The organism is Mariniradius sediminis (assembly GCF_021491425.1).
Classification (GTDB): domain Bacteria; phylum Bacteroidota; class Bacteroidia; order Cytophagales; family Cyclobacteriaceae; genus Mariniradius; species Mariniradius saccharolyticus.
On the sequence record NZ_JAKEVZ010000019.1, the window covers coordinates 1 to 57671 of the forward strand.

The 57671-nt window shown below is 47.6% G+C and carries 54 protein-coding genes and 1 pseudogene (1 of these 55 running past the window's edge); 22 read left to right on the plus strand and 33 right to left on the minus strand.

Going from position 1 to position 57671, the window contains the following annotated elements; genetic code table 11:
• Positions 1–284: 284 nt before the first annotated feature.
• Entirely contained in the window at positions 285–938 is a 654-nt protein-coding gene (locus L0U89_RS18260) for a hypothetical protein (RefSeq protein WP_234862841.1), read from the plus strand.
• 157 nt (positions 939–1095) lie between these two features.
• Here the strand turns inward: L0U89_RS18260 and L0U89_RS18265 are convergent, their stop codons facing one another.
• The 7 genes from L0U89_RS18265 to L0U89_RS18295 form a co-directional block, all read right to left on the minus strand.
• A complete protein-coding gene (locus tag L0U89_RS18265; RefSeq protein ID WP_234862842.1) occupies positions 1096–1974 on the minus strand; it encodes a class I SAM-dependent methyltransferase in 879 nt (292 codons plus the stop codon).
• A 33-nt stretch (positions 1975–2007) separates the two neighbouring features.
• Positions 2008–2970 (minus strand): glycosyltransferase family 2 protein, encoded by a 963-nt coding sequence (locus L0U89_RS18270; RefSeq protein WP_234862843.1) that lies wholly within the window; start codon positions 2968–2970, stop codon positions 2008–2010.
• A gap of 60 nt (positions 2971–3030) precedes the next feature.
• Entirely contained in the window at positions 3031–4338 is a 1308-nt protein-coding gene (locus L0U89_RS18275) for an oligosaccharide flippase family protein (RefSeq protein ID WP_234862844.1), read from the minus strand.
• 6 nt (positions 4339–4344) lie between these two features.
• Positions 4345–5412 carry a GumC domain-containing protein gene (locus L0U89_RS18280; RefSeq protein ID WP_234862845.1) on the minus strand — a complete coding sequence of 356 codons (1068 nt, stop codon included), beginning with the start codon at positions 5410–5412 and terminating at the stop codon, positions 4345–4347.
• Between the two features lies 1 nt (position 5413).
• Positions 5414–7933: an SLBB domain-containing protein gene (locus L0U89_RS18285; protein ID WP_234862846.1), complete on the minus strand. Its 2520-nt coding sequence runs from the start codon at positions 7931–7933 to the stop codon at positions 5414–5416.
• 240 nt (positions 7934–8173) lie between these two features.
• A complete protein-coding gene (locus tag L0U89_RS18290; protein ID WP_234862847.1) occupies positions 8174–9178 on the minus strand; it encodes a radical SAM/SPASM domain-containing protein in 1005 nt (334 codons plus the stop codon).
• Between the two features lie 71 nt (positions 9179–9249).
• A complete protein-coding gene (locus tag L0U89_RS18295) occupies positions 9250–10191 on the minus strand; it encodes a fasciclin domain-containing protein (RefSeq protein WP_234862848.1) in 942 nt (313 codons plus the stop codon).
• 213 nt (positions 10192–10404) lie between these two features.
• Here L0U89_RS18295 and gldB point away from each other — a divergent pair, with 213 nt between their 5' ends.
• Positions 10405–11406, plus strand: a complete 1002-nt coding sequence (gldB, locus tag L0U89_RS18300; protein WP_234862849.1) for a gliding motility lipoprotein GldB — start codon at positions 10405–10407, stop codon at positions 11404–11406.
• Here the strand turns inward: gldB and L0U89_RS18305 are convergent.
• Genes L0U89_RS18305 through nth form a run of 3 tightly spaced genes read right to left on the minus strand, consistent with a single transcriptional unit; the run spans position 11375 to position 15065 of the window.
• Positions 11375–12595, minus strand: coding sequence for a glycosyltransferase family 4 protein (locus L0U89_RS18305; RefSeq protein ID WP_234862850.1), 1221 nt, complete (start codon positions 12593–12595; stop codon positions 11375–11377). The genes gldB and L0U89_RS18305 overlap by 32 nt on opposite strands.
• Entirely contained in the window at positions 12592–14373 is a 1782-nt protein-coding gene (asnB, locus tag L0U89_RS18310) for an asparagine synthase (glutamine-hydrolyzing) (protein WP_234862851.1), read from the minus strand. Before asnB ends, L0U89_RS18305 begins: the two co-directional genes overlap by 4 nt.
• A 5-nt stretch (positions 14374–14378) precedes the next feature.
• Positions 14379–15065 carry an endonuclease III gene (gene nth, locus L0U89_RS18315; protein ID WP_234862852.1) on the minus strand — a complete coding sequence of 229 codons (687 nt, stop codon included), beginning with the start codon at positions 15063–15065 and terminating at the stop codon, positions 14379–14381.
• A gap of 91 nt (positions 15066–15156) precedes the next feature.
• On the opposite strand from nth, the gene L0U89_RS18320 reads away from it, so the two are divergent.
• Complete coding sequence (locus L0U89_RS18320; protein ID WP_234862853.1) at positions 15157–16035, plus strand: alpha/beta hydrolase; 879 nt, start codon at positions 15157–15159, stop codon at positions 16033–16035.
• Between the two features lie 58 nt (positions 16036–16093).
• On the opposite strand, the gene L0U89_RS18325 is transcribed toward L0U89_RS18320, so the two are convergent.
• Both L0U89_RS18325 and L0U89_RS18330 read right to left on the minus strand, forming a co-directional pair.
• On the minus strand, positions 16094–16327 hold the full coding sequence (locus L0U89_RS18325) for a hypothetical protein (protein WP_040480575.1): 234 nt from the start codon (positions 16325–16327) through the stop codon (positions 16094–16096).
• The gene (locus L0U89_RS18330; protein WP_234862854.1) at positions 16302–16904 is read right to left on the minus strand and encodes an RNA polymerase sigma factor; all 603 of its coding nucleotides are present in this window, start codon (positions 16902–16904) and stop codon (positions 16302–16304) included. Before L0U89_RS18330 ends, L0U89_RS18325 begins: the two co-directional genes overlap by 26 nt.
• A 395-nt stretch (positions 16905–17299) precedes the next feature.
• Here L0U89_RS18330 and L0U89_RS18335 point away from each other — a divergent pair, with 395 nt between their 5' ends.
• Both L0U89_RS18335 and L0U89_RS18340 read left to right on the plus strand, forming a co-directional pair.
• A complete protein-coding gene (locus L0U89_RS18335) occupies positions 17300–17653 on the plus strand; it encodes a DUF3127 domain-containing protein (RefSeq protein ID WP_234862855.1) in 354 nt (117 codons plus the stop codon).
• A gap of 136 nt (positions 17654–17789) precedes the next feature.
• Entirely contained in the window at positions 17790–18269 is a 480-nt protein-coding gene (locus L0U89_RS18340; protein ID WP_369413259.1) for a hypothetical protein, read from the plus strand.
• Here L0U89_RS18340 and L0U89_RS18345 read toward each other — a convergent pair.
• The 5 genes from L0U89_RS18345 to L0U89_RS18365 form a co-directional block, all read right to left on the minus strand.
• Positions 18266–18415 carry a hypothetical protein gene (locus L0U89_RS18345; RefSeq protein ID WP_234862856.1) on the minus strand — a complete coding sequence of 50 codons (150 nt, stop codon included), beginning with the start codon at positions 18413–18415 and terminating at the stop codon, positions 18266–18268. The two genes, L0U89_RS18340 and L0U89_RS18345, sit on opposite strands and share 4 nt — an antisense overlap.
• A gap of 173 nt (positions 18416–18588) precedes the next feature.
• Positions 18589–19095 (minus strand): 5-(carboxyamino)imidazole ribonucleotide mutase, encoded by a 507-nt coding sequence (gene purE, locus L0U89_RS18350; protein ID WP_234862857.1) that lies wholly within the window; start codon positions 19093–19095, stop codon positions 18589–18591.
• A 1-nt stretch (position 19096) separates the two neighbouring features.
• A complete protein-coding gene (locus tag L0U89_RS18355; protein WP_234862858.1) occupies positions 19097–20239 on the minus strand; it encodes a 5-(carboxyamino)imidazole ribonucleotide synthase in 1143 nt (380 codons plus the stop codon).
• A 119-nt stretch (positions 20240–20358) separates the two neighbouring features.
• Entirely contained in the window at positions 20359–20511 is a 153-nt protein-coding gene (locus tag L0U89_RS18360) for a lmo0937 family membrane protein (protein WP_008625099.1), read from the minus strand.
• Positions 20512–20579: 68 nt separating this feature from the next.
• A complete protein-coding gene (locus L0U89_RS18365; RefSeq protein WP_234862859.1) occupies positions 20580–22343 on the minus strand; it encodes a MutS-related protein in 1764 nt (587 codons plus the stop codon).
• A 139-nt stretch (positions 22344–22482) separates the two neighbouring features.
• On the opposite strand from L0U89_RS18365, the gene L0U89_RS18370 reads away from it, so the two are divergent.
• The gene (locus tag L0U89_RS18370) at positions 22483–22935 is read left to right on the plus strand and encodes a hypothetical protein (protein ID WP_234862860.1); all 453 of its coding nucleotides are present in this window, start codon (positions 22483–22485) and stop codon (positions 22933–22935) included.
• A 226-nt stretch (positions 22936–23161) separates the two neighbouring features.
• On the plus strand, positions 23162–23998 hold the full coding sequence (locus L0U89_RS18375; RefSeq protein ID WP_008625091.1) for a hypothetical protein: 837 nt from the start codon (positions 23162–23164) through the stop codon (positions 23996–23998).
• Positions 23999–24081: 83 nt separating this feature from the next.
• Here L0U89_RS18375 and L0U89_RS18380 read toward each other — a convergent pair whose 3' ends face one another.
• Complete coding sequence (locus L0U89_RS18380) at positions 24082–24585, minus strand: hypothetical protein (protein WP_234862861.1); 504 nt, start codon at positions 24583–24585, stop codon at positions 24082–24084.
• Between the two features lie 52 nt (positions 24586–24637).
• Entirely contained in the window at positions 24638–25144 is a 507-nt protein-coding gene (locus tag L0U89_RS18385; RefSeq protein ID WP_234862862.1) for a regulatory protein RecX, read from the minus strand.
• Positions 25145–25218: 74 nt separating this feature from the next.
• Between L0U89_RS18385 and tpiA the strand changes: the two genes are divergently transcribed.
• The 3 genes from tpiA (at position 25219) to L0U89_RS18400 (ending at position 27094) form a co-directional block, all read left to right on the plus strand.
• Positions 25219–25980 carry a triose-phosphate isomerase gene (tpiA, locus tag L0U89_RS18390; protein ID WP_234862863.1) on the plus strand — a complete coding sequence of 254 codons (762 nt, stop codon included), beginning with the start codon at positions 25219–25221 and terminating at the stop codon, positions 25978–25980.
• Positions 25981–26081: 101 nt separating this feature from the next.
• Positions 26082–26912 carry a 50S ribosomal protein L11 methyltransferase gene (gene prmA, locus L0U89_RS18395; RefSeq protein ID WP_234862864.1) on the plus strand — a complete coding sequence of 277 codons (831 nt, stop codon included), beginning with the start codon at positions 26082–26084 and terminating at the stop codon, positions 26910–26912.
• A complete protein-coding gene (locus L0U89_RS18400) occupies positions 26909–27094 on the plus strand; it encodes a hypothetical protein (protein WP_008625085.1) in 186 nt (61 codons plus the stop codon). Before prmA ends, L0U89_RS18400 begins: the two co-directional genes overlap by 4 nt.
• A 20-nt stretch (positions 27095–27114) precedes the next feature.
• Here the strand turns inward: L0U89_RS18400 and L0U89_RS18405 are convergent, their stop codons facing one another.
• Together L0U89_RS18405 and L0U89_RS18410 are read right to left on the minus strand one after the other, a co-directional pair.
• Positions 27115–28224, minus strand: coding sequence for a Fic family protein (locus L0U89_RS18405; RefSeq protein WP_234862865.1), 1110 nt, complete (start codon positions 28222–28224; stop codon positions 27115–27117).
• Between the two features lie 154 nt (positions 28225–28378).
• Complete coding sequence (locus L0U89_RS18410) at positions 28379–28927, minus strand: DUF8685 domain-containing protein (RefSeq protein ID WP_008625083.1); 549 nt, start codon at positions 28925–28927, stop codon at positions 28379–28381.
• An 86-nt stretch (positions 28928–29013) separates the two neighbouring features.
• Here L0U89_RS18410 and L0U89_RS18415 point away from each other — a divergent pair, with 86 nt between their 5' ends.
• Entirely contained in the window at positions 29014–29751 is a 738-nt protein-coding gene (locus L0U89_RS18415) for a CBS domain-containing protein (RefSeq protein WP_234862866.1), read from the plus strand.
• A 59-nt stretch (positions 29752–29810) separates the two neighbouring features.
• On the opposite strand, the gene L0U89_RS18420 is transcribed toward L0U89_RS18415, so the two are convergent.
• From L0U89_RS18420 to L0U89_RS18430, 3 genes are all read right to left on the minus strand, one after another.
• On the minus strand, positions 29811–30599 hold the full coding sequence (locus L0U89_RS18420; protein WP_234862867.1) for an SDR family NAD(P)-dependent oxidoreductase: 789 nt from the start codon (positions 30597–30599) through the stop codon (positions 29811–29813).
• 159 nt (positions 30600–30758) lie between these two features.
• The gene (locus L0U89_RS18425; protein ID WP_234862868.1) at positions 30759–31856 is read right to left on the minus strand and encodes a sugar phosphate isomerase/epimerase family protein; all 1098 of its coding nucleotides are present in this window, start codon (positions 31854–31856) and stop codon (positions 30759–30761) included.
• Positions 31853–34426 carry a DUF7133 domain-containing protein gene (locus L0U89_RS18430; protein WP_234862869.1) on the minus strand — a complete coding sequence of 858 codons (2574 nt, stop codon included), beginning with the start codon at positions 34424–34426 and terminating at the stop codon, positions 31853–31855. The genes L0U89_RS18425 and L0U89_RS18430 overlap by 4 nt, the downstream gene beginning before the upstream one ends.
• Positions 34427–34620: 194 nt before the next feature.
• On the opposite strand from L0U89_RS18430, the gene L0U89_RS18435 reads away from it, so the two are divergent.
• Positions 34621–35823: an NAD(P)/FAD-dependent oxidoreductase gene (locus L0U89_RS18435; RefSeq protein WP_234862870.1), complete on the plus strand. Its 1203-nt coding sequence runs from the start codon at positions 34621–34623 to the stop codon at positions 35821–35823.
• An 88-nt stretch (positions 35824–35911) separates the two neighbouring features.
• On the opposite strand, the gene mazG is transcribed toward L0U89_RS18435, so the two are convergent.
• The gene (gene mazG / locus L0U89_RS18440) at positions 35912–36712 is read right to left on the minus strand and encodes a nucleoside triphosphate pyrophosphohydrolase (RefSeq protein ID WP_008625074.1); all 801 of its coding nucleotides are present in this window, start codon (positions 36710–36712) and stop codon (positions 35912–35914) included.
• A 71-nt stretch (positions 36713–36783) separates the two neighbouring features.
• Between mazG and L0U89_RS18445 the strand changes: the two genes are divergently transcribed.
• From L0U89_RS18445 to L0U89_RS18465, 5 genes are all read left to right on the plus strand, one after another.
• Positions 36784–37014, plus strand: a complete 231-nt coding sequence (locus L0U89_RS18445) for a hypothetical protein (RefSeq protein ID WP_008625073.1) — start codon at positions 36784–36786, stop codon at positions 37012–37014.
• Positions 37015–37073: 59 nt separating this feature from the next.
• Complete coding sequence (glmM, locus tag L0U89_RS18450; RefSeq protein ID WP_234862871.1) at positions 37074–38465, plus strand: phosphoglucosamine mutase; 1392 nt, start codon at positions 37074–37076, stop codon at positions 38463–38465.
• A gap of 63 nt (positions 38466–38528) precedes the next feature.
• Entirely contained in the window at positions 38529–39671 is a 1143-nt protein-coding gene (locus tag L0U89_RS18455) for a cysteine desulfurase family protein (RefSeq protein ID WP_040479181.1), read from the plus strand.
• A gap of 78 nt (positions 39672–39749) precedes the next feature.
• Positions 39750–40001, plus strand: a complete 252-nt coding sequence (locus L0U89_RS18460) for a DUF6364 family protein (RefSeq protein WP_157198439.1) — start codon at positions 39750–39752, stop codon at positions 39999–40001.
• Entirely contained in the window at positions 40001–40432 is a 432-nt protein-coding gene (locus L0U89_RS18465) for a type II toxin-antitoxin system VapC family toxin (RefSeq protein WP_234862872.1), read from the plus strand. The genes L0U89_RS18460 and L0U89_RS18465 overlap by 1 nt, the downstream gene beginning before the upstream one ends.
• A 77-nt stretch (positions 40433–40509) precedes the next feature.
• Here the strand turns inward: L0U89_RS18465 and L0U89_RS18470 are convergent.
• A pseudogene (locus L0U89_RS18470) lies at positions 40510–40806 on the minus strand (23S rRNA (pseudouridine(1915)-N(3))-methyltransferase RlmH); the annotation flags it as partial.
• Positions 40807–41093: 287 nt separating this feature from the next.
• On the opposite strand from L0U89_RS18470, the gene L0U89_RS18475 reads away from it, so the two are divergent.
• Both L0U89_RS18475 and L0U89_RS18480 read left to right on the plus strand, forming a co-directional pair.
• Positions 41094–42212, plus strand: a complete 1119-nt coding sequence (locus tag L0U89_RS18475; RefSeq protein WP_234862873.1) for a fatty acid desaturase family protein — start codon at positions 41094–41096, stop codon at positions 42210–42212.
• Between the two features lie 272 nt (positions 42213–42484).
• Positions 42485–43177: a hypothetical protein gene (locus L0U89_RS18480; protein ID WP_234862874.1), complete on the plus strand. Its 693-nt coding sequence runs from the start codon at positions 42485–42487 to the stop codon at positions 43175–43177.
• 47 nt (positions 43178–43224) lie between these two features.
• On the opposite strand, the gene L0U89_RS18485 is transcribed toward L0U89_RS18480, so the two are convergent.
• The 4 genes from L0U89_RS18485 to L0U89_RS18500 form a co-directional block, all read right to left on the minus strand.
• Positions 43225–44931, minus strand: a complete 1707-nt coding sequence (locus tag L0U89_RS18485; RefSeq protein ID WP_234862875.1) for a GMC oxidoreductase — start codon at positions 44929–44931, stop codon at positions 43225–43227.
• A complete protein-coding gene (locus L0U89_RS18490; RefSeq protein WP_234862876.1) occupies positions 44924–45475 on the minus strand; it encodes a gluconate 2-dehydrogenase subunit 3 family protein in 552 nt (183 codons plus the stop codon). Before L0U89_RS18490 ends, L0U89_RS18485 begins: the two co-directional genes overlap by 8 nt.
• A gap of 672 nt (positions 45476–46147) precedes the next feature.
• Positions 46148–49132, minus strand: coding sequence for an AsmA-like C-terminal region-containing protein (locus L0U89_RS18495; protein WP_234862877.1), 2985 nt, complete (start codon positions 49130–49132; stop codon positions 46148–46150).
• 133 nt (positions 49133–49265) lie between these two features.
• On the minus strand, positions 49266–50069 hold the full coding sequence (locus tag L0U89_RS18500; protein WP_234862878.1) for an inositol monophosphatase family protein: 804 nt from the start codon (positions 50067–50069) through the stop codon (positions 49266–49268).
• A gap of 190 nt (positions 50070–50259) precedes the next feature.
• On the opposite strand from L0U89_RS18500, the gene hemH reads away from it, so the two are divergent.
• Positions 50260–51294, plus strand: coding sequence for a ferrochelatase (hemH, locus tag L0U89_RS18505; RefSeq protein WP_234862879.1), 1035 nt, complete (start codon positions 50260–50262; stop codon positions 51292–51294).
• 55 nt (positions 51295–51349) lie between these two features.
• Here the strand turns inward: hemH and L0U89_RS18510 are convergent, their stop codons facing one another.
• Positions 51350–52987: a Gfo/Idh/MocA family protein gene (locus L0U89_RS18510; protein WP_234862880.1), complete on the minus strand. Its 1638-nt coding sequence runs from the start codon at positions 52985–52987 to the stop codon at positions 51350–51352.
• 12 nt (positions 52988–52999) lie between these two features.
• Positions 53000–53488 carry a DoxX family protein gene (locus L0U89_RS18515; RefSeq protein WP_234862881.1) on the minus strand — a complete coding sequence of 163 codons (489 nt, stop codon included), beginning with the start codon at positions 53486–53488 and terminating at the stop codon, positions 53000–53002.
• Positions 53489–53697: 209 nt separating this feature from the next.
• On the opposite strand from L0U89_RS18515, the gene L0U89_RS18520 reads away from it, so the two are divergent.
• A complete protein-coding gene (locus L0U89_RS18520) occupies positions 53698–54702 on the plus strand; it encodes an SMP-30/gluconolactonase/LRE family protein (protein WP_234862882.1) in 1005 nt (334 codons plus the stop codon).
• 301 nt (positions 54703–55003) lie between these two features.
• The gene (gene katG / locus L0U89_RS18525; RefSeq protein ID WP_255777942.1) at positions 55004–57208 is read left to right on the plus strand and encodes a catalase/peroxidase HPI; all 2205 of its coding nucleotides are present in this window, start codon (positions 55004–55006) and stop codon (positions 57206–57208) included.
• Between the two features lie 69 nt (positions 57209–57277).
• Here the strand turns inward: katG and L0U89_RS18530 are convergent, their stop codons facing one another.
• Positions 57278–57671 carry the end of a bestrophin family protein gene (locus L0U89_RS18530; protein WP_234862883.1) on the minus strand. Its footprint extends 488 nt past the window's final position, so the window shows 394 of its 882 coding nt (coding positions 489–882); its start codon lies off the right edge, out of view; the stop codon is at positions 57278–57280.

Below are 57671 nucleotides of genomic sequence, written 5' to 3' on the forward strand. Positions count from 1 at the left end.
CTGCATGCCTCACGGCAAACCAGCTTGCCACTTGCTTGGCTTCGGGACGTTACCCCCGCGCCTAGGGACTTTCACCCGTTGGAACGGCCAACTTTTTGACCTATATTCACCATTCAAGGCACACACAGCACCTACCCAAAAGTGGCGGTTCAGTGGTTAAATCAAGCTTTGTGCTTCTATCAAAGTTTCTGCTTGGTTGACTGTGAAGTGCTTCGAAATCGCCACCTTCGGGTAGCCGCAAACCGTTATATGCCACTTTAGGACGACACAGCAACAAGAAAAGAATGATAGTAATTGACGACATAATTGAATTAAAAACAATCAGGGAAACGGAACGACTTTCCTTTGCAACAAGATATTTAGTTCAAATCAGTTTTACTTTCGACTTGACAGTTGTTTCAAATGGCTTTCGCGGGACTTCACATTTTTGCGTAAGACGTGACCAAATAGAAATAATGTGTTCTGACTTGGCAATAATGAAGCAGGCAATGTCAGGTGACACTACACTTGAAGACAATGACAGTGACGCAAGTATAACTTTCCAAATGAAACCTCACGGACAGGTAATTGTGTATGGACAAGTTGGTGGCTCACACGAAGAGAATTACTTGAAATTCAGTTTTCAAACAGACCAGACTTGCATAGAGCCACTTTTGACAGACTTTCATAAACTACTCAAAAACGAAGAACCGACTAATCTTTATGAATCCATTGACCTAATATTATGGAATGACTGGGACCCAATTGGCATAAACGACATTGCACCAAGAGACGAATATCAAAGCTACACACCGACAATTTTTAAATTAAAAACAAGCGGAGCAGACAGCGAGACAATAGCAAAAACTTTGCACAAAATAGAAACAGAGACAATTGGTGTATTAGGTAATATTGACCATTGCAGACAAGTTGCAGACAAAATAGTTAACCTCAAATGACGGACAGAAAAGCGGCATATAACAGCACCTACCCAAAAGGCGGGGTTTCGTGTTCCAAAGACAGTTTTGTGGTTAATGGAAGTTTAGTTTTTCAAATCAAGTTTTGTGGTAAAAGTCCCGCCCTTCGGGTAGCTGCAAAACGTTAAGTATCCGCGAATCACTTTTTAACCCCCACCATCCATTGGTTGATTTGGAAGATGTTTTGGATAAGTCGGGAGAGTTTTTGGCGGAGGGGCATCTTGTAGCGCAGGAGGTTTCCCATTTTTTCGCCGAGGCCATGTGAATAATGCAGCTTAATTTCGAATCCGGCGTCTTCTCCCATTTTTGCGAGTAGTTCCTTTGGAAAAATAAGGGTATGCTCCAGTCCATCTATCACCAAAGGTACCTGAAGGCTGAGGTGCTTCATCCACTTGTAGCCCCGGTACAGCAGCGAGGACATGTCGGGCGTACCGACTGCTAGCGTACCGCCCGGCTTGAGGATGCGGTGCATCTCCTGGAAATAGGCCTTGGGGTCCAGCACATGCTCAATCACGTGGCTGATATGGACAAAATCAAAATACGCATCTGGAAAAGCCGCACTTTGTAGATCTCCCTTAAAGACCTTGACGGGAAATTTTCCTTCGACAAAATCTATCGCGCCTTGGTCATACTCTGTGGCATTCAGTTCGAAGCCGAGCCCCTGTGCATACGCCAAGCCCAAGCCCAAACCGCAGCCGACATCCAAGAACTTTCCAGCCTCTTGGTAAATGCTGAAATAAGGAGCCCTTTTCTTGATCTCCTCTGGATTCAGTTGGCTGATTTTCTCGATTTCTGCTTTGATCAGGTTCTTGTAATCGGTGGAATCGTAGATTTCCTTTTCGTAATAGTCGTTGTAGTATTTCTCTAGATCCTGTTGGTCAGCCATAGGATTGGCAAAAACCAATCCGCAGTCCCGGCACCTGGCCCGCGAGATATGTGGCCCGCTGCGGTACAGATCGATCGCGTCGCCGACGATGTTCTTGGATTGGCAGATGGGGCAGACGCGGTGGATGATCATGTTTTGGAATTGGCAGGTTGATGAAAAAGGAGCTTATCTAGGCGGCAGCAGTCTATCGATGGAGGGATCTATAGTAATGCCGTCCGTCAATCCTCTGAGGAGAGCTTTGGCTTTTTGGAATCTTCCCCGGAGGCAAAAATAGGCGAACCATCCGGAAAACTTCACGCCATGGTAACTAAACGCGCTCATTTTTCTCAGAAATCCATGAACATGCAATTTGATCTGGAAAACCTGATTTCGGGCGGTGAGGTAGATGACCGTTGGGCTAAGTGTGCCTTCAGTAGATTTTGACTTGGAAGAGCCAGCCACGGCATGGTAGATGATGGCATCAGGCACCAGTGCAATTCCCCAGCCTTTTTCCCGGACGCGAAGCGAAATATCCACATCTTCGAAATACGCAAAAAAGACATCCCTTAGCAATCCAACTTCCCGCAGTATTTGCGCTCGAATCAGCACACAGCATCCCGTCGCCCAATCGAGCTGTCGACTTTTGGCCAGATCCAATTCTGTCTTGCGCTTTCCGTAGCCGATTGTTTTGGAAATACCGAGAGCCGGCATAAACCTGCCGCCAGCGCTCCAGATTTTTTCACGATCCGCAGAGAAGAAAATCAGTGGCTGAACCATTCCAAGCTGGGGCTGCTGCGAAAAAGCGCCCAAAAGTTTGTCCAAAAAGTCCGCTTCGACCTCGGTGTCATTGTTGAGCAGCAATACGAAATCAAAGCCTTGTTCCAATGCATGCGACATACCTAGCTTATTTCCGCCCGTGAAGCCCAGGTTTTTTTCCGAAATGATCGGCTCGATTTCCGGAAATTCCTCCTTGAGTTTTTTCCCGTCGCTTTCACGGGAGCCATTGTCCACGAGTAAAATCCTGTAATTGGGATAACTGATTTTTTGCAGGGAACGGAGACAGGCTTTGGTAAGATCGATGCCTTTCCAATGGACGATGATGATGGCTACGGATGGATGTACGGTGTCGGTATGTCCCAATTTTTCCAATTATTGTAGGCTTTAAAAATAGTGATTCAGGAAACGATTTTGGGATATTCCTGCCATTTCTTAGTTGCGTTTTGTTCGAACGCCGATCAGCCTGAAGAAATCTTCCCGATTGTAACGCCAATTGAAGAGGGTGCCGATGAGCAAACTCACGACTTCCGCGGAAATCAAGCCAAAACAAAGTCCCATCGCACCATACTTGGCGGTCAACCAAAAACAGGCTGGGACGACATATATGGCCAACAGCCAAGAGGATCGGAACAGGAGTTTTTTCTGGTCTTTCACCAAAAGCAACAAGACATTCGGAAAATTGAGCACCGCCAAAAAAGGGACAAAAGCCAAGACTCTCAGGTATTCGACCGATTCGGGAAGCGGTTTTTTGGCCAACAGCGAAATGATCAGCGGGGCCGCGGCGAAAGTCAACAAGGTCAGCCCAAGTCCGCAAAGCAGTCCGATTGCGTAGATTTTTTTGGAATACCGATGGTAGGAATCAAGGTCGGCCGCATAGAGACGGGAAGCATTTGGGAAGACTGCCTGTACCAACATCGACGGAAAAAGGCGTAGTACGATGGCAATCTTTTCCGCCAAGCTGAACATTCCCAAAACCTGCGCCTGCGCAAAGAAACTAAGGATGATCAGACCGCCATTGACCGAGAGGTAAGAAGCTACATTGGATAGAAACAACAGCCAGTTTTGGCGAATGGATTGGATAACCTTGCCAAACTCAGGGCGAAAGAACCTGATGTCGAGCTGAAAATGGATATAAGCCAGAAGGAGCAGGTTGATCCCCAAACCGGAAAGACCCATCAAGAAGTTGACCCATTTGGATTGGGAGGGTTCGTGGATGAACAGGACGATTCCAGCTAGGTAAAGCAGCTTGGCAAAGACGTTGGCCAAGGATACCAGTTTCATTTTCTCCAATCCCTGAAAAAACCAAACCGGCAGCGTTGCTTCCGAAAAAAGCAGCAGCAGTGAGAATACGAGGATCCATTTGTATTCGGTAAACATCCCGCCCCCGAGTGCGGCGAGCATGATGAAGCTGCTTGCCAAAAGCGCAAGCAAAACCCGGCTGGAGACGATATTGGAGACCAAATGCGAAAGGCGGACTTTGTCTCCCTGGCTAAGCGCCACTTCACGCGGCGCACTGAGGTTATAGCCAAATCCCACGAGGATATTGGCCAACACGATCACGGAAAGCGCCAAGTTGACCAAGCCGAATTGGTCCAAGCCGATGGATTGGATCAGCAGTGGAACAGAGATCAGCGAAATCAGGATATTCGAAGCTTGGATCGTCAGGAGAAAAATGAAATTCTGGACCGATCGATTCTTTATCAGGTTGGGGATCACGTATAGGCCCAGTTTTTCTATCATAATAAATCAGGTGGGCTGAATATGCCGCTGATAAATTCGGGAAACAAACAGCCAGAACAGGGTCGCAAATACAAATACCAAAGCTCCAAGGACAGTCCCCTTTAGCATCTTGATACGTGTATTCTTCAACGGCAAAATCGGAGAATCGATGATCTGTATCAGCGGGGAATTGTTGCGATGGTTGACTTTGGCGATTTCCAGGTTTTTGGTGATCTCCGCAAACACGGCAGAGCTTGCCTGCACATCGATCTGCTTTTTGCGGCTGTCAACGGTGGCCGTTTGGAGCAGGGCGTTTGGATAAGGAATCCGGTCGCTCAAGCCCGCTAGGTCGGACAGATTTTGATCTAGTACGGCCCTTACACTATCCGCTTGGTGCTGGAGGACAGCGAGGTTTTCGGCCGATTTCTTGGTTTTGGTTTCGTAGTAGAAATTGTTCACTTTTTCGACCAAGGCTTCATTAAAGGTCTTGGCGAACAATTCGTCCTTGGAGGAAATGGTCACTTGGATGATGCTGAGCTTGCGGTTGGGCTTTTCGGCTGTCAAGTGTTTTTCGCGGATGAGTTTGGCAATTTCCTTCACGACAGAGTCTTGCGTGACGGTAAAATTTTCCCTTGGCTTGCTGAAGTCCATTTTTGACAAATCCACTTTGGAAGACCATTTGTCTTCCAACTTATGGAATGCGATGTATCGATCGATCAGGAGGTTTTCTTGGTCAAAAGGACTCAACAGCGTCCTGGAGAGCATGATGTCAGACTTGTAGAGCTCCATGATATTTTCTCCCTGAAACACACCGCTCGTGCTGCTCATGGAACCAAGGTTGATCCCGAGCAAAGAGGCCAAACCAGAAATTTGCCCCATCCCGCCGCTATCCGGATCTTCGAGGACGAAAGTGGTCTCTGCATGGTAAACAGGCTTTTTGAAAATAGATACCATGGCTCCGGCGACGATCCCTAAAACGGCAGCAATGGCCAAGGTTTTCCATTGACCCAGAAAAAATGAGAACCAGGATTTGGTCTTCAGCACCAAATCCCGCAGGGTCAGCTTATCATCCAAAATAAAACCCTCCCCTTTCATATTATGGATTGATTTGGGTAATGACCAATACCAAAGTCGCCAATGCGGTGGCGATACCCACAAACTCGCCTGGTCTGATTGGTACCCGTGGACCTTTGGTAGGCACGATTACTTCTGCTCCGGGCGCTACGGATGGATACGAACGAATCCCTAGAAAGCTTTTGGTACGGTTGACTTCGCCGTTGGCATAGACCACATAAGTTCGTTTCCTGTTGGCGCGGATATCAAAGCCGCCTGCGCGGTTGATGTAGTACTTCATACCGCGGTCACTTTCGTATCTCACAGTGGCTGGATAGACCACATCTCCACGAAGACGGACTGTCTGCAACTGTCTTGGGATAGAAATGATGTCGCCCTCCTCCAATATAAGGTCTTTGTCGGAGCCTGGATTCTGAAGGATTGCTTCCAAATCTATCGCGACTGCTTCGGTTTGGCGGATTTTGATGGCTTCAAGATCAAATTTGGTTTCTGCGATTCCGGTCAAGGTTTCCCGTTTGCTTTGCGCTGCAAGTACGCCTTCGCCCGCGGTCACTGCGGTGGGAGTTCCGAGGTCTTTGAATAGGCGCTGCAAAAGCAATTCCTGTGCTTCGGTATTGTTGGGATCAAGGAGCATTTTCTGCTGCAAATCCTGCAAGTTGCGCTGTCGTCTGATCTGCTCGGACTCGGTTTCGTAGAATTCTGTCCGCCTGATTAAGGTAGCGCCTTTTGGATAGGCATAGGGGGTGAGGCCGCCAGCTCTTTTGATCAGGTCAGAAACCCGCTCTTCGGCATTTTTGATGGAGAATATCCCTGGCGAATTTACTTGGCCTTCCACCTGAACCTGCTTGTCCAAGACAAAATTTGATTTTCTCCGTACCGATACATTGTCGAAAGGCTGCAGATATTGTGGATTTTCACGCAGACTGAGGTCGGTATTGATCGCCACGGGAATCAACTCGGAGAATGTTCCCACACCTTCGGCTCCAGCTCTTCTGGCGATTTCTACATCTTGGGTATTAGCAGATTCTTTCAGACCACCCGCAAGGATTATCAGGTCCTCCACGGTCATTTGTTTGGAATATGGGAAGGTTCCTGGATTCTTTACTTCGCCCTTGATCTGTACATAGTACTCTTCCTGTAAGTCGTAAATACTCGACACGCGGACGACATCTTCTCTTTTCAGCGCCACATCGGGAGTGTTTCCGGCCATCAATTCCCGCAGGTTGACCTGTATCACCTCGGTACTCAAATCCTCATAAGTCCTCAAGATCGTGGCGCGATCCAAATAAGCATCTCCCCGGATTCCCTCAGCATTTTTGATCAACTGCTTGAGCGTAAGGCCTTCGGAAAGTGCATAATTTCCTTCACGGAAGACTGCGCCTTTGATTTGGACGCGGTTGGTGAATCGGTTCAGCACTTTTCCGATCGAATACTGGTCCCCGCCTTTGACGGTGAAGATTTCATATTGATCCTTGAAAATATCAGAAACCGCCCTTTCGCTGCCCAGGACCCGGGTCACAGCAACCCGATCCTGAAATGCCTCATCCGTAAAACCTCCGGCATAGGATAAAAGCTGTGCAAAAGACTCGCCTTCCTTCACCTCAAAAATCTTAGGACGCTTGACTTCGCCGGTGACGGTCACCCTGGATAAAAATGGCGCAACCAAGATCACATCCTGATCTTGTAGCTGGAAATTGAGGTTGGCCTTTCCGTTTACTAGAAAATCATAGATGTCTACCTCAGCAACTGTTTTGTTGTTGCGGACCACTTTGATTGCCCGCATGGTTCCGTTATCATTTGGTCCGCCAGCTGCATAGAGTGCATTGAACACCGTGCTGAATGCGCTGAGTGTAAATGTGCCCGGCAGTCTCAATTCACCGACAAGGTGTACTTTGATGGTACGTACATTGCCCAAAGTCACCTGCATGAAAGTCCTTGGGCTAGGTCCGTTCATGTCAGCAAAAAAAGTGGAAAGCCTGTTTCGGATGATGTTGGTGGCCTCTTCTATGGTTTTTCCCGAAACTGATACGGGACCTACATTGTCCAAGAGGACGAATCCATCGGCCGAGACGGTGGCTTCATAGTATTTCTCGGATTGCCCGTAAACGTCGACGTAGACCAAATCGCCCGGTCCGAGTACATAGTTTTTCGGTGTGGCTATGTTGAGGTTGGGTTCGAAGCTCAGCCTTCTACGTTTGTTATAGAATATATCCCCGCCGAAATAGGGAGAAGGCGCTTCTTCAAACAGCATTTCCAAATCTGTTTGGTTTTTGAAAAGCCCTTGACTGATTTCGCTGAGGTCGTTTTGTTTTCTTGGTTCACGCTTCGAAGGAGTAGCACCGGGGCGTCCGCCTGCGACGGAAAACTCCATGTTTTCGATCCTCTCACGCAGCTTTTCCAACTCTGTCTCTGGCACACCCCTTAACCTCGCCATTTGAATCAATTCAAATTCCGTGAGCCCTGCATCGTTTGCCCTTCGGATCAATTCACGTATTTGGGCATCAGTGAGGTCATCCACCTTGATGCTCTGGATATCGGCCATGCTTTGGGCATCGGCAATATTTGGGCTGATCAAAGATGTCCAAGCAAACACAAAAATCGAGAATAAAAGAAGAAGAAGTGAATTGAAAAAGGCGTATCGGAATGGTCGGTTTGTCATGGGAGGGCGGGCGTCTATACCTTTGATTCTTGTATAAACAGGGCTATTTCGGATAAAATTTGCGTAAAGATAATTATTCCGTTCGGGATTGAAATAAGCATTCCGCCAATTTCAAGGCTTATACTATTCCGTACAATTTTGACAAATATCGATTTGTTTGCGGTTCTGTAGCAGCATTTTACGGAAATTTTGGTATTTGGAATTTGACCAAATTGCTGGAATCGTTTGTTCTGGGAGCTTGCCCATGGTGTATTTTCCATCTTTGTCAAAGCAGCAGGGAAGCATCCTTCCATCCCAAGTGATGACGGCACCTTGCCACATCCGCCAACATTTGTTTTCGATGGTCTTTTTGAGTTTCCATTTTCCATTGGCAGTTGGAATGTACCTTGAGTAGTTCAGGTCTTTGGGTATCAGATCCGAACCATCTTCAAAGTCGTAGATTTGCGTGGTTTTCAATTGTAGCTCATCCACACCGATGGTTCTTGCCCAATCCTTCAAGGCAGGAATTTGCTGCTCATTTTTTCCGGTAACAAGATACTGAAGCACTATCCTTGGGTATGTATTTTTGGTTTCTCTTCGTCGATTCAAGAGCAAAGAAAGTCCTTTCTGGACTTTCTCGAGCTTTCCGCCAATGCGGTAATCCTGATAAACCTCTTGCGTCATGCCGTCCATCGACACGATCAATTGCTTCAATCCTGATTGGAGGATTTTGTCAACATTGTCTTCGTGGATGTAGTGGGCATTGGTGGACGTAGCTGTGAAGATTTGGTTTTGGTCAGCTAGACTTACCAATTCCAAAAACTCAGGATGGAGAAATGGCTCTCCCTGAAAATAAAGGTGGAGGTAAGTCAGGTAGTCTTTACTTTGTTCGATTGCCTTTTCGAAAAGCTGTTTGGAGAGCATTCCCGTAGGACGGGTGAAGCTGCGCAAACCACTGGGACACTCGGGACAGCGTAAGTTGCAACTTGTGGTGGGTTCAATCGAAAGCGTGGTCGGCTTTCCCCAATGGATCGGTTTACGGATGATTTGGCTGAGCTGGAAAGAAAAATAAAGGAGCGTGAAGTTGTAGAGTTTCTTCAAACTCAAGTATCTCAACCATGCAAGTCCCGTGTGCCACTGATTTTTCACAAAATGAAATAACCAAGAATACGGTTAAAAAAAAAGTGCCGGACCTAGGCCCGGCACCCATTTGAGGTCAATTATGGTAGCAATACTTTGTTGATTGCGTGGATCACGCCGTTGGTTCCATGGATATTCAAAGCTGTAGGGACAAGGCCTGAATCGTTGATTCTCAAGTTGGCGAGGTCAACGGTCAGGTTTTCACCATCAAGTAAAGTCGGCAATGATGCCCCTTGTCTCAAGTCTTGGGAAAATGCCCTTGCAGGTACGACATGGTATAATAGTACATTGGTCAAGGTCTCCAAAGGAATCTCATCGACGGAAGTGACGCCAAGTGCCGTGTACAAATCTTGGAATGCTTGGTCAGTTGGTGCAAAAACGGTCAGGTCGTCTTCGATTCCGCCTGTGAACGCATCCACCAAATCAGCCCTTACCAGTGCAGCGACCAACTGAGTGAACTGAGGCGCCGAGGTAGAAGTTGCTGCTGCTGTTGCAATCTGGGCAATGTTTTGTGTTGGTGGAGCGATGACATAGTCCAATACGTGGATGACACCATTGGAAGCGCTGATATCTGTCTGTACCACTTTAGAGGATCCATTGATCCAGATTCCTCCTGTTGGGTCAACGCTTACATAAAAGGGCAAATTGGCGGCGGTCGTTACTTTTCCTGGAGTGACTGCATTTGATCTTACTTCTGCACCCAATACGTGGTAAGTGAGCACAGTTTCCAATTGGTCAGAAGCGAGCAAATCATTTGCAGTAAGGTTGTTGTCGGACAAGAAACGCCCAAAAGCGTCATTGGTAGGGGCGAAAACTGTGAAAGGACCAGTTCCGCTCAGTGTAGGTACCAAGCCTGCAGTCTGAACAGCAGCAACAAGTGTAGAGAAGTTGTTGTTGGCTGATGCTACATCCACGATATTCGGTTGTGGGATAGGCTCGTCATCATTACAAGAACTAAGGCTGAGGGATCCAGCTACTAGGGCTGAGAGGAACATGCTGTTCCAAAGTGCGGTTTTTTTCATAATTATTGTTGGTTTAGATGAACAAGAAACACCCTAACAACAGACTGATTATGAAATGGTTAGTCTATTCGAGAAGAAATGTTTAAATATGTAAACAAACGACTTGAATTTGTGTCTGATTCACCATGAGTTTCGTTTTCGTTGAAAATTAACTCCCCCTCCCTATTTTTTGTCAAATCCTCGTAGTTTTATCCCTTCGATTTGAGCATACCTATGAATAAATCCTCTTATTTGCTGATTCCAGTATTCTTGCTTGCCTTGTTTTCCTGTAAAAAAGAAGATCCGGGCTGCATCATGGATGAGGAAATTCTTTCCAAACCGCTGGACCTGAAAATAGAGCGGTTGGAGGATGAGTTTTTTCAGGCCAAAACCGCCTCAGATTTTATCTTTTTGCTAGAGAAATACCCCGAATTCGCAGAAAACTACCTCTCCGCATCAAGCTATTCCAACAAGGATAGCCTGGCGCAAGAGCTGGTGGAAATCCATCGCGATACCCTGCTGCAGGAACTTTATCAGGAAGTGAAGATCAATTTTGCCGAGATCGACTCCTTGGAAGCCGAACTCAAGCAGGCCTTTCAGTACATCCAATTCTATTTCCCTGAGTTCAAGGTGCCCAAGGTCTACACATTCGTGAGCGGCTTTGGTTCGGATATCTATCTGGACAAAGATATACTTGTGATTGGCTTGGATTATTTTTTGCCAATCACCCATAGGTTTCAGCCGCCCGATTTGCCACAATACATTACCGAACGCTACCAAAAACCCTATATCGTGCCGATGGTGGTGACGGCGATTTCAGCAGCTTTTAACAAAACGGATTTGGCACAAAACAACCTATTGGCGGAGGTGATCTATTATGGCAAATCCTATCATTTCACAAAAGCGATATTGCCCTGTACTTCCGACGAATACATCATCGGCTACACGATGGACCAAATCAGGGCATGCTTCGACAACGAGGAGTTGATTTGGTCCCATTTCGTTGAGAACGATCTGCTGTTTGAGACCAATCCTTTTGTGATCAGAAAGTATACTGGCGAGGCGCCCGCTACCGACGAAATCAGTCCCGATGCGCCCGGTCGCCTGGGGAGATGGTTGGGCTGGAACATCGTGGATGATTACGTTTTCAACCAAAATGTAGGTCTCAAGGAATTGATGGAGGAAACGGATACCGAAAAAATCTTCAAGCTGTCAGGATATAAGCCTCGTCGCTAGTGGATTTGCCAAATCGCTCGGGATAGAGTACCGCCAGAAGTTTTTGCACAGCGATCTGATGGGAAAAATACTTCTCTGCCAGTTCCCTAGCGTTTTTTTGATACTGGGCCAAAAGCCTTGGGTTTTCGGAAAGCGCCTTTAACTTTTCAAATGATTCCTCTGGCGCGGAGGGATTGAAGTAAATTCCCAGGTTGTGGTTTTTTACCATTTGGTACACCCAGCCTTTGTGGTTGACCAGGACGGATTTGCCCGCGGCGATCGCATCAAAAAACTTGTTGGGGCTGTTGGTTTTCAGCACCGGGAGGTGCGCAAAGGAAACAAATGCCATATCAGCTACTGAAAGCAAATCCCGGACTTTTTCCTTATTGCCAAAGGGCAGGATGGTGAAATTCTTCAAATTTTTGACTTTGTCTTGGAGACTTTTCAGCCCCGTGCCTTTTCCCATGACGACAAATTGGTAATCCAATCCTTCACTCACCGCCATTTCAGCCAACATCAACAGCTCATCGACTGCATTTACTTTTCCAATTGCCCCAGCATAGGCAATGGTAAATGCCGAGTTCAATCCTAAGGAATGGAGGGTGGTCTCGCTTTTCTTCGCCGTCGGTTGGAAGAAATCCGTATCGGCGAAGTTTGGAATGATGGAAACCTGCGAAGCCGGACTCTTTTCACGGATCGATTCAGCAATTCCGGGCGAAAGCGCTACGATCTTCAATGCGTGACGATAGATCTTTTTTTCGAACCGAAAGAGCAGTTTTTTCAAGATCGGACTTTGGATGACACCGACCTGGATAGGCGCATCAGGCCAAAGGTCGCGCACCTCGAAGATATAAGGGAGCGCCAAATTCCGCTTTGCCCATAGCCCAATCCAACCCGTAGTAAGGGGTGTCGAACTGATGTAGAGGAAATCCGGACGCGGCAATTTTTTGATCAAGTTTTTCGCTTTCCATGCAAACAGCCAAAAGGAGAAGACTCTTTTCAGAAAACCATACTCTTGCTGGTAGCTTACCGGGAGATAATGCACCCTGATGCCATCTATGATTTTGAAATCGTAATAGTTTTCGGCATGTGCCGTCAACATATCCACCTCCACACCTGCTGCAGCCAAGCCTTTGGCGAGATAATAGGAGCGCGTCCCACCGCCCTGCGAAGGTGTCACAAAATATTGGTGAATGTAGATAATTCTCATTTCGGATGCTTCTGTAGCCAAGTGGCCAGTACAAACCAATTCCAAATCAGGAGGATATTGGTTTCGATCAATGATTCTGGCCTACGCATCAAGGTACGTATTTCGGAGTTAAATTGATTTCCCCAAGTTGATTCCATCTCACTTATCGGGCGAAAAATAAACTTCCGAAAATCCCCATCGTCCATCCATTCCCTTATCGGCATTCCAAAGCCAAGTTTTTTCCTATTGGAGATGGCTTCCAAGCCGCGGGCATTCAGCATGGCTTTAAGGTTCTTCTTACCCATGTTTTTTCTAAGTTCTTGTTCTGAAAGCCCGTTTGCGTAAGCAATCAAATTCCAATCCAAGTATGGCGCTCTCCCTTCGATGCCATGGGCCATACAGGCATTATCGTGGATTTTGAGAATGTCATTGACCAGGTAAAACTGGCGATCAAAACCCAAAGCCCGCTTCAAATCGCCATGTTGTTCTGGAAAATACTTCGCAAACTCTCCTAAATACTCCTTGGGAATCGGAAGTAGGGCTGCCATTTGAATAAAGGTATCTGTGGGGGATTTTTCGAGCGAGGCTGAGAATTTTTGCGCTGCCTTCATGCCAAGGGTTCCCAAAATCCTGCCACCAAGGGCCGTTAAGGTCGGATTTTTCAGGTATTGAAGGAACGCCTTGTGTCTGTTGTAACCGCCAAAAAGTTCGTCTGCACCAGCCCCGGAAATGAGCACATTGACTTCCGAATGGATTTTCATTGCGATATACCAAGTCAGAAATCCAGCTCCATCCCCGACCGGTTGGTCCATGGATTGCACATACTCCTGCCAATTGGACATCAATATTTCCTTTGTGACTCGGATACCTTCGAACTGGCTCGGATACCGCCTGCAGAGTAATTGGGCATACTTGTAATCCGAGAAATCATTGGTGAAATTTTCCTCAAAATGCACGGTGAAAGTCGGCAATTTGGTCCCCGTTTGTTCGTACCAAAGCGCATAGATGAGGCTGCTATCTACTCCGCCACTGAGCACCATTCCGGCTTGCCGGTCAGATTGGAAACTGCGCAGGATGGATTTGCGGAGTTCAGATTCCCAATTTGGAGCCTCGTTGGAAATTGACTTTGAAAAATCGATGCTTGCCTGCCGTCTAAGGTTTCCTTCAAAATCCAAAACCAGCACCTCACCCGGTAGCATTTGTCTGACACTTTCGAAAAAACTTGAATCAGGCCAAGAAAAGCGGTAATAGCTGTAAGGTAAAAACTGGTTTGTATCGATTTCTGGTTGGGATTCCAATCCGGCTAAGACGCCCCTCGATTCCGAAGAAAACACCCAGTCTTTACCTCCCTTGTAATAATGCAAGGGTTTTTGTCCAGTAGGGTCTCTGGCGATAAGGATTTCCCTTTTTTCCAAATCAACAAAAACCAAGGAAAACATTCCATTTAGTCTTTCGAGACCGTTTTCTCCATGGACTTTTAGCCAATTAAAAAGGACTTCCGTATCTGATTGGGTTTGGAAGCTATACCCTGCTTTGATCAATTGCTCCCGTAACTCGATGTAGTTGTGGATAGCGCCGTTCCATGTTAGAATAAATCTGCCATCGACAGACTTCATCGGCAGAGAGGCTTTTTCCGAGAGGTCCAGGATCTTCAGTCTGTTGGCGCCAACCCAAATGTTGCCTCCGATCTGTTCAAATCCGCTTTGATCAGGGCCACGGTGTTGGCTAGCGGCCAGCATTTTCTGGATGCGGCTTTCTCCCGAGTGTTTGGAATCCAAGATCAAGTGTATGCCGCACATGCAAGCTAGGATTTGGCTTCGGCAATGGTGTCTTCAGCACCTAAAACCGAGGCGTGGTTTTTCTCGAAATACCTGCAAAGACTTTTGATGCCACATTCCAGGCATTTTGGATTTCTCGCTACGCAAACATACCGTCCGTGCAGAATCAGCCAATGGTGCGCGATGTGCACATGCTTTTTGGGAATGTGTTTGATCAACTGTTTTTCGACTTCAAGTGGCGTTTTGGCGTTTTGGTTGACCAAACCGAGCCGCTTGGAAACGCGGAAGACATGGGTATCGACAGCCATATTGGGTTGATTCCATACGACTGAAGTGATGACATTCGCAGTTTTTCGACCCACGCCGGGAAGCTTAACCAATTCCTCTACCGTGGAGGGAACCTGTCCGTTGAAGTTTTCGACCAGCATTTTTCCCAATCCCAGGAGGTGTTTGGTCTTGTTGTTGGGGTAGGAGATGCTTTTAATGTAGGGAAAGAGCTCGTCAAAATTTGAGGCCGCCAAATGCGCAGGTGTGGGGAAATCCCGAAAGATCGCTGGCGTGCTCATGTTGACCCGCTTGTCGGTACATTGTGCGGAGAGAACGACCGCCACAAGCAGTTGGAAGGGGTTTTCGAAAACCAGTTCCGTTTCTGCCACAGGCATATGCGTGCTGAAATAATCGATCAAAGCTTGGTAGCGTTCCTTCCGTCGCATCGAGGTTACTTTTTGAGATTGGTGTTTTTACTGATTCAATAATAACAAGCTTTGCTTACTTTCGTTGTTGATTGGTAAAATTTAAATCCATATGAAAGTACTGAGTTTCTTTAGGTATGCATTGGCGTTGGTCATTTTTAGTACTTTGGTTTTTTCATGCTCGGATCCCGAGCCGCCAGTACAGGAGGGTTTGGATCCTGCAAAGGCGCATACAGAAGTCGATTTGTCATATGGTACCGACCTCAGGCAAGTGATGGATGTTTACCTTCCCGCCAACAGGGACAAATCCCGCACAAAAGTTTTTGTATGGATTCATGGCGGTGGTTGGATTGATGGGGACAAAAGCGAACTGCAAGCCTTCAAGCCATGGTTGGAAGAAGCCCAAGACGATTATGCGTACATCGGGATCAATTATCGGCTGTTCAATCTGCTTGGGAATGCCAATCGGTTTCCGACGCAGGAAGAAGATGTGAAAAGTGCCTTGGCATTTATCAAGTCAAAGTTGGAGGAATGGGATTTATCAGAAAACTTGGTCTTGGCGGGTGCAAGCGCGGGCGGGCATTTGACTTTGCTGCACAGTTACAAAAACAACAATGACGGTTTTGTCAAAGCCGCTGTGGCCTTTTTTCCGCCTACGGAATTGAGGAGTTTTCATGGGAACAGTCCGCTGAATAAACTTTTGCTCGAAAACCTGCTTGGCGGAACGCCCGAAAGCGTCCCTTTGGCGTATTCCAATTCCAGTCCCTTGGTGTTTGTGAAAGAAGGAAGTGTCCCAACGGTTTTTTTCCATGGAGATGCTGATACGGTAGTGCCGATAGCGCAAAGTAAAATCCTTGAAACAAGGCTGGTTGCCAACAATGTGCTGCACCTGAAAGAGTACTTGCCAGGGCAGGGACACGGATTTGACGAGGCGACCTACAAGAGATTGATTGGCTTGACGGAGGATTTTCTAAACGGGGTGTTGCCCTAAAATCAAAAAACCTGAAAGCCAGTCGACTTTCAGGTTACCTTGTTGGTGTTTGAATGATTCAAACTTTTTCGAGTCCCGTAGATTTGGCATTCCAAAGGATGCCCTTTACTACTTTTTCGGAAGGTGTTAGGACGAGTTGGTTCAATTGGTCCAGCGTGCTCAGCATATCCAGATACTCTTGCATCAATACGTCATCGTAGTGCAAGGCCTGCACGACCAACTCGTTTTCACCCTCGCTCATTTCCTGATAGATGTATCTTAACAGGTCATTTGGGGTAAAAGATTTTGTCATAGGCAACATTTAATTGTTTCAACTTTTTACGCATGTTTATCAAAGCGTACCGCATTCTTCCCAGCGCAGTATTGATGCTGACGCCGGTCTGTTCGGCAATCTCCTGAAAACTCAAATCCATGTAATGCCGCATGATGAGCACTTGCTTTTGGGATTCGGGCAGTTCATCGATCAGCTTCCTGACCAATCCCACAGTATCCTCTTTCACGCGTGCATCTTCGATGCTTTCCTCGGCAAACTTGAGGGTGTTGAACACATTGGACCCGTCTTCCATGATAATGGTCGGATACCGTTTGCTCCTTCGGAAATGGTCGATGGCTAAATTGTGCGCTATACGCATCAACCATGGCTGAAATTTTCCCTCTTCGTTGTAGCCGTCGGCGGTTAGGGTGTGCACTACCTTTACAAACACATCCTGTAATAAATCCTCCGCAATCGCTTGGTCTTTTACTATCAGGTAAATCGTGGTGTAAACCCTTGACTTGTACTTTTCTACTAGCTTTTCAAATGCTGCCTCACTTCCACTTCGGTAAGATGCGATCAGTTCGGCATCGGTAGGATTAACCCTATTGCTCATACAAATTGACTTTAAAATAACGTAGAGGTTCAGGCCATAGTATATGATTAGGGTGAAACAATTAAAGAATTTAAATCAAATGTAAAAATTCAACATATTCGACGCAATAGCTGATGAATTTTTTTGTTAAAAAATCTTAATAAATAAAGAAATTAAAGTATGAATTGCACTTTACTAGTAAAAACATGAAATTTTATTTGGACGAAGTGCAAATATGGAGACGAAAAAGATTCTTCAGATGATCCTAAAACGCTTATACTGGCACTTATTGTATCTGGTTGTGGGAATTTTTCGAATAAATCGACGCTCGAATGCTTACAACAAGAAATTTGCCAAAAATCGGGTGATGTGCTTTTTCGAATTTTATTAACTTGGACGCTCAATATCACAAAAAAATGGAAATAAGCGGAAAGATCGTCCAAATTTTGCAGGAACAAGGTGGGACATCCTCAAGAGGAAACTGGAGAAAAAGGGAATATATCATTGAAACAGGCGGAAACTACCCCAAAAAAGTCTGTATGGTCGCATGGGGAGATGATATCGATCAATTTAACCTTCAAATGGGCGAACAGGTCACTGCCTCTATCAACCTAGAAAGCCGGGAATACAATGGCCGCTGGTATACCGATGTAAAGGTGTGGAAAGTTGACCGCGGCAATACACAAAAGCCCGAATCCCGTAAGCAGGAACAGGTTCCTGACGTGACGACATTCTCCGATGACAATTCGGATGATATGTTGCCGTTTTGATGGCAATTCACTTACCATCATTTTACCAAAGCCAATCGAATCAGTGCCATCAACGGGAGGATTTTTCTAACCTGTGAGGTCGGGATTTGTGTAGTATGGCATCGTGATTTCAAAGGCAAAAGGAGGAAATACAGGATTGCGACAACAAAGAATCAAGCCTATGTGGGAGGATGACAACGATAGCGAATGGGATGAGAGCGATGAAGAGGAATTCCAACGCATGAAGCGGAATCGCTTCCAACATCCGCTGATGCAGAAAGCCCTCGAGATCATCAAGCTGACCCAAGCAATTGTCGGTTCACTGGATGAGGCACGGACTGAGCTTTACGGTGGGCAAATGATGGAAAGTGCCATGATTTTGGCATCTAAATTTTCAGGCGCGGAGGCCATGGAAAATTATATCCATAAAATGGAAAATGCCGTCCAGATGAAACTCCATGCCAGAAGTCTCTCATCGATGAGTTACCAACTCGCCTTGGAAGGCACACATGCCGAGGAACATCTGCAACTCCTTCGCGATGGGATAGAGGATTTCCGAAAGCTTTTTATCACGTGGGTGAAGGGTTTTGACAAAAGCAAGCGGGAGGACGACGGCTGGGGTGTATTTATGGACTAGCGCACGGACTTCCCAAATTCGAAGCCCAGGATTCCTCCCAAGATCATCAATGCGAGGGTTATTCCTCCAAGGAGCAATAGAACACCCAAGGGCATTTCCCATGTTTCAGACCCTATCTTGAAGCGGATGATTTTTTTAAAGTCCATGGACAAAGGTAGCCAAAATGGGAGTCGCGAGAAGCGAACGAACCGGAAAAACCCTCATTGGTCTCAAATCCCTTTTGAAGAATCAATCAAATAGGAGCAAAAAAAAGCGGGCTTACCGAAACCCGCTCTTTTCATCAAACTCTAGTAAACTTTAACTTATAAGCCTGATATTTCTACGCATTTTTCCAGCCCTTAGTTTCAATTTCTTTGGCTGCATGTTCCACCTTTTCTTTTAGCTCATTCTTGAAGGTATTCAGCTTTTCCGCAACGTCTTTCTGGAAAGCCCCGACAATAGATGCAGCCAGTATTCCGGCGTTCTTTGCGCCGTTGAGCGCCACTGTGGCCACGGGAATGCCAGCCGGCATTTGTAGAATCGAAAGGACACTGTCCCATCCGTCGATGGAGTTGGAGGATTTCACAGGGACACCGATGACCGGCAAGGTGGTCAGGGAAGCAACCATCCCCGGAAGGTGGGCGGCACCTCCAGCACCCGCAATGATGACTTTCAGGCCTCTTTCTTTTGCGGTTTTGGCATACTCAACCATCCGCTCCGGAGTCCTGTGGGCCGATACGACAGTCAGTTCATATCCTACGCCCAGCTCTTCCAAAACGAGGGCTGCTTCAGACATTACAGGAAGGTCTGACTTGCTTCCCATGATGATTCCTACTTGTATTTCCATGTTACAGTGTTTTGATTTTGATCAGATTTTTGATGGCCAAGGCCCGTCGCTTCAATATCTCGATGGACTCGTCCAAGATGGTGACGTGGCCCATTTTTCTGAACGGCTTGGTAGTCTTCTTTCCATAAAGGTGCACATAGACTCCTTTTTGGGCGATGGCTTCGTCCAATCCTTCCACATAGGCATCACCGGTATAACCTTCCTCACCCAAAAGATTGACCATTGCTGCAGGGCAGCGGCCTTCCGTGTTGCCCAAAGGCATGTTGAGCACGGACCGCAGGTGCTGCTCAAATTGGGAAGTATAATTGGCCTCGATCGTATGGTGCCCGCTGTTGTGGGGACGGGGTGCGATTTCATTGACCAAGACTTGGCCATCGTTGGTCACAAACATTTCGACAGCTAAAATCCCGACCATGCCTAGGGCATTTATGACTTCAACAGCGATCTCTTGGGCACGCTTTTCAATAGATGCAGTGATGGTGGCAGGGGAAAACAAGAATTCCACCAGGTTGGCTGTGGGGTGGAATGCACATTCGACAGCCGGAAACGTTCTGATTTCACCATTTTGGTTTTTGGCTACGATCACCGCGATTTCCTGCTCAAAATCCACCAACTTTTCCAACAAGCCCGGTGCATCAAAAGCCAAATCGAGGTCGCTTTCATTCCGCAATATCTGAACCCCACGCCCATCATACCCTTCCCGTCCAAGTTTGTTGACTGCCGGAAGGAAATCAGCATGGAGACGGACTTCTTCCTTATTTTCCGTAAGTACAAAATCGGCCGTGGGGATGCCCTTTTCTCTGTAGAATTGCTTTTGGAGGCGCTTGTCTTGGATCAGTTTGATGATTGCAGGCTGGGGAAAAACTTCCTTTCCTTCGTCGGCCAAGCGCTGCAAAGCGTCAGTATTGACATTTTCAATTTCAATGGTAATCACATCGCAGGCTTGCCCAAATTTGTAAACGGTGTCAAAGTCCCTGAGGCTTCCTACGGAGAATTTTTGCGCGATGTCCTTGCAGGGCGCCGAAGGATCTGGATCCAAGATATGGATGTCCAAGTTGTAATTGATGGCAGATTGGATGACCATGCGACCGAGTTGGCCGCCACCCAAGATTCCAAGGGTTTTGTGCTGATAGCTTTTTTTCACAATGAAAAGGAATTGGGTCAAAATTACGCCAAAAATTCCCCTGCGAAAAACAAAAGCCATATAAAAGCCTGAAGCCTTCGCAGGGAAGGCTTCGGCTTATCGTTTTTGAAACATTTGAATCACACGGGCCTCCCGCCGATTAGCCTGAGAAGTACCGCTACTACGGCCAACACCAATAGGATATGGATCAGACCACCCAAGCTGTATACAAAGAATCCGAAGACCCACCCGATCACCAAAACCACTGCAATTAGATATAATAGAGAGCTCATAAAATAGTTGGTTTAGTTAAACATCTGATTTTCAATTGTCTAATTAACCAAGTACCGTGCCAAAGAGGCTATTCTGTGAATTTGATTCCCATCAGCTCCATCAGTTTATGGGCATTGAAACTGGGACAAGGTCCTTCTTTCAGTGTGTAGTCAAAAAGGATTTTGTCTTCAAAAATCTGGCTGTGAAAGCTCCTGTTGATCACATAGGGCAGTTTGTCCTCCAATTGCGACAGCTCAATATCGTGGGTGGAAATGATGCCTTTGGAGGGACTAGCCGCCAGCTGGCGAATCAATGCCTCGCTGCCCATGATACGGTCAATCGTATTGGTACCTTTGAGGATTTCATCCAACAAATAGAAAATCGGCTGGTTGTTGGCAGCCATATCCAAGAGTTTTTTGATTCTCCCAAGCTCTGCATAAAACGAACTTACGCTCTCCCCGAGATTGTCGGTATTGCGCATACTGGTGAAAAGGCCAAAGGCACCGATTTCGAATTTCTTCCCGAAGATTCCCAAGCCCAAATTGGCCAAAACCATATTGATGCCCAAGGTCCGCATGAAAGTGGTCTTCCCGGACATATTTGAACCGGTCAACAGCACGGTTTTCTGCTCTTTTCCCAAGTGAAAGTCATTGCCGATCGCGGTATTGGGCAAAATCAGCGGATGCTTCAGGTCCATGGCCAGGACTTCGGCGCTCCTGTTCCATGTCGGCAAAACATCCAATTGCTCTTCAAAGGTGAATGAAGCCAAAGAAACCAATACTTGCCATTCCTTGAGTTTTTCCTCCCAGTCCGACATCAGGTAGCCATGGTTCTTTTTCCACCGAATCGCCCGGAAGTAAATCAGGAAATCGAGCCAAAAAAAGGCATTCGCGATAAGGTACATCAGGTTGAAGCGATTTTGAAGGAGGAAGGTCTTCTGTTCCAACTCCCTCAAAATTTGCGAACCCTTCAAATGTTGTGTCAGAAAAGACTGCTGCAGGCTATTCAGGTAGCTATCTCTAAAACCAGTGTTTTCCAATTGTTCCACCCATTTTTTGTAGGTCTTCAGGTCGCTAAGCAGCGGCATGGACGCCGATATCTTGTTCATCTTCATGAAAATCGAGGACATCAAGCCGATACCCACGATGATCCATATTCCCAGCCAAGCAGGGGAAATCACTTCCGACACGCTCATGGCCAAAAGCAACATACCTCCGATCGGTCCGATGAATGTGGGGATGAAATACCATTTTGGCCAATTTTCCCGTTCGGAAAGCCATTGGAAAAAGGGTTTCTTGGATTTTTCGTCCTTCAGAAAAGCCCGACCAATGGCCTCAAAACTCCTTGTAAAATCCCGATTCGCCGAGAGTTCGCGGATGGCAGACTGACGGGACAATGCAGTATCAGCATCCATCTCGCGCTTCATCCAGTCTGCCAGAAGCTGGGCGCCATCCCGGCTGACGGTGTGGTTGAGCAGTTGAAACAAGGAATGCTGACCAAAAAGATCCAGGTCATTGGCAAAGGGATGTGCTTTGTCCAGAAACTCCGTGCCTGAGTCAAAATCCTGCAGGTTCCGCGCTTTTCTTTTTGCAGTTTCCTGATCCATTATCAGCAGTTGTTCCAAAAACGCGATGTCGTCCTGAACCCGGATGAAAGCCAAAACGAAACGAAAAAACAATACAACCAAGCCAGCGAATACCAATAAAACCCAGGAATGATCTGTAGCGCCAATGATGAAAGTAGCAACCATGCAGAGGAAAAGCGCGATCCTTACGGTACTCAGAATGTGCTTTTTCCGTTTGTTTTTCGACAATTCAAGCCTAATGTCAACCTGCGAGCGTTCTTTTTTCACGACTTAAAATTATGCAAACATTGGGATGACTTCCTAGTACATTTTTTGCAATATTGTTGCATTAACAGTCAATCCAGCCTAACTTTGAACCGAAACGCCCCCTCCCTTCGTTGTCTATCTTGATAATCCAGCACGATCCATGTCAAAACGCACCGTCGTCATCATTCTATTCCTTTTCTCGTTTTGGTCGGTAGCCGCCATCCAAAAGGATCCCGATCTTTGGGGAATGTTTGCCAAAACAAGATTTGTGGAAAAACTCAACCGGGAGTTGAACATGTACTTTTTGTATCCGAGTTTCCCCGATGAGTTGAAGGCGATGGAGGGTAAGATCGTCAGTGTGTCGGGTTTTTACATTCCACTGGACATTGCCACGTCCAATTACGCGGTGTTATCAAAGTTTCCCATGGCGGAGTGCTTCTTTTGCGGTGGTGCTGGCCCTGAAACGATCGTTGTCGGAAAGCTCAAGACCAAACCTTCGCGCAGGATCAAGACAGACGAAATCATAACCATCAAGGGTAAGCTCAAACTCAACAGTGAGGATGTCGAGGAGATGAACTTCATTTTGGAAGAAGCAGTGATCGTAGCCAATTGATTTTTATGAAAAAGGCGAGAAAGAAACAGCCCTCACCTCCGCTTGCCGATACCTGGGATTTTTCGGAGGGATTCGGTGGTATACCCGAAAATGTATCTCTTACCCAAAATATTGGATGTGCCTCAAATTCAGGCAATAAGGGGAAAAAAACTTCAAAAAAATCCTCCTCGGACGCACTATAGTTAAGAATTTTTTGCTTTACTTTCAGTACTAAAACTTAATCCACATGAAAGCTTATCACCCAATTTCAAGACTTTCTGTGTGGGTACTGGGAGCACTTTTTGCCTTTTCCTGTACCGAAACAGAAGACCAACTTCCCATGGAGGACGCAGCCGTCCTTCAGGAAAACGCCGAAGTCGAAGCAGCTTACGAGGATGCGGACATGCTCACACTATCCGCGATGCAAAGCAACGGATTCAGTTTCCGTTCCCAACTTGACCTGAGAAATGACCTCTGCAACACCACCAAAGTCGACTTCTATCCGAACAACAGGGCGATCGTCATCAACTTTGGCGAAGGATGCACCAGCCCAAAAGGAGTGAACCGCAAGGGCAAAATCATGATCTATTTTTCCGCGCTGTCGCTGGAATCCGGGACTGAAGTTCTCATTACTTTTGATGGGTACGAGGTCAACGGCCTGAAAATCGAGGGCCGAAGGAAAATCATCAACAGGGGCTTCAATGCCGAAGGAAAATATTTTCTCTTTGAGACCTTGATCGCGGCCGGTAAAGTAACTTGGCCTGATGGTACTTTTGCAACTCTAGAGGGCGAGTTTGAGAAAAAACTCTATTTGCCAAATGACGAACGCGGTTTCAAAGTAGAAGTTTCCGGTGGTGCTGGGGGCAAAACGAGGCTGGGTGTTGGATTTATTTCCATTATCGAGAAGCCATTGACATACTTCCAGTCTTGCACTGACAAAGGCAACTGGACACCGTCTCTAGGAATGGTTGTCTTGACTGTGGGCGGAGAACTGAGTTACACGCTGGATTTCGGAAATGGAGACTGCGATAAGAAAGCGACTGTGACCAAAGATGGCAAGACGCTCAACATCAACTTGGACTGAAAATAGCAGTAAAAACAAAAAACCCTCTCCAATTTGATTTGGAGAGGGTTTTTTGTTTGGTATTATAATATATATCGAACTTGTTATGCGGTCTTCAGCCTCAGTTCGCCTTTTCGCTTGATGATTTTGAGGTCGAAGTATTGGTTGACAAAAAACTTGCAATGGTTTTCGGCCCATTCGGCGCGAGAATCTGTGTCATAGAGGATGGTCATCCGAAGCATCGTTTTCACATATTGCTCATGCTGACCGAGTTCCCGAAGCCAAGCCATGAATTGGTTGTACCAATCATCTTGGAATTTTTCCAAGTGGGTCCGACCGTCAAAAAGCAACTCAAGTTGGTTGTTTTTATGCTGGAAGCGATAAATCCCGCAAAGCTGCCTGTAAATCACCCTCAAGCGATCCGTTGGATAGTCATAGGTATCCAGGATTTTCCCAAAAACCTCATCCATGAGCATCAACGGGTTGTACAATTGGGTGTAGGATCGCTTCAGTTCAAAAACCATCATCTCCAACATGCGCTCCTCGAGCAAGCTTTGTGCTTGTCGCAGGATATAGTTTTTGTCCAAGGGGAAAAGTTTTTGGATCATTCTTTGGTGAAATCTGCCGCAAATTAGCAGAAAACCATGATTTTATGAAAATTTATTTTGGAATCACTTCGTTCAGCGCTTCCTCCACTAGGTCGGGTTCGAATCCTCGGGAAATCAAGTAAGCGGATGTTTTGTAACGCAGTGCCAAATCGGATTTTTCCTTCATCGCTTGTGATTTGCGTGCTGCCAATTTCACAATAGTCTGCCAATATTCTTCCCCGTCGATTTCTTTCATGGCCTGCTTGATGCAATAGCCACTGATTTTTCGCCATTTCAGCTCCTGCTGGATCTTGTTTCTTCCCCAATGGTTCAGATTGAATTTGCCACGTGCATAGGCTTTGGCAAAGCGCTCTTCATTCAGAAATCCCTCCTCAATCATCAGCACGATGAGGTTTTCGGCATCCTCTCCAAAAATCTTCCTTTCGGCCAACTTGGTCCTGACCTCCTCTTGACAGCGCTCCTGGTAGGCACAGTAGGCAGCCAACTTGGTCTTGGCCTCAACCAAAGTCCAGGGCTTTTTGCCTTCGGCGTTTTTATATTCTTTTCGGGGAAAGGACATTTTATGTACTTTTGGCTCAAAGTAACTGTATTGGTTATTTTTTTCAAATCCATCCACTCAAACCACCTTAAACCATGCGGAAGAAAATCGTTGCAGGTAACTGGAAAATGAACCTCAATCTGGAGGACGGCCAAAAACTCACTTCGGAGATCGTCAATATGCTCAAGGACGAAAATGTCCAGGATGTCATCACGGTACTCAATCCCCCCTACGTACATCTCTATACAGTTAAAAAACTGATTGGCGATACGCCCAACTTGTTTTTGGGTTCGCAAAACTGCTCCGATAAAGCCTCAGGTGCTTTCACGGGAGAGATTTCCGCCGGAATGCTGGCATCCTTCGGCGCGCAGTTTGTCATCCTGGGCCATAGCGAGCGCAGGGAATATTTCAAGGAATCCAACCAACTCTTGACAGAGAAAACCAAACAGGCCTTGGCCAACGGCCTGACGCCGATATTCTGCTGCGGCGAGCCTTTGGAAATCCGCGAAGCGGGCACCCATGAGGCCTATGTCAAGCAACAACTTACCGAGAGCCTTTTCGGATTTAGCCCAGAGGAACTATCCAAAATCGTGATTGCTTACGAACCGATTTGGGCGATTGGAACCGGAAAAACAGCAAGCTCCGACCAAGCACAGGAAATGCACGCCGCCTTGAGGAGCCACTTGGCCTCCAAGTACGGGCAGGTGATTGCGGACAATATCTCCATCCTCTATGGCGGTAGCGCCAATCCTGGCAATGCCAAAGAGCTTTTCTCCAAGCCTGATGTCGACGGAGGATTGATAGGCGGCGCTTCCCTTAAATCCCGTGATTTTGTCGAGATCGTGAAATCGTTTTGATTTCAGACCAATCAACTTTTCCAAAGTTGGGTTTAAAAATCTGTTGACTACTTTGCCATTAGTCAAACTTTGGAAAAGTTTCTACACCGAAAAAGCTTTAGATGCAATACCTGGAATTCAAAATATCCTGTGACGAACACTACAGGGAAATACTCATAGCCGAGCTCGCTGAGGTCGGCTTTGATTCTTTTCTGGAGACGGATGAAGGATTTGACGCCTACATTCCGGAGGATAGTTTTGACCGGAATAACTACACACAAGTGATTTCCCAATATGCCGATGTGGCGGATTTGTCCATCGTGGAGGGCAAAATGGCCAAGGTCAACTGGAACGAGGAGTGGGAAAAGCACTATGACCCCATTACCGTGGGTGATCAAGTTTACGTGCGTGCCTCCTTCCACAACCCAAGACCCGAATTCCCCTACGAGATCCAAATCAACCCCAAGATGTCCTTTGGTACTGGTCATCATGCCACCACGTTTTTGATGCTGTTGCATCAGCTGGGGATCGATCACCGGGGAAAGCGGGTGCTGGATATCGGTTCGGGGACGGGGATTTTGGCCATCATGGCGCACAAGCTGGGGGCTGCTTCGATTGAGGCCTTTGACATCGATGAATGGTGCGTCGAAAACGGCAACGAGAATTTTGACCTCAACGGCATGTCTGCTGTCCGTATGGGAAAAGGAACCGTCCGCGAGGTAAACCCACAGGGGCTATTTGATATCGTACTCGCCAATATCAACAAAAACGTGCTGTTGGACGAGATGGAAGTCTATTCCCATTTGGTAAAAGAAGGCGGATTCCTGCTGCTCAGTGGATTTTACGAGCATGATGTCGAAGATATTGCCGAGCGTGCCTTGGCTGTGGGGTTTGTGGAAAAAGCGATCGAAACCAAAGACCAATGGGCAGCCTTGGTCATGGAAAAGGTATGACAGAACTGATATTGTATGCCATTGCCTTTGTCCTCCTGATCGGACATACCCTGTTGGCCTCCAAAATGTACCGCGCTGTACACGCCGATACTTCCCTTGGCCTCAAAGAGAAAAATGACTGGAAACTCAAGGCACTGATTTTTCCGGGATATTTTTGGGGAAAGTACAAAGCAAGGAAATAAGCTTCTCCCCGCTGCAAAGATCAGAATCCCTCCAAATTCAAAAAATACCGCGTGCCTTTGAGCTCGCCGGACCTCAACAATGCGCCCATTGCCACCAAATCCTGCAAATCCCTCGTGGCGGTTGCCCTGGAAGCGGAGGTAATCGCAATGTAATTTTTCACACTCAGACCACCCTTGAATCCCTCAATTCCTTCCCTGAACATTCTGTTGAGGAGCTTTTCTTGGCGCTCGTTTAAAAGTCCTTTGAGTTTGTCAAACAATTTTGCCTTTTGGACCACGAACCCAACGATTTTGATCGAATTCTGCTGTGCCTCGATGATAGTTTTGGAGAAATACTGGAGCCAATCAGTGATTTCCAAATGCCTGTTGTTCCTTTCCAAAGCCGCATAATAATCCTTCTTGTGCTTTTCGATTGTATACGACAGCGCAATCAATGAAGGATGGCCCAGGCCCTCAGCGAGAGCTTTCTCAGCTATTGCCCGCCCTATTCTCCCATTGCCATCTTCTAGCGGATGAATACAGACAAAATACAGGTGGGCTATTCCCGCCCGCTGCAGTGGTTTAAGCCGATTCGGACCAAGTGTTCGGGTCACTTCAAACCACTCGACAAACCTGTCCATTTCCTTGGAAATTACCGCCGAAGGTGGTGCCTCAAAATGGACCTTTGTTTTCCCAATTGCCCCCGATACCACTTGCATGGGCTCTGTGCTGCTTCGGTATCTTCCGATATCGAGCAAGTCCCGTCTACCGTTGCAGAGCATCTTGTGCCAGGTGAATATCATTTCGTGTGAAAGTGGTGTGTCAAAACGCTGGTACAGGTCTACCATCATTTCCGCAATACCGTATTCCGCGGGGCTGATTTTCCTGAGTTCGGTTTGGAGTCCAAATTGCTTCTTGATTGAAGATTGGATGCTTTCCCGATTCAGGTATTCCCCTTCTATCAGGGATGTCTTCAGGGCTTCTTCCGAAATAATATCCACGATCAAATGCTCTTTGTCTCCCTGGGCAATGTGTGTATATGCGCCCAACAAATGCCCGGACTTCTTCAAAAATTCTTCCTCCAACCCGTCCAGTTCAGCAAGGTCGTATTCGAAATTCGGCCAATTTTTGGATTCCCAAATCCAATGCATGAGGTATAATAATAAAAATATAACTCAAAAATAGGCAAAAAATGAGTTATAAATCTAATGTTCGATAAAACCTTCGGCCTTTTTGATCGGAAACTGGATGGAAATACTACAACAAGAAAAGTGTGTAGACATTCTATTTTTCTGAACCATTTCCTCAATCCTCCTTTCCGGCCCCTTTGAAGTAATCGTCTTTGTCGGCGAAGAGGACGTTGAAGGTCGTGAGGGAACCATAGGCCCGGGTGATGTATTGCTGGAGTTGGATGCGGTCCTGGTCGTCAAGCTTCTCGTGGTTGTTGATGTTTTGCTCGAGGACGCGCAGCCTTTCCCGGATCATGATGATTTTGTGGAAAAAGGTTTCGATCGGAATTTCCTTGTTGCTCATTTCGGGATTGTAGGGATTGAGCGTGACGGTGCCCTTGAGCCATTTTTGCGCCATACTGACCCGGGGCAAGGGATCGTTCGAAGGCATTTTCTTGAGCGCGTTTTCCACGGCCTTTTCGATATCGGATAGCGAAATGGATACCGGTTCGGCCTCCTTTTTCTCGATCAATTCAAAATGGGGGAAATCACGGGCTATGGTCTTGACCTCAGCCGTGAAGTTGAAATAGATCTTATAATACTGGGCATCAGCCTCTACCACCACACCCTTCCCAAACTTGGGGTGCCTGATTTGACTTCCGATTCCGAGTTCCATTGCTGCCATAAATACCTGCGATTTTTAATTCCACTGCCAATATAAATACCTCTCCTAATTTTTCTATTTTCAGCCTCCCAAATCCCGCAAAAACCATGAACGCAGCCGACAGACTTCGCTTGCTTTTCGAAGAACAGATCAACGTGATGCCGATAGCCGAAAACCTTTTGGTTTTTGACGAAAGCAATTTCAGGGAAGAAATGGAAAGCCGCAATTTTCATACGGCGGTGTTTAAGAAGTCAGGACAGTATTGGAAATATGACGTCGGTGAAAGCGGGCCTTCCCCCGTGGAGGCGGACGAGATCATTCCCCAAGACACGCCGCTGATCAAGGCTTTTCGATTGCTGATTGCCAAGCGGCGGTATTTTATCGAGGAAGAGGGGCAGTTGGCCTACATCGTGACGAGGACGGATTTGGACAAAATTCCCGTTCGGATTGGCCTGTTTGGTGTGATCAGCATTCTCGAAACCCATATGAAAAACCTGATTCGAAATTACCTGCCAACTTGGGAAAGCAGCATTTCGGCCAACAGGCTCAACAATGCCCGGGATCTGTATGAATGGAAAAAGGCCAGAAAGGAAGAAATCGACTTGGTACAGTGCCTTCAATTTGGAGATTTGGGCTCGATCTTCTCCAAGCAGCAGCGCTTCAAGAAGTTTGATCCCGGACTCAGCCGGGAGGGATTTACGGACATGATGAATGACCTGGGAAAACTGCGGGACGCACTCGCCCACTCCCAATCCAGTTTGGGCTTTTCTTGGGAAGAGATCGACCAAATGGTTGGGTTTGTCCGGAAAATCATAGACTCCCCGGATCCGGTTTTTGAGGGTTGAAAAAACGCCGATTTTCTTTCGAAACACTTAAGGGCACTAGAAAACCCAACGATCGGCAACTATCTTGCCGTCCAGCCCCCGTCCACCGTCAACATGGATCCTACCATGTACGTGCCGGCATCGGAAGCCAAGAAGATCGCAGCGCCTTGGATCTCTTGGAGTTCGCCCCAACGTCCCAAAGCCGTAGCGCCGACGACGAACTTTTTCCCCTCTTCGGTATCCGCGATCGGAAGGTTCATTTCGGTCAAAAACGGCCCCGGACAAATGGCGTTGACCGTGATGTTCCAAGGTGCAAGTTCCAAAGCCAAGGCTCGGGTCATTTGGACCACCGCCCCTTTGGAGGAAGCATAAGGCGTACGGTTGGCCAATCCGACCAAGCCCAAGGTACTTGCGAGGTTGATGATGGCCCCTTTTTTACTTTCTTTCATATAGGGTGTGACGGCCTTGGAGGCCAGCCAAGTCCCCGTAACATTGACGTCCATTACTTGTTGGAAATCCGATTCCGTAAGCTCATCGATAGGGCCCCGGATGTTGATGCCGGAACTGTTGATGAGGATATCGATTCGGCCAAATTCTTCATGGGCCATTTTGGCCATGGCTTCCATATCGGCCTGATTCCTCACGTCGGCGGCGAAGGTAATGGCTTTGACCCGATAGGCGCTTGAAATTTCCCGCGCCACCGCATCCCCTTCATTGGCTTTGCGACTGACGAGCATGACATTGGCGCCCGCGGAAGCCAGGCCGGCTGCCATGGCGAGACCGAGGCCTTTGGAACCACCGGTGATGATGGCGGACTTGCCGCTGAGGTCAAAGAGTTTGATGCCGGGAAGGGAGGTGAGGGAGGACATGTGCTAGAATTGAGATTTGAGACGTGAGATTTGAGAGGCTAGAGACGAGAAGCGAGAGACGAGAAACGAGAGACGAGAAACGAGAAACGAGAAACGAGCGGAAAGAAACAAGAGACAAGAATTTCGGACAGAATGGAACATTTTGATGAAGTGCAATATTTACCCTAGACCCAGTTGCTTTTGGCTGTAGGCCAAGGAATCGAGGATATTTTGTTCTTCAAATGCCAGTTGCTGTTCGGGATCGAGACCCGAGGTCGCGGGGAGCTTTCCTTTGAAGCTTTGCTTGCGGACCATTTCCAAAACCGCAGCCAATTGCTTGGCAGGCAGCTTGTCGAAAGTTGCAAAATATCCCGTTTGCAGGCAATTGATTTTCAAAGGATCCCTTGTAATCATTTCCAGGCAAAAGGAAATGTTGGCCTTGTGCTTTTTGCAAAGCGCAACCGCCGCCTGCAAATCCACAATGCCTTGACCCAAAGGAACCTCCGAAAGCAGAAAGCCATTTTCGTATTCCTGTACGCCCATATCTTTGACATGCGTGGAAAAGGAGTATGGCGCCAAAGTGCGGATGACCTCGTTGGGGTCCTCCAAAAGCGCCAGGTTGTTGCCGAAATCCAAACAAGCACCCACGGCATTGCTTCCCAGGCCCTTCAGTATGTCAACCAACTCCGCGGCATGCCAATCTTTGTGGTTTTCGACTGCCAGCAGGACCTTGTGCTTTTCGACAATTGGCACGGCCAACTGGAGTGAAGTCAGGGAATTCTGCCTGAAAAGATTCCAGTCCTCCATCGTTTTGAAGGTTTCATACCTCCTGCCTCCGAGGCAGACTGTACGCATCACCTGCATTCCAGCTTCCTTTGCCGCTAGGATATCCTTTTCAAACCGGGCCACATCCTCTTTGGACTTGGGTAAGGAGATACTCGCCTCCAGAAAAAGGTTGTTTTTTTCCGCATACTCGCGCATCTTTTTGCGGAAATCCTCGGTCCAATTATTCACGCCCACTTGAATTCCCCCCGCTCCGATTTGATGGCAGTGACGCAACAGATCGAATGCATCCTTGAAACCCGGATAATTGGCGCTTGCCGTTTTTGAGTTCCACCTGATGCCGTAGGAGTGGACGACGATGCCCATTTTCTCCACACCAAGTTCCTTGGCGATCATCGGCAATGGCATTGCAAAAGCCAAGGAAGCTGCGCCAACAGTCTTCAGAAATTTCCTCCGCTCGGGATCATGCGTATCGATTAGGCTTTGGTTTTTCATGGGTTTGAAGGTTTGGAATCGCTGAGGCTTTCGATATGTTTGTTGAGTTCGGCGGCCGACCAGGGATACACGCGCCCTTGCGAGGTATGCCTTGTCGAGGACACGACACGTCCAGTGATCGCGCCGGCTTGGTTGCCCCACTCGTTGCGGATATAGGTCAAAATGGCTGCAATCGAAGCATCATCCATCGTGGAATGTGCTGGCATCACGGGTAGGATTTCGGGCGCATCATATTTTTTCCCTGCCACTTCGATAGGGCCTTCAATGCCATGGAGGATGATCAATGCGAGCCGTTTTTCGTCTCCCACCACCCATTCGGATGCGGCCAATGGCGGTCCCATCCTTGCCACGCCTTTACCGTTGGAGCCATGGCAACCTGCGCAAGCTGTCAGGTATTTCTGCCGCCCTTGGGCAAATAATTTCCTCCCATTTTCATCCAAATGCTGCCCGGAAGTAATATTTTGGGTTGCCTTGTAACCGGGCCATTCGTAGAGGCTCTTTACCATCTCTATCTTTTCGGGCTCAAGCTCGATGTCTTTCCTTTTGAAAAAATCAGGCCGTTGCGGCAATTCCACCAAAGCCAGATTGTTTGGATCACCGGCCTGGACAGCCATCGCCTGTAGCATGGACATTTCCCTCCAGGTGATCGGTGATTTGTCGGCCAATGCCAGAAGCCCCTTTATTTCCTGCGGATTGCGGTTTTTGATCGTCGCAGTAGTGAGCATCTCGACGAAAATCTCCTTGTGGGGCAGGCTTTCCGTCCATGATTCCTGAGAAAACAGGTAAGCCAAAAATGAAAATTCCTGCCCACCCAAACTGCTCAAAATCGCGTCCTGCATGAGTGGTTGATCCCCAAAGCGGTCAAAAAGGCCCGCCAGAATTTCTGATTTCAAGTCAAAATCCAGTACACCAGCAGTCAAAGCGAGTTGCAGGGCAACAACATCCGCTGCAGCCGGAAACATCTTTTTCATTGTCCCACCCAATTCGGACTTCCATGCAGGATTGTTTGAAGCCATAGGTTCAGAAAGCCGAATGGCGGTCTGCACGACCAAAGGATCGTTATCATTCAAACTTGACCTGAGAGTTGCTACATCGATCGCGACCAGGCCTTCGAGCGTCCAGAGGGCGTGAAATCTTCCCAAGGCGGTGCTCCCTTTGGTTGCCAATTCACGCAGTGGCGGTACCAGGTTTTGGTCTCCACTTTCCACCAAGAGCCTTTGGGCCATATCCCGCTGCCAGCCATCGGGGTGCGAAAGCATTTCAAGCAATTGGTTTGGACTCATTTCGGCCAGTTTCGGGATTTCCCTTGTTTTGGTTCTTTTAGGGACAACGCGCCAGATACGACCCATGTGGACATGTTGGTCGAGTTGGCGGCTTTGGGTTTGTTCCTTCAGATAGGGAGTCATGTAAGACCCGTGCTGCACGATACCGTGGTACATGTCCACAATGTACAGAGCCCCATCCGGTCCGACAGTGCCATGCACCGGACGAAAGCGCTCATCGTAGGAGGATAGGAACTCTTTGCCTGGATTGGGGTCATGGGCTTCCATGAGCCATCCCTTTTGCGTCACTACGTTTCGCTTGACGAGGTTGCCGGCATTTTCCATCACAAAGATGTTTCCCCGGTATTCTTCCGGAAAAAGGGTGCTTCTGTACACGACAGGCGAGCAGGCAGATGTAAATTCCAGCAATCTCCCGGCAGAATCCAGCGTCCCGGGAATGTAGCCGCGGTTAACAGCCAAGTTGGGCCGAGTGGGATAAATTCTCCGATCGATCGTCAGGCCATGGTCTATCCCCGAATTGGGTTTGTGGTTGGCATTTCTGTACAGGTAGTTTGCTGGAACCAAATCCCCGTGGAGTTGGGACCAGTTGTAATTGTAGATCAACCTGCCGTGGTCATCTTGGGAAATGCCCCACTGCCCGCGAAACTCGGTGCTGTCCCGCAGCCAGGTCCCATTTTGGAAACGGTACCGCAGACGTGACTTGGCGCTGTAGTACCAGTTGTCGACATTTCTCACAAAACCGTTGTCGGAATGCTCGGGGACACCATTGGCGGCATAGGTGGAATCCAGCAGTTCCTTCGAATCGGCCTTCAGGTCCCCGTCGCTGTCATAGCTGATCCAGAGCGCATTATTTTCAGCGATGAGTGCACCGTTTTTGAACAAGCCGATGGCCCGCGGCATCACAAGGCTGTCAAGATAGATCGTGCTCTTGTCCATCAGCCCATCACCATCTAGGTCTTCCAATACGGAAATTCTTCCAATCGGTGATTTCTCTTCAGTTCCTTCCAGATTACTCATATAACCCCGCATCTCGACGACCCACAAGCGGTTGTGCCCATCAAAAGTGATCAGGATCGGATCCTGCACCATCGGTTCGGAGGCGACAAGCTCGATTTCAAATCCCTTCTCCAACTGGAAAGTCTTCAGCTGATCTTCCGGCGACAAGGGAACGGAAACCAATTCCTTGGAAAAATCAGGCAGTTCCTGTTTGCAGGCAACCAATCCTATGAAGCAGATAAATGCAAACGCTACGCGGTACATGGGTTTATTGTCGTGAACGAGTGGCATACAGATCTGGGGAAAATCCTTCCCCGTAGATCCACAGCAGGGAATAAGTTGCGGTATATTTTGCGGAAAGGCAAGCCCCTTTTACAGGTGCGGTTTTTTTGCAGGAACTATTCCCAAAATCGCCTCCCAAAGTGACATACATCACTGTTTTTCAGGGATTATAGACGGTACTTTATTTCAAATTCCAAGAAGCCATGACAAAGACCGTTATCATCGGGGGAAATTTTGCAGGATTCACTGCAGCCCTCGAGCTCAAGCGAAAAGGAGGCAAAGACCATCATGTGGTGGTCATCGACCGAAACGACGATTTCCTGTTTATACCCTCATTGATTTGGGTTCCATTTGGAAGAAGGGAAGTCAAGGATATTACTGTGCCTAGGGGCGACATTTTCAAGAAAAAAGGCGTTGAGTTTTTCAAAGCCGTTGCCTTGGAAGTGGATCCTGACAGACAAGTAGTGATTACCGACCGCGGTGAAGTCGCTTATGACCATTTGGTCGTAGCCACCGGACCGAAAGTCGATTTTGATGTAGCACCGGGCGTGAAAGAATATGCGCACTACGTCGGGACTCCGATTGGTGCCATGAAAATCCGGGAATCCCTGGAGAAGTTCAAAGCCAATCCCGGTCCTGTTGTCATAGGGGCCACCCAAAGGGCAGGCTGCATGGGCGCGGCCTATGAGTTTGTTTTCAACTTCGAAAAATGGCTCCGCGAGCAGGGCATCCGCAAAAAAGTGGATCTGTATTGGATCACTCCGGAAACTTACTTGGGACACTTTGGAATCGATGGAATGGCTGGTGCAGAAACGATGCTGAAGTCATTCATGAAGATGTTCAATATCCACTTCAGGACGGAGGTAGCCGTGGAGAAAATGACCGACAAGGAAGTATTTCTCTCCAATGGTGAAAAGCTCCCCTACTCATTCTCCATGCTGATGCCGCCATTTGTTGGGGTGGATTTTGTCCAAAATTCTCCCAAACTCGGCGCGACAGGTGCCGGATACATGCCTGTTGGGGACGATTACCGTCACCCCGTCTATCCAAACGTATGGGCAGCGGGTATCGCAGTGGATGTAAAACTTCCTTTCAAACCTGGAAAGGTTCCTTTCAGCAGTCCTAAAACAGGATATCCCAGCGATGAAACAGGGAAAATCGTTGCAGAAAACATCGTGAGGGTGGAAAAAGGCAAATCAGAGTTGGTACACAAGCCTTGGGGCAAAATCCCGGGGATCTGCATCATGGATGCGGGCAAAAAAGAAGTGGTGATCTTGAGCAATAACCTCTTCAAACCCAGAAGTTTCGCGGTGATGATTCCCAATGTCATCTATGACTTTGGCAAAGTCCTCTTCGAGAAATACTTCCTGTGGAAAACCCGCCACGGTCTGAGCTTCTTGCCATGATGCAGGGAAGCCAGCTCGATCAAAACCCCGGAAAATCAATTTTCGGGGTTTTTTGGTTTAGAGAATGGGTGAAAGAATGGCAGATTGCTTAGAGTTTTTTGGCCTCTTCCCAATAGACATCCATCTCGGCCAGGCTCATCTCCTCGATCTTTTTTCCCGCTTCGCGTGCCGACTTTTCGAGGTATTGAAAACGCTTGATGAATTTGAGGTTGGTGCGCTCCAAGGCTTCTTCGGGATTGATATCGATGAACCTAGCGTAATTGATCAGGGAAAAAAGCAGGTCTCCAAATTCCCCGGTAGCCCGCTCTTTGTCGATTTGCTCGGTTGACACGGCATCGAATGCCTCCTTGAACTCCTGCATTTCCTCTTCCACTTTTTCCCACACTTGATTTTTCTCTTCCCAATCAAAACCTACACCCCGGGCTTTCTCCTGGATGCGCATGGCTTTGATCAATGCGGGAAGTGATTTTGGTACGCCACCCAAGACGGAAGTATTTCCTTTCTCCTGCAGCTTGATCTTTTCCCAATTCTGCTTCACCGTTTCCTCGTCTTTGGCCTCTGTGTCGCCGTAGATGTGGGGATGCCGACGGATGAGTTTCTCGCAAAGGCTATCGATGACAGTGCCGATATCGAAGGCTTCTTTTTCAGAGCCGATTTTGGCATAGAATACAATGTGGAGCAGGATATCGCCGAGCTCTTTTTTGATTTCGCCGAGGTTGTTTTCGAGGATCGCGTCAGACAATTCGAAGGTCTCTTCGATGGTCAAATGGCGGAGGCTTTCCAAGGTCTGCTTTTTGTCCCAGGGGCATTGGGCACGGAGTTCATCCATGATGGTCAGGAGGCGACCGAAGGCCTCCAATTGGTACGCTCTTTGTGACAAATCAGACATAAAGGGGGAAACTATTCAGAAAGTAAGGACGTTTTGAAGTAATTCCGTAAATTTGCGCAAATTCCATTGATATGGCAACCTTGTATTTGACTATAGGCTTCTTGGCATTGTTCTTTATCCTGATGTCCGTCAGGCTGATTTTCATCAAAGATGGTCAGTTTAAGGGCACCTGCGCGTCCCAAAATCCCTACTTGAACAAGGATGGAGAGACTTGCAGCTACTGCGGAAAGACCGTCGATGCCAACAGTTCCTGCGGCAACCCAGGCAACGAGGTCGACAAGGTCTTGGCCAAATTCAAATAACCAGTCTTTTTTATCCCGCCTTTTGCGGTTTTTTTATTGATTTCTAAACTGTTTCACAAGTGGCATTAATCAAATCTATTTCAGGAATTAGAGGTACCATTGGAGGCAAGCCGGGCGAAGGTTTGACGCCTTTGGATGTGGTGAAGTTTACCGCGGCCTATGGAAGCTGGGTCGTAAAAGAGACCCAAAACCCCAAAGTGGTGATCGGCCGTGATGCGAGGATATCGGGTGAAATGGTCTCCAAACTCGTGACGGCGACACTGCAAGGCTTGGGTATACACGTGATTGACCTTGGCCTCAGCACGACGCCGACGGTCGAATTGGCGGTGCCTTTGGAAAAAGCGGGCGGCGGTATCATCCTCACTGCCAGCCACAATCCTGCTCAATGGAACGCCCTCAAATTGCTCAATTCCCAGGGAGAATTTATTTCCGACGCCCAAGGAAAATCCATCTTGGAAGCCGCGGAAAAAGAAGACTTCTCCTTTGCAGACGTCAAGTCTTTGGGAAAATATACGCTGATTGAAGATTATATCGATCGGCATGTGCAGCATGTGCTTGGACTGAAGTTGGTGGACCGCGAGGCCATTGCCGCAAGAAAATTCAAGGTAGTGATCGACTGTGTGAACTCGACGGGTGGTATCGCTTTGCCGAAGTTGCTGCGCGCATTGGGTGTAGAAGATATCGAAGAAATGTACTGTACCCCCGACGGGCATTTCCCACACAATCCTGAACCTCTTCCAGAGAACCTAAGGGATATTTCCAGCAAATTGAAAAAGGGGAAATTTGACTTGGGCATTGTCGTCGATCCAGATGTGGACAGGCTGTGCTTCATGAACGAGGATGGTTCTCCTTTCGGAGAAGAGTATACATTGGTGGCTGTGGCGGATTATGTCCTTTCCCAAACACCGGGAAACACCGTATCCAACTTGAGTTCGACGCGTGCGCTTCGTGATGTGACCGAAAAAAGAGGGGGCAAATACGAAGCCGCCGCCGTGGGAGAAGTGAACGTCGTCAACAAAATGAAAGAGACCAATGCCGTCATTGGCGGTGAGGGCAACGGCGGTGTCATTTATCCTGAGTCACACTATGGACGTGATGCTTTGGTGGGGATTGGTTTGTTTTTGACCCATTTGGCAAAGTTTGGAAAAAGCATCTCCAGACTGCGCGCCAGCTATCCCAACTACTACATTTCCAAAAACAAGATCGAGCTGACGCCGGAAATCAACGTCGACAAGATTCTGGAAGAGGTCAAAAAGAAATACAAGAAGCAGCCAATCAACGATATCGATGGCGTCAAGATCGAGTTTGATAAGGAATGGGTGCATTTGCGTAAATCCAACACCGAGCCCATCATCAGGATCTATTCGGAATCAGCCACCCAAGTGACCGCAGAGCATTTGGCCAACAAGATCATCTTGGACATCAAGGAGGTAATTACTTCAAGCAAATAATTACCTTTGTGGTCTTGGCGCCTAAGAGGCGCCTGTTCCAACCCAGCCCAAATGTAATGCATGATGAGAGTGTACTTTGACAATGCGGCGACGACCGCAATGGATGACAGGGTCATAGAGGCCATGTTGCCATTTATGAAGCAGCACTACGGCAATCCTTCCTCCGTCCACAGCCATGGTCGGGAAGTGAGGTCCGCGATCGAAAAAGCGAGAAAGAAAGTCGCCGAACTGCTCCAAGCTTCCCCCTCAGAGATTTTTTTCACCTCGGGCGGCACCGAAGCCGATAACACCGCCATCGTCTGCAGTATAGAAACCCACGGCATCACCCATGCCATCAGTTCCCCGATTGAGCACCATGCTGTTTTGCATACATTGGAAGAGTGTGCCAAAAAGGGCAAGGTCCAACTTCACCTGCTTGATGTCAATGAATCCGGCGATATCGACATGCAGCAATTGGAGGACTTGCTGGTGAAGCATCCGAAAGCGCTTGTATCCCTGATGCACGCCAACAATGAGATCGGGAACATCAATGATATGCAGGCCATTGGCGCATTGGCACGGCAGCATGGAGCGTTTTTCCACTCTGATACCGTGCAGACCATGGGACATTTCGTGCATGATTTGAAGTCACTTCCCGTGGATTCGATTGTTGCCGGCGGACACAAATTTCATGGACCAAAGGGCTCAGGATTCCTTTATGTAAGGAAAGACAAAAAAATCCACGCCCTCATCCATGGTGGTGCGCAAGAAAGAAACATGCGCGGCGGCACCGAAAACGTCATTGGTATCGTGGGCATCGCCAAAGCATTGGAATTGGCCTACGAAGATATGGCCGCACACAGGACGCATATCGAAAGCATCAAACAATATTTCATCGATCTGCTCAAAGCGAATATCCCAGACGTCTCATTCAACGGCCGCTCTGCCGAAATGGGCAAAAGCTTGTACACAGTGCTCAACGTGAGTCTACCACCCTCGGAAGAAAACGCCGGGATGTTGCTTTTTAACTTGGACCTTCATGGCATTTCGGCCTCAGGCGGCTCTGCCTGTAGCAGTGGCGCGACAGTAGGGTCACATGTCCTTAGGGCTATCCATGCCGATCCACTACGCGATTCGGTGCGTTTCTCCTTCAGCCGTTTCAATACCAAAGCGGAGGTGGATTATACCGTAGGGAAATTGAAGGAATTGTACGGGGTGGAGGTGTAGCAATACATTGGATCAGAGCAAAGTCGTATGTTTTCTAAATATCTTGCGCATGAATTCACTTATGCGTATATTTTCCATATGAAAAAGCCGCTTAATATCAGCCTCGACGAAAATCTAATCAGCGAGGTGAAGAAATATGCCGAGGCAAATGAAATAAGCATTTCTTCCATGGTGGAGGATTACTTTGAGACTCTGCTTCGACCAAAACGTTCCCTCAAGGAGAAAGTCTCTCTTGTGGAATTTGTCAAGAAGATGCCCGAAAATCAAGCTGAATTCGAAAAGGATATCGATTGGAAGCGGGACTATTATTTGCGAAAAGGAGCTAAGTGATGGCCTTAAAGGTATTTTTTGATGCAAATGTGCTACTTGATTTTTTCCTTGATCGCTCAGACCAGTCTAATGAATTGACGAGGATTTTTCGATGGGTAGATGAAGGTAAGATATCGGGATACTGGTCGATTTCTGTTATCCAAATCTGTAGCTATTACATCTGCAAGGCAAAGGGAGTCGCGATTGGCAAGGAACTCCTCGAGCTTATGCTGGAAAAATTTGCCTTGATTTCAGGGGACAGGCATACGGTCACCGTTGCCCTGAAATCGTCACAATCAGACATTGAAGATGCCATTCACTATTTTATGGCCCTGGAAAACGGCATCGATATAATTCTGACTTCTGACCAGGATTTTCAGAAACTCTCCTCAAATTCATTGAGAATATTATCCATAAAGGAACTCGAAACTTTCTGTTCCGAACATCTTTAAATCTCTCAAATCCACCATTTCCAATAATCCGGATGTGGAAATATGTGAAGGCCTTAGGGGCAAAAGTGGACTCTTCATCATTCATGATGATAAGGCTCATTCCTGAGAATGGTAAAGGCCCTGTACACCTGCTCGACAAAAAACAACCGCACCATCTGATGGGAAAAGGTCATTTTGGAAAGGGATAACTTCCCGTTGGCACGCTGGTATACAGCCTCGGAGAATCCATACGGCCCACCGATGACAAAGACCAATTGCTTCAGTCCCCCGTTCATCTTTTTTTGGAGAAATTCGGAAAACTCCACCGAACCCATTTGCTTGCCTCGTTCGTCCAACAGCATCAAGTCGTCCGAAGGCAGGATTTTCTTTACGATAAAAATGCCTCCCATAAATGGGTTCTTAGATAGCTGTCGGTATGTGAGACCAAAGGCTTTCAAACAATTTCTCAAATCCGTAAGCAACCGGATACACTTCTTTTTATCCGGCAGGCTGCAACTCCAAAGCTTAATTGCAAAAACGAAATTTGGTGGCCCGGAGATTTTGCGTTTTTTCAAAAAATCAGTGACGCGTTTTGCATTTTTTGAGAGATAAAGGGCTCATTTATAAACCTACTTATGAATCACCTTCTCTAATTTTATACAAAGAAATCACCGAACCACCTATGCAAAAAGTTAAATTTGACCACCCCGCCGATCATGGTTTTTATAAGGTTTTGGTAGAAAGGATCGAGGCCTATTTTCACGATAATCAAATCTCAAAAAAAGCCAACGGGCTCTTTTGGTTTAAAATAGTTTTCTACTTCATCATCACAGCCGCGTTATACATTGCCATCCTTAGCGGCAAGTTTCATGGACTAGGACTGGCCTTTCTTTTTGTGGTGTTTGGTCTTTCCATCACTATTCTGCTTTTCTCGATTGGACACGATGCCTCTCACCATGCGATTTCCAAAAGTCAATGGGTCAACAGGCTTTTTGCCTATGCTTGGAATGCGGTTGGAATTTCTTCTTATTTCTGGGAACTCAAGCACAATTTTGCCCATCATGGTTTCACCAACATCCCCGGAAAAGATGACGATATCGATCAAAGCAAACTGGTGCGCCTCAATCCAAACTCCAAACGCAAGTGGTTTCACAAATACCAACACCTATACGCACCGTTTTTGTACTCACTTTTGAGCCTCAATATTGTTTACTTCAAGGACTTCAAACTCTTGTTACAACATAATTTTGGAAATCGGGCTATCAACCCACATCCGACCAAGGAGATTTGGATCCTGATTGCGACGAAGGTATTTGTGATTAGCTATATGATAATTGTTCCAAAGATGGTGCTCGATATTTCTTGGATGGAGATGTTGGGTTACCACGTGTTGATGCACCTTGCCATTGGTTTGTTTATAGGCTTTGTACTTGTGCCCGTGCATGTCACAGGAGAATCTGAGTACAGACTTCCTGATGAAACAGGAACGGTGCACCGCGATTGGGGTTCACATCAAGCTGAAGCAACTGTAGATTTTGCCGCGGAAAATAATTTTATCAACTGGATCACGGGAGGCTTGAATACCCACGTGATTCATCACCTCTTCCCTACCATCAACCATATCCATTACTTCCAACTAACCAAAATCGTCAAGCAAACCGCAAAGGAATTCAACTTCCCCTACCGAAATTATTCGCTTTCAAAAGTCTTGATCGAACACCTCCGCTTTCTGAAGCAGCTCGGCAAAACAGACAACCCAACGCACAATCCCCAATTTGATCTGAAGGCGGAGATCGTTTAATCGCAAGCTTCTAGCATAGGCTTGGCCCCGTTTTTTCATAGCGAAAAAAACAGGTAAAATTTATCAGCCTTTTTCGCACGAGGCCGTATATAACTACAATGCTTTTTTTACCTGCAAAGCAGATCAAACGTTCACATTTAAATCCAAAATATATGAAAATTGGTAATTTCTGTCTTTCGTTTGTTTTGTTGCTATGTCTGTTTTTTCCAAGCATTTCCCATGCACAATTTGAACTCGGTGTGGGTTACCAGTATTCAAACCCGAGGGGTAACATGGGAAACATCCTACAGAAACCAGCTCACGGATTATTCACGGACTTGGCCTACCGAATTCCCAAGACCAGACTTGCGGTTGGTATGCAACTGGCGTTTTCGCAGTATGGTTTCCAGGAACGGCAGGAAACCTACCAATTCGATAATGGCTATGAGGGTATTGTTGATGTACAGGTCTTCAACAGTTTTACCAACAATAGCCTCTACCTCCGCTACGACTTGTTGGATGCGGGATTGATCAATCCATATCTGCTCGCCGGAGCAGGATTTAGCCGGTTTTCTACCGAACTGACGATTTTGGATCCAAGGGAGCAGTTTACCTCCGATTGTCCCAAACCTTTGGAGACATCTACGCTGGTAAAGGATAGGACTTCTTACCTGCTATTAGGTGGGGGCTTGATGATGGATTTTGGATATCTCATCAAGTCCCAACCGAAGGACAGGTACTTCCTCGACCTACGGTTGGGTTACCAAAATGGCGGAGACGTGAGATTCATGACAGCTAACGAGCCAAATGTCGTAACTGGAAATTCACAAGGGGAGAATGTCTATTTCGACTTTGTCAGTGAAGCCCAGCCTGCCGTAGTTCATGAATATCACGCGGGATCAACATACCTCTCTGCCATGAGATTCATGAGCGTCAACCTGGGATTTTATATGAGACTGGGACGAAGGGAATTGGTGGGATTTTAAAAAAAGAACATAAAAAAAACCCGGGGAGATTTGCCCGGGTTTTTTTATTATCCAAGGTTTTTCATCGCGTGGTGGGCGGCCCTTGCCGCAAAAGCCATATAGGTAAGCGATGGATTTTGGGTGGATGTGGAAGTCATGCTTGCACCATCTGTGACGTACACGTTTGGTACGGCGTGCAGCTGATGGTTGGCATTGAGCAGCGAAGTCTTTGGGTCCTTGCCCATCCGGACCCCGCCCATTTCGTGGATATCCAATCCCGGTGCGCGCCGATCGTCCCGGGTTTTGATGTTTGTGAAACCCGCTTTTTCGAACATTTCGGTCATTTGTTCCAGGTAATCCTTCACCATTTTTTCGTCATTGTCGTCGTAATCCACGTGAATCTTGAGCAGTGGTATACCCCAAGCGTCTTTTTGGTTGGGATCGAGCGCCACATAGTTTGTCTCTTTGGGAATAGTCTCGCCCATCATGTGCGAGCCGACATTCCAAGGTCCATATTTGTCTGGGTTGAGCAGGTTTTCCTTTAGCTCGAGTCCAATAGTATTCTGGTCGGCATATGCGCCTCTGTTTGCCCCAAACCCCGCAGCATAGCCACGAAGGAAGTCGGTTTCCTGTTTGAAGACATTTCGGAACCTTGGGAAATAGCCTGAAGTAGGCCTTCCACCCTGGGTAGTGTATTCAAGATGGCCCTCGTATTCGGCAGATATGCCTGCCCGGTAGTTGTGGAAAGCTACGTATTTGCCTAGCAATCCATTGTCGTTTCCTAGTCCGTTGGGAAAGCGGTTAGAAGTTGAATTGAGCAAAATCAAATTCGTATTCAATGCGGCAGCATTGACAAAAATGACATCGGCAAAGTATTCTTCCATTTCCTTGGTATGGGCATCCACGATACGGACGCCCGTCGCCTTGCCCTTTTCCTCATCGTAAATGATGGAATGGACCACGGCATCCGTCCGCAGCGTCATGTTTCCGGTTTTTTCTGCCCATGGAATCGTGGAGGCATTGGCAGAGAAATACCCACCAAATGGACAGCCACGCTGGCAAAGATTTCTTGCCTGACATTTCGCACGTCCTTGTTGGGCATAGAAATCCAAATTTCCCGTGATATGGGCGCAGCGCGCCAAAATCATGTGCCGATCATTGCCATAGTGCTTTTTCAATTGTTCCTGAAAGTACCGCTCCACCACGTTCAATGGAAACCCGGGCAGAAACTCCCCGTCAGGAAGGTGGGGCAGGCCGTCTTTGTTGCCCGAAACTCCGGCAAACTTCTCCACATGGCTGTACCATGGCGCGATATCTTTGTAGCGAATTGGCCAATCCACCGCAAATCCATCCCTTGCCGGACCCTCAAAATCGTAATCCGACCAACGTTGTACCTGTCTGGCCCAAAGGAGGGATTTACCGCCCACCTGATAGCCGCGAATCCAGTCAAAAGGCTTTTCTTGGATGTAGGGATGTTCTTTGTCCTTTACAAAAAAATGTTGGGCATCTTCGCGGAATGCATAGCAACGGCTGACTACCGGGTTTTCCTTCTGGACGTCCTGTGGAATCTGACCACGATGCTCAAACTCATAGGGTAGCATACTGGTCGTCGGGTAGTCCTTGATGTGCTTCACATCGCGTCCCCGCTCGATGACAAGGGTCTTTACGCCATGTTCGGTTAGTTCTTTGGCGGCCCAGCTTCCACTGATACCCGAACCGATCACAATCGCTTGGAAGGTTCTTTCCTTCACTGCGTCAATATTTAGATTAGCCATGGATTCTTTCAGGTTTGAGGTCAGCGATCAAGACGTCTTTGTATTCACCCGGGATGAGCGAATAGGGTTTTACTTCGGTTTGGATGTATTCGGACAGCATAAATCCTTGGATGGTGAAGCGCTTGGCCATCGATAGGAAGTCCTTGATATGTTTTTGCTTTTCATCCTCTAATGCAAGGCCGGTCTGAAGCAGGGATTCCCGCTGGGAAACCTCGAGTTTGGAAAACGCTTTGCCGGCACTGGATTCCGAAAAAGCTTCAAATCCCTGAATACCGGCCATGAAGGATTTTTGCCCTTCTTCGTCGACACAGTCATTGACCATGACAAGGATGAAATCCTGCACACTGAGGTCTTTGGCTCCTTTGATTTTTCCGGAAGGGATAATGGTATCTGCAATTTGGGCCAAAAGCTCACTGAGTGAGGGAGTGATTTGGAGCTTTTGGTAGGCGCTGAGGATATCTTCCTTGGAAAAATCACAGGAAGGTACCAACACCAGTCCGCCTGTCAGCAATGCAAGGCTGCGGAGCGCGTCTCTTCTTTTCATGTTATTTGGTTAATTGTCAATCAGCTTAAAAGGTAAAACGATTTAGGGAAAAATCATACAAGAAATCCGCGGTGCTTGTTTTTAGCCACAAATGACACAGATTTTCACGGATTGGATTCTAAATGTGGGATTTGCCTTCATTCGTTGAAAACAAACGACTCAGTAATCTGAAGGAATAACCCTCGGATACCTCGTTGATCTGTGCCCGTCTTTGAAATCTGTGGTTCTTTCTTTTTAACCACAGATGACGCAGATTTTCGCAGATGGAAACTTATCGGTTGCCAGTGACAAATTGGGGTATTGCACGGCAATAGTATCTATCTTTTTGTTCGTTGAAAACCGACTACCCAGAAGTCCGAAAGTTCAAGCTTCCGATCACGGAAACATCTGTGCCCATCTGTGAAATCTGTGGTTTTTTTATCAAACACAGATGACGCAGATTTTCGCAGATGGAAACTTGTCGGTTGCCAGTGACAAATTGGGGTATTGCACGGCAGCAGTATCTTTCTTTTTGTTCGTTGAAAACCGACTACCCAGAAGTCCGAAAGTTCAAGCTTCCGATCACGGAAACATCTGTGCCCATCTGTGAAATCTGTGGTTCTTTTTTCAACCACAGATGACACGGATTTTCACGGATATTTTTTGTCGACAAACTCGAATAAAAAAAGTGTGCTAGTTCTTCTTCGTGGTGTCTGGCTTGGCAGGTGGCTTGGGATTGAGGAGACCCCGGATCAGTTTCTTCCCTTCTTCCACGGCTTTGTCCTTGGTCACGTTGAGTTTTTTCTCCGCCTCTTTTTGCAGGGAATCTTGTACCATATCAGCCTTGAGTTTCAGCTCGCGTTTGATGCTGTCCTCTGTCGCTTTGAACTGCTCGGTGACCTGTTGCTGGATATTTGCCGTTTCGGAGGATACACGGGATTTGAGCGAGTTTGCCAAGAGCGTCTCGATGCTGTTGCCGCCCGCCAAGCCTACCTTTGGACTGGCATAGGTTCCTCCCAAATTCAGCGCCACCGGAATCATCGTGTTTTCATTCGCCTGGGTGCCGGAGATACTCGCCAAAAGCGCATTGGCCTGCGCACCGAATTTGCCGGCTGGAACCTGCATATTGATCAAGTAATTGATCGAGCCGTCGAAACCCGTACTACCTTGGATATTGGCTTGGTAATCCCAAAGCTTCACATTGAACGGCTTCACCTCCAAGATACCATTTTGGATATCTATCGGGATATTTAAGTCCTTCAACTGCAAGGTATTGGTATCGTTGAGCTTGGTCAAGCTCGTGATGCCTTGCACCAAATTGCTGTTTTGCAACGAGGCCTCCGAGACTTTCACCAGACCATTGGCAAAGATGCTGGAAAGAATCGGCATCATGTCCTGTCCCAGTTTTCCGGAGAAATTCAAATTGGTGTTGAAATTTCCGGTAAGGTGCTGGGCCACCGGAGCGAAGGCCTTTACAGTATTGAGAGATTGAAACGCCTGCGGTATACTCAAATTGACCAGGTTCAATCCAAAATCAAACTTTGGCGCTGTAACATCCCTTGGGTCATAGGAACCGTTCATGACGATCCTACCGCCCAAGGCACTCATAGATGCTTCAGAGAATCGGAGGACCCCTTCACGCAAAGTCATATTTCCTTTGACATCCCTGAGGTTGAGATTGTCATAAATTACCTCGGCTGCCGATACCGACATGGAAAAATCGATATTCGTCGGGAGCTCGATGACCGTGAGTGCTGCGGTGTCACTGCTGCTTGATTCGGTCATCCATTCGTTGACATTGAAGCGACTTGAGTTGAGGTTCAGCTGCCCCTTCAGTGTCTGGTTTTCCTGCAACAGATAATTCAAATAGTTGGACAGGAAGCCGCTTGCTTGGAGCGGACTTTGGCCGACTTGGGAATCAAATTGTGTCAAATTGATGCGCTCGGGCGTGAAGTCTGCCTTGGCGTTATTGATTTTGATCCCTTGTGGTAAATCCGCCGAAGTGTAGGCAAAATTGCTGACGGACATATTTCCGCGGGTATCAAGCTTATTGTACTGCGCTGCCTCCACGTCCTTGTAGGAGCCTTTGGTTTGGATATCGGCAGCGATTTTTCCGGACATCGTGGTGTTCTCGATCGGGAAAATGGCCAGCATTTTTCCCAAATCAATCGTTCCTTTCACTGCCCCATCCCAATTCATTGCATCAAAATCCGTGATCTTGAGCCTTCCGTCAATCTGCTCATTTTCAAGCTGAAAGCCAAACTGGCTTAAATCCACCACAAAATCGGGCATCCTACCGCTCGGATTGCTCACAAGTGCCTTCACCTGCAGCGCCTCGAGGGCGGTTGGGTATTCGGCGTTTTTGACAAAGCCATTGCTCAGGTTGAGGTTGGCGGAAATCGCCGGCATGGTTTGGTTAGATGAATCATAGCTGCCTTTGGCTTCTGCATTGACATCCAAGATGCCTCTCACCGTCATGCCTTCCACCGGAAAGATGGAAGTCAATTCATCCAAATCCAACTTTCCCTTGAGGTTACCTTCCATCGGATAGCTGACCAAGTTCCCCAAAAGGAATTTGCCGGAAATCGGATTGTTTCCAAATTTCAGGTTGAAAACCGGGATGTTGACGGAAGTATTTTCCAAGTTGTTGGTTTCGTTTTTGACCCGCAAATCCACGTTCACATCGGAAACCGGCCTTGGCAAATCCGGATATTGGAACATGCCGTCCTTGACCAACAGCGCGATGTCAAAGGATGGAAAACTCGCATCGTTGTAGATGCCTTTGAATTTCCCGTTGAAATCCATGGTGCCGGAAGTTTTCAAGTCTGCAAAACGCTCCTTGTACATTCCGGGGACAAGGGACAGGATGCTTTTAAATGTGTTGTCCTTGCCGGCAAAAGTCAGGTCAAACTCAATATCGTCGGTCGGCATGGCGATGAAGCCTTCCAAACCAAACAGGAAATCATTCAAGCCAAACTCCCCCTCAGCAAAAGAAAACTTCATATTGCCCATATCCACCTGAAGTGTCGTGCTGCCTTTGAAATTCTTGTTGCTCAAATAATTGGTGCCCTCATAGACCATCTCTCCGACGAGCGCCTGCATCTCCAAGGGCAAATCATATACATCAGCCGTGAAATCGCCTTTTCCGCTCGCTTGGATTTGGGCCAACACCATCAGAAAATCCAGGGAACGGTCATCATAGACCAAGTCAAAATTATTTACTTCGATCAGGTCTATCTCCATTTGGAAATTGCTTGGCTCTGTGACCTCCTCGGATGGATAGGTGATGTCATAATTGGCGCGGCCATCTTCGAGTACCTTCACGTAGAGGCTGCCTCCGTTGAGGTGGATGCCCGTCAGCGAAGGGATGTCACCAAACAACACCGAGCGGAGGTTGAAATCGACCTGCAGCTCATCCAAATGGATCAGGGTATCTGCCTGAAAGGGCTCGTTGCCCACGATGCCAAATTGGCCCACGGTAGCGGAGATATTCGGAAACCGCTTGAACACGCTCAGGCTGATTTGATCGAGGTCGTAATACACCTGCGCATTGATCGAATTGGCGATTTCCTTGTCGATGCGGGCAATGATTTTGTCTTTGAACAAAAACGGCAAAGCCACAAGACTTACCAAAACCAGCAGAAAAATGGAGCCGACGATGATGATTGCTTTTTTCATGGAGATAGAGTTTGTTGTGAATGGAACTTTGAGCAATTGCGGGTTTAGGTACTGCGAGGTGACCGATGCATGCGGACTTTGACCTATTTCAAAACGGAATATGCATCACTTTTGATACAAGGTTAATCCCATTTCAGGGAACAAGGTTCCAGGCCTTTTGGATATCCGCAGCCATTTCGTCATGGATATGGCCGTTGGTGGCTACGATCTCTTTTCCAAAGAGGTAATTATTTCCCAATGAAAAATCCGTGCACCTACCGCCCGCTTCTTGGATAATGATGATGCCCGCAGCGACGTCATAGGGCTTGAGGTCGTATTCATAGAAACCTTCATACCGCCCACAAGCCACGTAGGACAAGTCAACGGCGGCACTTCCCACCCGGCGCAAGCCATGGCATTTTTCCATCAGCTTTTTCAGGACAGAAAGGTATTCATCGATCTGCTTGAATGCGGAATATGGAAAGCCCGTTGCAACCAAACTTTGTCCCAAGGTCTTGGCCTCGCTGACGCGGATACGATGGCCATTGCAATAGGCGCCTAGACCTTTGGCTGCATAAAAGCATTCGTCCAGATTGACCTCATAGACCACGCCGAGGACGATATCGGACTCATACTTCAGGCCAATACTGACCGAGTACACGGGCAGCCCATGGATGAAGTTGGTGGTGCCATCCAGCGGGTCAATGATCCAAGTATAGGATTTGCCATCCCGTCCGGCACTGCCCTCCTCCGTGATGAAATCCGCCTCCGGCAAAATCTCCCGCAGCCTTGCGACAATCAATTTTTCGGATTCGCGGTCGACATAGGACACCAAGTCGTTGAGGCCCTTGCTTTCGACACTGGCGCCGTTGAACAACTTTCTTTCCTCTCGAAGAAAGGCCCCGGCCTCCTTGGCCACCGAGATAGTTTGTACGAGTATATCTTGCAAATCCTTCATGGTTATAGATCAGTTTGAAACTTTCCGTTTTTTCTCCCCACAAAAGTAAGGGATTGGAGCTTGGTTTCGACCCCAAAGCAGCGGGTTCAGAGGTTTTTCCTATAGCCGTTTGAATCTATCGATTGGAAAATGTTAACCAAAGCCTTTACTTTTGGTTCCCTATGCAGGATACTGCCATACTTTCAGCCTGATGAATAAAAACAAAGCCAAAACCGGAGTGCTACTTGTCAATTTGGGAACCCCAGACAGCACTGCTACGGGAGACGTAAGAAAATACCTACGGGAGTTTTTGATGGATGGACGCGTGATCGATATTCCAGCCATTCCCCGTTGGCTGTTGGTAAACTTGATCATTGCCCCTTTCCGTGCGCCGAAATCTGCCCACGAATATACCAAGCTATGGACAGAAAGAGGTTCGCCCCTGCTTTTCCACACGGTAGACCTCAAGGAAAAATTGGTCCAAAAACTCGATCCCAACCTGTACCAAGTGGAAATGGCCATGCGCTACCAGTCACCAAGTATTGCGGAAGGGCTCGAAAAGCTGAATAAAGCCAATGTCAAAAAGATCATCGTCATTTCGCTTTTTCCCCAATACGCCTCAGCGACCAATGGCTCAGTCGTGGACAAGGTGATGGAAATCGCCCGTACTTGGCAGATCATTCCCAACATCACCTTTGTCAACAATTTTGTAGAACATCCACTTTTCCTGGAAGCCTGGGCTGAGTTGGGTCGGGAAATGCTCGAAAAGGAAAGTTACGATGCTTACCTCTTCTCCTATCACGGACTTCCCGAGCGACAAATCCGCAAAGGTTCCGTGGATGGGTATTGCCAACTGAGTGACAAATGCTGCGCCCAGTACACCAAGAAAAACCAATTTTGCTACCGCAGCCAATGCTTCTTGACGACGAGGCTGATCGTGGAGAAATTGGGACTACCGACTGACAAGGTCGTCACCTGCTTCCAATCCCGCCTCGGCAAAGACCCTTGGATCCAACCTTACACCGAGGACATGATTAAGGAATTGGCTACAAAAGGAGCAAAAAAAGTACTCGTTTTCTCGCCAGCTTTTGTGGCGGATTGTTTGGAAACCACCGTCGAAGTGGGGCAGGAATACAAGGAACAGTTTGAGGAACTTGGCGGAGAGCGATGGGACCTCGTCCCCAGCCTCAATTCCCGCGACACTTGGGTCGACTGCGTAAAGGACTTGGTGGAACAAAACACATGAAAAAGAAAGGGTTGCCAATTTTTAGGCAACCCTTTTCGATTGGTGGTCTTTAAATTCACGCGTTCACTATCTCCATTCCGACAGAATTGTCCAACAGGATGGCATCCAAATCCTCACCCGGCAAGGCGATGATTTGTTCTTTTTCGGCATCCCATTCGATCCTCCTGCCGATTTTGTAGGCGAGCCCACCCATATGTGCGGTGATCGCTTCATCAAATCCCTCATTGATACCGCAGCTTGGATCGCCGCCGTTGCGGATGCAGCTGAGCCATTCGCGGATATGGAGGAAGGTCGAATCGACCCGCTTTCCATCTCGGTAAGTCCACAGCAAGCCTTTGTCCGCAAAGTACTTGGCCGTAGCTGAAGTGACCGCGTCTACGCCATTGGCACTTGGGTCGTATTGGTAGATCGGCACTTTTGGATCGATCCTGCCTTCTTGGATAAGGTCTTTGTATTTGGTGGACCTTGGGTCTGCATAGATTTTCAGGGTATTTCCCAATTCCATGGTACCATCGTGTCCCATGAGGACCGTTCCCCTGTCAAACTGATTGCCCAAAGTGGCGCTGTACACCAGCGTCATACCCTTTTCCTTACCCTCTGCCTGACTGCCACCGGTGCTGTACTCAGGAAAATCCATGTTGATATGCATTACATCGGGCACATTGCGACCGTCCCGATGGGTGTAGATGCCTCCCGAAGCGGTAATGTATTTTGGAATGCCCATTTTCAGGATGCAATTGATCCGGTCATAATCGTGTGTCAGCAAGTCGCCAGATAAGCCCGACCCATAGGCCCACCATTTTCTCCAGCGGAAGAAATGCTCGGCATTGAAAGGAATCTGGGGCGCGGTTCCCAAAAAGGCATTCCAGTCGATCGTAGACGTGGATGCTTCGGGATGGATTTCATACTGCCAAGCACCATTGTCATCGTTACGGTTGGTGGTGGTCATGATTAGGGAAACGTGCCCCAGGGTATTTTTCCCGATTGCATCCATAGCAGTAAGGAAGCTTTGGGTCTGACGGTGCTGATGGCCAACGGCAAATACAACACCCGGGTTTTTGCGTACCGCGTCCCTCAGCTCGTACGTTTCCTGAATGGTATGGGTCATGGGTTTTTCGACATAAACATGGACCCCTGCCTCCACGGCGGCTTTTGCCATCGGTGCATGCCAATGGTCGGGTGTAGCGATGATAATGGCATCCACTTCTCCCGAATTGATCAATTCGAGATAAGATCCATACCTTTTGCAGGAATTGCCTGCTGCGTTGAAGGAACGCAAGGCTTTTTCCGCGCGAACATCGAAGATATCGCAGATGGCGGTGAGCTTGACGTTGAGGTTTTCTTGGGCCTTGAAGTCCGCCAGCCTGTTGTCATTCGGATTTTCGGCACTGGACTTGGCCATTTCCTCCAACCACTCGTTGGTGGCAAAGCCCAGCGAGCGCATCAGCTGCTCGCCCCTGATACCAAAACCGATCAAGCCGATCCGCAAAGGTTCTCCGCTCATTGGGCCGCTGGCAGGTGGCGGAGTGGCTTTGATGTTGAGCTTTTCGAGCAAATACTCCCGCTCGAGTTTGTTTTTCTTGGTGCTGTTGTAACCAGCTGCCCATACCGCACCTACAACCGGAATACCGGCGAGGCCCTTCAGGATATCCCTTCTTGAGAATCCCTTGAAAAGATTTTTATCTGTTGCCATGATTTCAGGGGATTAAGTGGTGGAAGATTGGATTTCCTTTTTTGCAAAAAGCCTTTCCAAGCCAAAAGACGTAGAAGTTGGGAACAGAAAAACCACCAACAAGGCCGCGGCTTCGATGAGGTTTTTGTTGATCATCCAGTAACTTCCCTCTGTCACACCCTGTGGATATCCGGGGAATGGCGGATGTGCCAGAAAATAAAAGAGCAGAAGCCCAATGCCAATCACACTGGCAAATCGGGTCTTGAAGCCTATAATCAGACATACTCCGACCACAAGCAAGGCCCCAATATTGAGTGTATCAATGATGGAGATCATCGAGTCGCCGGCCATCCATTGGAAAAAGGATTGCATGTAGGTGGCGCTCATCAGGTAGCCTTTTGCGGTCCAGGATGGACTGTATAGCTTGGTCACTCCTTCGTAGAGGAAGTGCCAGCCAATCAGCAGACGCATCAGCACGAGGCCGAAAGTCTGCCAGGTTGAAAATCGGGTAGGTTGATTCATTCGTTTTTTTGAGTTTAAAGATGGACGATATTAGTCCCTTTACTTCTCAAATAGCATGACCAAAATCAGTTAAAAGACTGATTTTTAATCTTTTGGGAAAATGGTGAGTTTTTGATCGGAAGTGCCGTTTTGAGCCATTAATTCCTACCTTTTGCGAGCCACTTCCATTTTTTCCCTATTTTTATCCAAAACCTCCAAACCGTAAACCAATGACAAAGCGGTTGATCCTACCGAGTTTGTTGGCCGTGATGGCCTGCAGCAAAACCGAAACGACCATGCCCACCAAACAGGACGCCTCCATCCATATCCTGGATTCTACAGCCATGGAAATCCTCGATCCCGAAACTAAACTTGAAGTCCTTTCCACAGGACATAGTTGGTCGGAAGGACCCCTTTGGCTTGAAAAAGAGCAAACCCTGCTTTTCACCGATATTCCCAACAACGCCATTTTTCAAGTCAAGGATGGTCAGAGCATTATATATCTTCAGCCGTCGGGCTATACGGGAACTACTCAAAGAGGCGGTGAGGTAGGCGCAAATGGGCTGACACTTGATCCACAAGGGCGCTTGGTCCTGTGCCAACACGGTGATCGCCGTATGGCTAGAATGGATGCTCCCCTGGAACAGCCTGCGGCTACATTTGCCACCCTCGCGGACAATTTTCAAGGCAAAAGGCTCAACAGTCCCAACGATGTGGTTTTTGATCGGGAGGGGAATATGTATTTTACCGATCCACCCTATGGATTGGAATTCAATATGGAAGATCCGGCCAAGGAACTGGATTTCCAGGGAGTTTATTGCTTGAAAACAGATGGGGAATTGGTCTTGGTCGACAGCATAAGTCGGCCCAATGGGATCACATTTTCTCCCAGCCAAGACAAACTGCTAGTGGCAAATTCGGATCCGAAACTTGCGGTATGGTACGAATACGACTTGGTAGCCCCGGGAAAAGTCGAAAACCGCAGAATCTTCTTTGACGCCACTGAATATGTGGGAAAAGACGGCTACAAAGGCCTTCCGGACGGGATGAAAATGCAAAGCTCGGGAATACTGTTTGCGACGGGACCGGGTGGGGTGTGGGTTTTTGACCAAAATGGCAAACCCTTGGCACGAATCGAAACTGGTGAAGCTACATCCAACTGCGCGCTTTCCTCCGATGAAAAAAATCTCTTCATGACCGCAGACAGCTATGTGTTGAAAATGGTGCTGAAATAGTACAAATGATTCGACTCAAAAACTGCATAATTTGGGGGTGTGCTCACTTCGGGAGGTATAAATAATTCTACTTTTTTGGTAAAGCAGTTTCGATACCGATGGCATGTAACATGACCCGACTGCCCTTCTTTCTACTTAACCTGACATTTCTCAGCTTTGTTACGAGAGCATTATTTGGTAACTTGTAGGCTTATCTCCACAGCTAATTATCGATAGATTTTATCTATCGTTTTTTCAATCGAATAACCATTCCTTTTGGTAACTTCGCCAAACGGAATAAAATCAAATCAATATAAACATCATGGATACACACGGTAAAAACGGAGGAGACATCTCAAAATGTCCATTCCACAATGGCTCTATGGCCGCTGCAGCGGGCAAAGGCCAACAGAACGTTGATTGGTGGCCAAACCAATTGAATGTAAACATTCTTCGCCAACATTCCTCTCTTTCCAATCCAATGGATGAGGGATTTGACTATGCGAAGGAATTCGAGTCTTTGAACTTGGCAGAAGTGAAGGCAGACATCGAAAAGGTGTTGACTACTTCTCAGGACTGGTGGCCAGCTGACTACGGTCACTATGGACCGTTCATGATCCGTATGGCATGGCACAGTGCGGGTACTTACCGCGTGCAGGACGGACGTGGCGGTGCCGGAACAGGTACGCAGCGTTTTGCACCATTGAACTCTTGGCCTGACAATGCCAACTTGGATAAGGCGCGTTTGCTCCTTTGGCCAGTGAAGCAGAAGTATGGCAGAAAGCTTTCTTGGGCTGACTTGATGATCTTGACCGGTAACGTGGCTTTGGAATCTATGGGTTTCAAAACTTTCGGTTTCGGCGGTGGTCGTGCAGACGTATGGGAGCCTGAGCAAGATATCTATTGGGGTTCTGAGAAAGAGTGGGTTGCTCACCGTAATCCTGAAGCTTTGGAAAATCCACTCGGAGCTACTGAAATGGGCTTGATTTACGTAAACCCAGAAGGTCCTAACAAGGTGCCAGATCCGCTTTTGGCTGCGAAGGCGATCCGTGAGACATTCGGTCGTATGGCAATGAACGATGAGGAAACTTGCGCTTTGATCGCAGGTGGTCACACTTTTGGAAAGACGCACGGTGCTGCTGATCCAGGTAAATATGTTGGCGCTGAGCCTGCAGGTGCTTCTATCGAAGAGATGAGCACAGGTTGGAACAGTACCTACGGAACTGGCCACGGCGCAGATACCATCACTTCCGGTTTGGAAGGTGCTTGGACCTCTACTCCTGCTAAGTGGGGACATGACTACTTCAAGTTCTTGTTTGAATATGAGTGGGAATTGACCAAAAGCCCTGCTGGAGCACATCAGTGGGTAGCTAAGAATGCTGAAGCAATCATTCCTGACGCACACATTCCTGGTAAATTCCACAAGCCTTTCATGTTGACTACGGACTTGTCCATGAGATTTGATCCTGAGTATGAAAAGGTGTCCAGAAAATTCTATGAAGATCCGGAGTACTTCGCTGACGCTTTCGCAAGAGCTTGGTTCAAACTGACGCACCGCGACATGGGACCTAAGGCCCGTTACAAAGGTCCTGAAGTACCTGCCGAAGATCTGATTTGGCAAGACCCAATCCCTGGTGTAAACCATCCTTTGGCTGATGCAGCTGATATCGCTGGCTTGAAAGCAAACATCTTGGCTTCTGGCTTGACCGTAGCTGAGTTGGTGTCTACTGCTTGGGCTTCTGCTTCTACTTTCCGTGGTTCTGACTTCAGAGGCGGTGCCAATGGTGGCCGTATCCGTCTGGAGCCTCAGAAAAACTGGGAAGCCAACAACCCCGCTCAGTTGAACAAGGTATTGGGCGTACTGGCCAGCATCCAGGAAGAATTCAACAGCACTGCTGGTGGAGGTAAGAAAATATCCATGGCTGACTTGATCGTATTGGGCGGTTGCGCTGCTGTTGAGAAAGCTGCAAAAGACGCTGGATTCGATATCTCCGTGCCATTCACTCCAGGCCGTACAGATGCTTCCCAAGAAGAAACCGAAGTGGATTCTTTCGAGTGGTTGAAGCCTTGGGCTGATGGTTTCAGAAACTATATGGCTGCTGATTGCAAAGTGAAAGCAGAAGAAGCCTTAATCGACAAAGCACAGTTGCTGACCTTGACTGCTCCTGAAATGACTGCCCTCGTAGGTGGTATGAGAGCTTTGGGCGCCAACTGGGACGGAGGCAAGCATGGTGTATTCACCGCTACTCCAGGTAAATTGACCAACGACTTCTTCGTGAACTTGCTGGATATGGGTACTACTTGGAGAGCAACTTCTGACAAGCAGAACGTGTTCGTAGGTAGCGACAGAAAAACCGGTGAGCCAAAGTGGACTGCAACCCGCGCTGACTTGATCTTCGGTTCCAACTCTGAATTGAGAGCTTTGGCTGAAGTTTATGCTTGCGAAGATGGCAAAGCGAAGTTTGTAAAAGACTTCGTGGCAGCTTGGAACAAGGTGATGAACCTCGACAGGTTTGATTTGAAATAATTCAAATATCGACGAAGAAAAAGGCGACCCGTCATCGGATCGCCTTTTCTTTTTGTGCCTGGACGAGAATCAGGACATGATTTCGGCAACATTGGCTTTGATAGTCTCAGCGATCTTTTCCATAGGCAAATCATTGCTGTCATGGCCAAAGGGGTCCTCAATTTCCTCAGCGATCAATTCCAAACTTACCAAAGCGTAAAAAATGAACGCCGTCACGGGAATTGTGAAGTAGCCTAAGGTCAAGGCCAAACCGAAAGGCAAAGTAGCCACATAGAGAAAGATGAACTTCTTGATAAATGAGCTGTAGCTAAAGGGAATCGGCGTGTTTTTGATCCTTTCGCAGGCCCCACATATATCGGTAAACGACTTCAATTCCCCATTCAACACGATTAATTGGTCCCCCGAAATCGTCCCGGAGATATACATCGAGTTGACTTTGTAGAAAATACTCTCCGCGATGCGA

What these genes read in the sequence shown, in the direction of transcription:
- L0U89_RS18260 (WP_234862841.1), top strand. Translation starts at nt 285, where the DNA reads ATGATAGTAATTGACGACATAATTGAATTAAAAACAATCAGGGAAACG.
- L0U89_RS18265 (WP_234862842.1), bottom strand. Translation starts at nt 1,974, where the DNA reads ATGATCATCCACCGCGTCTGCCCCATCTGCCAATCCAAGAACATCGTC.
- L0U89_RS18275 (WP_234862844.1), bottom strand. Translation starts at nt 4,338, where the DNA reads ATGATAGAAAAACTGGGCCTATACGTGATCCCCAACCTGATAAAGAAT.
- L0U89_RS18280 (WP_234862845.1), bottom strand. Translation starts at nt 5,412, where the DNA reads ATGAAAGGGGAGGGTTTTATTTTGGATGATAAGCTGACCCTGCGGGAT.
- L0U89_RS18285 (WP_234862846.1), bottom strand. Translation starts at nt 7,933, where the DNA reads ATGGCCGATATCCAGAGCATCAAGGTGGATGACCTCACTGATGCCCAA.
- L0U89_RS18295 (WP_234862848.1), bottom strand. Translation starts at nt 10,191, where the DNA reads ATGAAAAAAACCGCACTTTGGAACAGCATGTTCCTCTCAGCCCTAGTA.
- gldB (WP_234862849.1), top strand. Translation starts at nt 10,405, where the DNA reads ATGAATAAATCCTCTTATTTGCTGATTCCAGTATTCTTGCTTGCCTTG.
- L0U89_RS18305 (WP_234862850.1), bottom strand. Translation starts at nt 12,595, where the DNA reads ATGAGAATTATCTACATTCACCAATATTTTGTGACACCTTCGCAGGGC.
- asnB (WP_234862851.1), bottom strand. Translation starts at nt 14,373, where the DNA reads ATGTGCGGCATACACTTGATCTTGGATTCCAAACACTCGGGAGAAAGC.
- nth (WP_234862852.1), bottom strand. Translation starts at nt 15,065, where the DNA reads ATGCGACGGAAGGAACGCTACCAAGCTTTGATCGATTATTTCAGCACG.
- L0U89_RS18320 (WP_234862853.1), top strand. Translation starts at nt 15,157, where the DNA reads ATGAAAGTACTGAGTTTCTTTAGGTATGCATTGGCGTTGGTCATTTTT.
- L0U89_RS18325 (WP_040480575.1), bottom strand. Translation starts at nt 16,327, where the DNA reads ATGACAAAATCTTTTACCCCAAATGACCTGTTAAGATACATCTATCAG.
- L0U89_RS18330 (WP_234862854.1), bottom strand. Translation starts at nt 16,904, where the DNA reads ATGAGCAATAGGGTTAATCCTACCGATGCCGAACTGATCGCATCTTAC.
- L0U89_RS18335 (WP_234862855.1), top strand. Translation starts at nt 17,300, where the DNA reads ATGGAAATAAGCGGAAAGATCGTCCAAATTTTGCAGGAACAAGGTGGG.
- L0U89_RS18345 (WP_234862856.1), bottom strand. Translation starts at nt 18,415, where the DNA reads ATGGACTTTAAAAAAATCATCCGCTTCAAGATAGGGTCTGAAACATGG.
- purE (WP_234862857.1), bottom strand. Translation starts at nt 19,095, where the DNA reads ATGGAAATACAAGTAGGAATCATCATGGGAAGCAAGTCAGACCTTCCT.
- L0U89_RS18360 (WP_008625099.1), bottom strand. Translation starts at nt 20,511, where the DNA reads ATGAGCTCTCTATTATATCTAATTGCAGTGGTTTTGGTGATCGGGTGG.
- L0U89_RS18370 (WP_234862860.1), top strand. Translation starts at nt 22,483, where the DNA reads ATGTCAAAACGCACCGTCGTCATCATTCTATTCCTTTTCTCGTTTTGG.
- L0U89_RS18375 (WP_008625091.1), top strand. Translation starts at nt 23,162, where the DNA reads ATGAAAGCTTATCACCCAATTTCAAGACTTTCTGTGTGGGTACTGGGA.
- L0U89_RS18380 (WP_234862861.1), bottom strand. Translation starts at nt 24,585, where the DNA reads ATGATCCAAAAACTTTTCCCCTTGGACAAAAACTATATCCTGCGACAA.
- L0U89_RS18385 (WP_234862862.1), bottom strand. Translation starts at nt 25,144, where the DNA reads ATGTCCTTTCCCCGAAAAGAATATAAAAACGCCGAAGGCAAAAAGCCC.
- tpiA (WP_234862863.1), top strand. Translation starts at nt 25,219, where the DNA reads ATGCGGAAGAAAATCGTTGCAGGTAACTGGAAAATGAACCTCAATCTG.
- prmA (WP_234862864.1), top strand. Translation starts at nt 26,082, where the DNA reads ATGCAATACCTGGAATTCAAAATATCCTGTGACGAACACTACAGGGAA.
- L0U89_RS18400 (WP_008625085.1), top strand. Translation starts at nt 26,909, where the DNA reads ATGACAGAACTGATATTGTATGCCATTGCCTTTGTCCTCCTGATCGGA.
- L0U89_RS18405 (WP_234862865.1), bottom strand. Translation starts at nt 28,224, where the DNA reads ATGCATTGGATTTGGGAATCCAAAAATTGGCCGAATTTCGAATACGAC.
- L0U89_RS18410 (WP_008625083.1), bottom strand. Translation starts at nt 28,927, where the DNA reads ATGGCAGCAATGGAACTCGGAATCGGAAGTCAAATCAGGCACCCCAAG.
- L0U89_RS18415 (WP_234862866.1), top strand. Translation starts at nt 29,014, where the DNA reads ATGAACGCAGCCGACAGACTTCGCTTGCTTTTCGAAGAACAGATCAAC.
- L0U89_RS18420 (WP_234862867.1), bottom strand. Translation starts at nt 30,599, where the DNA reads ATGTCCTCCCTCACCTCCCTTCCCGGCATCAAACTCTTTGACCTCAGC.
- L0U89_RS18425 (WP_234862868.1), bottom strand. Translation starts at nt 31,856, where the DNA reads ATGAAAAACCAAAGCCTAATCGATACGCATGATCCCGAGCGGAGGAAA.
- L0U89_RS18430 (WP_234862869.1), bottom strand. Translation starts at nt 34,426, where the DNA reads ATGCCACTCGTTCACGACAATAAACCCATGTACCGCGTAGCGTTTGCA.
- L0U89_RS18435 (WP_234862870.1), top strand. Translation starts at nt 34,621, where the DNA reads ATGACAAAGACCGTTATCATCGGGGGAAATTTTGCAGGATTCACTGCA.
- mazG (WP_008625074.1), bottom strand. Translation starts at nt 36,712, where the DNA reads ATGTCTGATTTGTCACAAAGAGCGTACCAATTGGAGGCCTTCGGTCGC.
- L0U89_RS18445 (WP_008625073.1), top strand. Translation starts at nt 36,784, where the DNA reads ATGGCAACCTTGTATTTGACTATAGGCTTCTTGGCATTGTTCTTTATC.
- L0U89_RS18455 (WP_040479181.1), top strand. Translation starts at nt 38,529, where the DNA reads ATGAGAGTGTACTTTGACAATGCGGCGACGACCGCAATGGATGACAGG.
- L0U89_RS18460 (WP_157198439.1), top strand. Translation starts at nt 39,750, where the DNA reads ATGAAAAAGCCGCTTAATATCAGCCTCGACGAAAATCTAATCAGCGAG.
- L0U89_RS18465 (WP_234862872.1), top strand. Translation starts at nt 40,001, where the DNA reads ATGGCCTTAAAGGTATTTTTTGATGCAAATGTGCTACTTGATTTTTTC.
- L0U89_RS18475 (WP_234862873.1), top strand. Translation starts at nt 41,094, where the DNA reads ATGCAAAAAGTTAAATTTGACCACCCCGCCGATCATGGTTTTTATAAG.
- L0U89_RS18480 (WP_234862874.1), top strand. Translation starts at nt 42,485, where the DNA reads ATGGGAAACATCCTACAGAAACCAGCTCACGGATTATTCACGGACTTG.
- L0U89_RS18485 (WP_234862875.1), bottom strand. Translation starts at nt 44,931, where the DNA reads ATGGCTAATCTAAATATTGACGCAGTGAAGGAAAGAACCTTCCAAGCG.
- L0U89_RS18490 (WP_234862876.1), bottom strand. Translation starts at nt 45,475, where the DNA reads ATGAAAAGAAGAGACGCGCTCCGCAGCCTTGCATTGCTGACAGGCGGA.
- L0U89_RS18495 (WP_234862877.1), bottom strand. Translation starts at nt 49,132, where the DNA reads ATGAAAAAAGCAATCATCATCGTCGGCTCCATTTTTCTGCTGGTTTTG.
- L0U89_RS18500 (WP_234862878.1), bottom strand. Translation starts at nt 50,069, where the DNA reads ATGAAGGATTTGCAAGATATACTCGTACAAACTATCTCGGTGGCCAAG.
- hemH (WP_234862879.1), top strand. Translation starts at nt 50,260, where the DNA reads ATGAATAAAAACAAAGCCAAAACCGGAGTGCTACTTGTCAATTTGGGA.
- L0U89_RS18510 (WP_234862880.1), bottom strand. Translation starts at nt 52,987, where the DNA reads ATGGCAACAGATAAAAATCTTTTCAAGGGATTCTCAAGAAGGGATATC.
- L0U89_RS18515 (WP_234862881.1), bottom strand. Translation starts at nt 53,488, where the DNA reads ATGAATCAACCTACCCGATTTTCAACCTGGCAGACTTTCGGCCTCGTG.
- L0U89_RS18520 (WP_234862882.1), top strand. Translation starts at nt 53,698, where the DNA reads ATGACAAAGCGGTTGATCCTACCGAGTTTGTTGGCCGTGATGGCCTGC.
- katG (WP_255777942.1), top strand. Translation starts at nt 55,004, where the DNA reads ATGGATACACACGGTAAAAACGGAGGAGACATCTCAAAATGTCCATTC.